At 61.9% G+C, this 56,190-nt stretch carries 55 protein-coding genes (2 of these 55 only partly in view); 26 read left to right on the top strand and 29 right to left on the bottom strand.

What is annotated here, in order from left to right:
• The 5 genes from kdpC to FFR93_RS28980 form a co-directional block, all read right to left on the bottom strand.
• A protein-coding gene (kdpC, locus tag FFR93_RS29000) for a potassium-transporting ATPase subunit KdpC (RefSeq protein ID WP_138395687.1) crosses the window boundary here: on the bottom strand, positions 1–389 show its 5' portion. The gene continues 181 nt to the left of window position 1, outside the view; only the first 389 of its 570 coding nucleotides appear in the window; its start codon is at positions 387–389; the stop codon falls past the left edge of the window.
• Positions 390–409: 20 nt separating this feature from the next.
• Positions 410–2,470: a potassium-transporting ATPase subunit KdpB gene (gene kdpB, locus FFR93_RS28995; RefSeq protein WP_138395686.1), complete on the bottom strand. Its 2,061-nt coding sequence runs from the start codon at positions 2,468–2,470 to the stop codon at positions 410–412.
• Positions 2,471–2,536: 66 nt separating this feature from the next.
• Positions 2,537–4,240 (bottom strand): potassium-transporting ATPase subunit KdpA, encoded by a 1,704-nt coding sequence (kdpA, locus tag FFR93_RS28990; RefSeq protein ID WP_138395685.1) that lies wholly within the window; start codon positions 4,238–4,240, stop codon positions 2,537–2,539.
• A 66-nt stretch (positions 4,241–4,306) separates the two neighbouring features.
• On the bottom strand, positions 4,307–4,396 hold the full coding sequence (locus tag FFR93_RS28985; RefSeq protein WP_003547774.1) for a K(+)-transporting ATPase subunit F: 90 nt from the start codon (positions 4,394–4,396) through the stop codon (positions 4,307–4,309).
• A gap of 323 nt (positions 4,397–4,719) precedes the next feature.
• Positions 4,720–5,082: a copper resistance protein CopC gene (locus FFR93_RS28980; protein WP_138395684.1), complete on the bottom strand. Its 363-nt coding sequence runs from the start codon at positions 5,080–5,082 to the stop codon at positions 4,720–4,722.
• Between the two features lie 497 nt (positions 5,083–5,579).
• Here FFR93_RS28980 and FFR93_RS28970 point away from each other — a divergent pair, with 497 nt between their 5' ends.
• Complete coding sequence (locus tag FFR93_RS28970; RefSeq protein ID WP_138395683.1) at positions 5,580–6,623, top strand: NAD(P)-dependent alcohol dehydrogenase; 1,044 nt, start codon at positions 5,580–5,582, stop codon at positions 6,621–6,623.
• A 15-nt stretch (positions 6,624–6,638) separates the two neighbouring features.
• Here FFR93_RS28970 and FFR93_RS28965 read toward each other — a convergent pair whose 3' ends face one another.
• From FFR93_RS28965 to FFR93_RS28950, 4 genes are all read right to left on the bottom strand, one after another.
• On the bottom strand, positions 6,639–7,205 hold the full coding sequence (locus FFR93_RS28965; protein ID WP_138395682.1) for a DedA family protein: 567 nt from the start codon (positions 7,203–7,205) through the stop codon (positions 6,639–6,641).
• 22 nt (positions 7,206–7,227) lie between these two features.
• Positions 7,228–8,589, bottom strand: coding sequence for an FAD-containing oxidoreductase (locus FFR93_RS28960; protein WP_138395681.1), 1,362 nt, complete (start codon positions 8,587–8,589; stop codon positions 7,228–7,230).
• Entirely contained in the window at positions 8,586–9,047 is a 462-nt protein-coding gene (locus FFR93_RS28955; protein WP_138395680.1) for a DUF4126 family protein, read from the bottom strand. Before FFR93_RS28955 ends, FFR93_RS28960 begins: the two co-directional genes overlap by 4 nt.
• 90 nt (positions 9,048–9,137) lie before the next feature.
• Complete coding sequence (locus FFR93_RS28950) at positions 9,138–10,325, bottom strand: acyl-CoA dehydrogenase (RefSeq protein ID WP_138395679.1); 1,188 nt, start codon at positions 10,323–10,325, stop codon at positions 9,138–9,140.
• Between the two features lie 171 nt (positions 10,326–10,496).
• Here FFR93_RS28950 and FFR93_RS28945 point away from each other — a divergent pair, with 171 nt between their 5' ends.
• Positions 10,497–10,835, top strand: coding sequence for a cupin domain-containing protein (locus tag FFR93_RS28945; RefSeq protein WP_064707465.1), 339 nt, complete (start codon positions 10,497–10,499; stop codon positions 10,833–10,835).
• Here the strand turns inward: FFR93_RS28945 and FFR93_RS28940 are convergent, their stop codons facing one another.
• The gene (locus FFR93_RS28940) at positions 10,836–11,789 is read right to left on the bottom strand and encodes a LysR family transcriptional regulator (RefSeq protein ID WP_064713451.1); all 954 of its coding nucleotides are present in this window, start codon (positions 11,787–11,789) and stop codon (positions 10,836–10,838) included.
• Positions 11,790–12,035: 246 nt separating this feature from the next.
• On the opposite strand from FFR93_RS28940, the gene FFR93_RS28935 reads away from it, so the two are divergent.
• From FFR93_RS28935 to mmsB, 8 genes are all read left to right on the top strand, one after another.
• Positions 12,036–12,275 carry a hypothetical protein gene (locus FFR93_RS28935; RefSeq protein ID WP_064713385.1) on the top strand — a complete coding sequence of 80 codons (240 nt, stop codon included), beginning with the start codon at positions 12,036–12,038 and terminating at the stop codon, positions 12,273–12,275.
• 327 nt (positions 12,276–12,602) lie between these two features.
• Positions 12,603–13,808 (top strand): ABC transporter substrate-binding protein, encoded by a 1,206-nt coding sequence (locus FFR93_RS28930; protein ID WP_138395678.1) that lies wholly within the window; start codon positions 12,603–12,605, stop codon positions 13,806–13,808.
• Positions 13,809–13,813: 5 nt separating this feature from the next.
• On the top strand, positions 13,814–14,599 hold the full coding sequence (locus tag FFR93_RS28925; RefSeq protein WP_138395677.1) for an ABC transporter ATP-binding protein: 786 nt from the start codon (positions 13,814–13,816) through the stop codon (positions 14,597–14,599).
• Positions 14,599–15,300, top strand: coding sequence for an ABC transporter ATP-binding protein (locus FFR93_RS28920; RefSeq protein ID WP_138395676.1), 702 nt, complete (start codon positions 14,599–14,601; stop codon positions 15,298–15,300). Before FFR93_RS28925 ends, FFR93_RS28920 begins: the two co-directional genes overlap by 1 nt.
• A gap of 4 nt (positions 15,301–15,304) precedes the next feature.
• A complete protein-coding gene (locus FFR93_RS28915; protein ID WP_064707167.1) occupies positions 15,305–16,192 on the top strand; it encodes a branched-chain amino acid ABC transporter permease in 888 nt (295 codons plus the stop codon).
• Between the two features lies 1 nt (position 16,193).
• Positions 16,194–17,183 (top strand): branched-chain amino acid ABC transporter permease, encoded by a 990-nt coding sequence (locus tag FFR93_RS28910; RefSeq protein WP_138395675.1) that lies wholly within the window; start codon positions 16,194–16,196, stop codon positions 17,181–17,183.
• A 96-nt stretch (positions 17,184–17,279) separates the two neighbouring features.
• Entirely contained in the window at positions 17,280–18,875 is a 1,596-nt protein-coding gene (locus FFR93_RS28905) for a GMC family oxidoreductase N-terminal domain-containing protein (RefSeq protein WP_064707165.1), read from the top strand.
• 9 nt (positions 18,876–18,884) lie between these two features.
• Complete coding sequence (gene mmsB, locus FFR93_RS28900; protein ID WP_138395674.1) at positions 18,885–19,766, top strand: 3-hydroxyisobutyrate dehydrogenase; 882 nt, start codon at positions 18,885–18,887, stop codon at positions 19,764–19,766.
• A gap of 7 nt (positions 19,767–19,773) precedes the next feature.
• Here mmsB and fhuB read toward each other — a convergent pair whose 3' ends face one another.
• The 13 genes from fhuB to FFR93_RS28835 form a co-directional block, all read right to left on the bottom strand.
• Positions 19,774–21,765 (bottom strand): Fe(3+)-hydroxamate ABC transporter permease FhuB, encoded by a 1,992-nt coding sequence (gene fhuB, locus FFR93_RS28895; RefSeq protein ID WP_138395758.1) that lies wholly within the window; start codon positions 21,763–21,765, stop codon positions 19,774–19,776.
• On the bottom strand, positions 21,758–22,633 hold the full coding sequence (locus FFR93_RS28890; protein ID WP_138395673.1) for an ABC transporter substrate-binding protein: 876 nt from the start codon (positions 22,631–22,633) through the stop codon (positions 21,758–21,760). Before FFR93_RS28890 ends, fhuB begins: the two co-directional genes overlap by 8 nt.
• Before the next feature lie 3 nt (positions 22,634–22,636).
• Positions 22,637–23,416 (bottom strand): ATP-binding cassette domain-containing protein, encoded by a 780-nt coding sequence (locus FFR93_RS28885; RefSeq protein WP_138395672.1) that lies wholly within the window; start codon positions 23,414–23,416, stop codon positions 22,637–22,639.
• A 91-nt stretch (positions 23,417–23,507) separates the two neighbouring features.
• Positions 23,508–25,679, bottom strand: coding sequence for a TonB-dependent siderophore receptor (locus FFR93_RS28880; RefSeq protein WP_138395671.1), 2,172 nt, complete (start codon positions 25,677–25,679; stop codon positions 23,508–23,510).
• Positions 25,680–25,845: 166 nt separating this feature from the next.
• Positions 25,846–26,730, bottom strand: a complete 885-nt coding sequence (locus tag FFR93_RS28875) for an AraC family transcriptional regulator (protein ID WP_138395670.1) — start codon at positions 26,728–26,730, stop codon at positions 25,846–25,848.
• Positions 26,731–26,858: 128 nt separating this feature from the next.
• Positions 26,859–27,617 (bottom strand): fumarylacetoacetate hydrolase family protein, encoded by a 759-nt coding sequence (locus FFR93_RS28870; RefSeq protein WP_138395669.1) that lies wholly within the window; start codon positions 27,615–27,617, stop codon positions 26,859–26,861.
• 79 nt (positions 27,618–27,696) lie between these two features.
• Positions 27,697–29,076, bottom strand: a complete 1,380-nt coding sequence (locus FFR93_RS28865; RefSeq protein ID WP_138395668.1) for an FGGY-family carbohydrate kinase — start codon at positions 29,074–29,076, stop codon at positions 27,697–27,699.
• On the bottom strand, positions 29,073–29,393 hold the full coding sequence (rhaM, locus tag FFR93_RS28860) for an L-rhamnose mutarotase (RefSeq protein WP_064707157.1): 321 nt from the start codon (positions 29,391–29,393) through the stop codon (positions 29,073–29,075). The genes FFR93_RS28865 and rhaM overlap by 4 nt, the downstream gene beginning before the upstream one ends.
• Positions 29,390–30,397, bottom strand: a complete 1,008-nt coding sequence (locus FFR93_RS28855) for an ABC transporter permease (RefSeq protein ID WP_138395667.1) — start codon at positions 30,395–30,397, stop codon at positions 29,390–29,392. The genes rhaM and FFR93_RS28855 overlap by 4 nt, the downstream gene beginning before the upstream one ends.
• On the bottom strand, positions 30,394–31,395 hold the full coding sequence (locus FFR93_RS28850) for an ABC transporter permease (RefSeq protein ID WP_064707462.1): 1,002 nt from the start codon (positions 31,393–31,395) through the stop codon (positions 30,394–30,396). The genes FFR93_RS28855 and FFR93_RS28850 overlap by 4 nt, the downstream gene beginning before the upstream one ends.
• A gap of 10 nt (positions 31,396–31,405) precedes the next feature.
• Entirely contained in the window at positions 31,406–32,941 is a 1,536-nt protein-coding gene (locus tag FFR93_RS28845) for a sugar ABC transporter ATP-binding protein (protein ID WP_138395666.1), read from the bottom strand.
• Between the two features lie 70 nt (positions 32,942–33,011).
• On the bottom strand, positions 33,012–34,007 hold the full coding sequence (rhaS, locus tag FFR93_RS28840; RefSeq protein ID WP_064707154.1) for a rhamnose ABC transporter substrate-binding protein: 996 nt from the start codon (positions 34,005–34,007) through the stop codon (positions 33,012–33,014).
• Positions 34,008–34,054: 47 nt separating this feature from the next.
• Positions 34,055–34,867, bottom strand: coding sequence for a DeoR/GlpR family DNA-binding transcription regulator (locus tag FFR93_RS28835; protein ID WP_097588436.1), 813 nt, complete (start codon positions 34,865–34,867; stop codon positions 34,055–34,057).
• 199 nt (positions 34,868–35,066) lie between these two features.
• On the opposite strand from FFR93_RS28835, the gene FFR93_RS28830 reads away from it, so the two are divergent.
• Complete coding sequence (locus FFR93_RS28830) at positions 35,067–37,163, top strand: bifunctional rhamnulose-1-phosphate aldolase/short-chain dehydrogenase (RefSeq protein WP_138395665.1); 2,097 nt, start codon at positions 35,067–35,069, stop codon at positions 37,161–37,163.
• Between the two features lie 47 nt (positions 37,164–37,210).
• On the opposite strand, the gene FFR93_RS28825 is transcribed toward FFR93_RS28830, so the two are convergent.
• Entirely contained in the window at positions 37,211–37,369 is a 159-nt protein-coding gene (locus tag FFR93_RS28825; protein WP_003547831.1) for a YqaE/Pmp3 family membrane protein, read from the bottom strand.
• Between the two features lie 79 nt (positions 37,370–37,448).
• Between FFR93_RS28825 and rhaI the strand changes: the two genes are divergently transcribed.
• Positions 37,449–38,741, top strand: a complete 1,293-nt coding sequence (gene rhaI, locus FFR93_RS28820; protein WP_138395664.1) for an L-rhamnose catabolism isomerase — start codon at positions 37,449–37,451, stop codon at positions 38,739–38,741.
• A gap of 66 nt (positions 38,742–38,807) precedes the next feature.
• Here the strand turns inward: rhaI and FFR93_RS28815 are convergent, their stop codons facing one another.
• The gene (locus FFR93_RS28815; protein ID WP_138395663.1) at positions 38,808–39,266 is read right to left on the bottom strand and encodes a carboxymuconolactone decarboxylase family protein; all 459 of its coding nucleotides are present in this window, start codon (positions 39,264–39,266) and stop codon (positions 38,808–38,810) included.
• 108 nt (positions 39,267–39,374) lie between these two features.
• Here FFR93_RS28815 and FFR93_RS28810 point away from each other — a divergent pair, with 108 nt between their 5' ends.
• Positions 39,375–40,241: a sigma-70 family RNA polymerase sigma factor gene (locus FFR93_RS28810; RefSeq protein WP_138395662.1), complete on the top strand. Its 867-nt coding sequence runs from the start codon at positions 39,375–39,377 to the stop codon at positions 40,239–40,241.
• Positions 40,242–40,482: 241 nt separating this feature from the next.
• On the top strand, positions 40,483–41,691 hold the full coding sequence (locus FFR93_RS28805; RefSeq protein ID WP_138395661.1) for an amidohydrolase/deacetylase family metallohydrolase: 1,209 nt from the start codon (positions 40,483–40,485) through the stop codon (positions 41,689–41,691).
• Positions 41,692–41,710: 19 nt separating this feature from the next.
• On the opposite strand, the gene FFR93_RS28800 is transcribed toward FFR93_RS28805, so the two are convergent.
• On the bottom strand, positions 41,711–42,550 hold the full coding sequence (locus tag FFR93_RS28800) for an IclR family transcriptional regulator (protein WP_138395660.1): 840 nt from the start codon (positions 42,548–42,550) through the stop codon (positions 41,711–41,713).
• Positions 42,551–42,696: 146 nt separating this feature from the next.
• Here FFR93_RS28800 and FFR93_RS28795 point away from each other — a divergent pair, with 146 nt between their 5' ends.
• The gene (locus tag FFR93_RS28795; RefSeq protein WP_064707146.1) at positions 42,697–43,554 is read left to right on the top strand and encodes an SDR family oxidoreductase; all 858 of its coding nucleotides are present in this window, start codon (positions 42,697–42,699) and stop codon (positions 43,552–43,554) included.
• 93 nt (positions 43,555–43,647) lie between these two features.
• On the opposite strand, the gene FFR93_RS28790 is transcribed toward FFR93_RS28795, so the two are convergent.
• A complete protein-coding gene (locus tag FFR93_RS28790) occupies positions 43,648–47,259 on the bottom strand; it encodes a hydantoinase B/oxoprolinase family protein (protein ID WP_138395659.1) in 3,612 nt (1,203 codons plus the stop codon).
• 85 nt (positions 47,260–47,344) lie between these two features.
• On the opposite strand from FFR93_RS28790, the gene FFR93_RS28785 reads away from it, so the two are divergent.
• Complete coding sequence (locus tag FFR93_RS28785; RefSeq protein WP_138395658.1) at positions 47,345–47,872, top strand: winged helix DNA-binding protein; 528 nt, start codon at positions 47,345–47,347, stop codon at positions 47,870–47,872.
• 52 nt (positions 47,873–47,924) lie between these two features.
• Here FFR93_RS28785 and FFR93_RS28780 read toward each other — a convergent pair whose 3' ends face one another.
• Positions 47,925–48,140, bottom strand: coding sequence for a hypothetical protein (locus FFR93_RS28780; RefSeq protein ID WP_009994565.1), 216 nt, complete (start codon positions 48,138–48,140; stop codon positions 47,925–47,927).
• Between the two features lie 127 nt (positions 48,141–48,267).
• Between FFR93_RS28780 and FFR93_RS28775 the strand changes: the two genes are divergently transcribed.
• Positions 48,268–48,891 carry a TetR/AcrR family transcriptional regulator gene (locus tag FFR93_RS28775; RefSeq protein ID WP_138395657.1) on the top strand — a complete coding sequence of 208 codons (624 nt, stop codon included), beginning with the start codon at positions 48,268–48,270 and terminating at the stop codon, positions 48,889–48,891.
• A 59-nt stretch (positions 48,892–48,950) separates the two neighbouring features.
• Positions 48,951–49,151: a hypothetical protein gene (locus FFR93_RS28770; protein WP_138395656.1), complete on the top strand. Its 201-nt coding sequence runs from the start codon at positions 48,951–48,953 to the stop codon at positions 49,149–49,151.
• A gap of 36 nt (positions 49,152–49,187) precedes the next feature.
• Here the strand turns inward: FFR93_RS28770 and FFR93_RS28765 are convergent, their stop codons facing one another.
• Positions 49,188–49,718, bottom strand: a complete 531-nt coding sequence (locus FFR93_RS28765) for a prepilin peptidase (protein ID WP_138395655.1) — start codon at positions 49,716–49,718, stop codon at positions 49,188–49,190.
• A gap of 258 nt (positions 49,719–49,976) precedes the next feature.
• Between FFR93_RS28765 and FFR93_RS28760 the strand changes: the two genes are divergently transcribed.
• The 8 genes from FFR93_RS28760 to FFR93_RS28725 all read left to right on the top strand — a co-directional run.
• Positions 49,977–50,198: a hypothetical protein gene (locus FFR93_RS28760; RefSeq protein WP_138395654.1), complete on the top strand. Its 222-nt coding sequence runs from the start codon at positions 49,977–49,979 to the stop codon at positions 50,196–50,198.
• Positions 50,199–50,298: 100 nt separating this feature from the next.
• A complete protein-coding gene (gene cpaB / locus FFR93_RS28755) occupies positions 50,299–51,210 on the top strand; it encodes a Flp pilus assembly protein CpaB (protein WP_138395653.1) in 912 nt (303 codons plus the stop codon).
• Positions 51,211–51,264: 54 nt separating this feature from the next.
• Positions 51,265–52,752, top strand: coding sequence for a type II and III secretion system protein family protein (locus tag FFR93_RS28750; RefSeq protein ID WP_138395652.1), 1,488 nt, complete (start codon positions 51,265–51,267; stop codon positions 52,750–52,752).
• Positions 52,736–53,041 (top strand): hypothetical protein, encoded by a 306-nt coding sequence (locus FFR93_RS28745; RefSeq protein WP_138395651.1) that lies wholly within the window; start codon positions 52,736–52,738, stop codon positions 53,039–53,041. The genes FFR93_RS28750 and FFR93_RS28745 overlap by 17 nt, the downstream gene beginning before the upstream one ends.
• Positions 53,042–53,130: 89 nt before the next feature.
• Positions 53,131–54,735 (top strand): TadE/TadG family type IV pilus assembly protein, encoded by a 1,605-nt coding sequence (locus FFR93_RS28740; RefSeq protein WP_138395650.1) that lies wholly within the window; start codon positions 53,131–53,133, stop codon positions 54,733–54,735.
• Positions 54,732–55,211, top strand: coding sequence for a TadE/TadG family type IV pilus assembly protein (locus FFR93_RS28735; protein WP_138395649.1), 480 nt, complete (start codon positions 54,732–54,734; stop codon positions 55,209–55,211). Before FFR93_RS28740 ends, FFR93_RS28735 begins: the two co-directional genes overlap by 4 nt.
• Positions 55,205–55,828, top strand: coding sequence for a TadE/TadG family type IV pilus assembly protein (locus FFR93_RS28730; protein ID WP_138395648.1), 624 nt, complete (start codon positions 55,205–55,207; stop codon positions 55,826–55,828). The genes FFR93_RS28735 and FFR93_RS28730 overlap by 7 nt, the downstream gene beginning before the upstream one ends.
• Positions 55,829–55,855: 27 nt before the next feature.
• On the top strand, positions 55,856–56,190 hold the 5' portion of the coding sequence (locus tag FFR93_RS28725) for a pilus assembly protein (RefSeq protein WP_138395647.1). 808 nt of this gene lie beyond the right edge of the window; only the first 335 of its 1,143 coding nucleotides appear in the window; its start codon is at positions 55,856–55,858; the stop codon falls past the right edge of the window.

Here is a 56,190-nt window from a genome sequence, read left to right as displayed (position 1 = left end):
ATATGGGGATCGAGCCCGCTGCCCGAGGCGGTGACGAGGTCGGCGGGCATTTCGGCGTTCGGGTTCGCCGCCTTGGCGTCTTCATAATCGCCCTTCACGCGGTCGATCAGCTTTTGGCTGGTCGGACCGAGGTTCGAGCCGCCGGAGGCGGCGGCATTGTAGCCGTCGCCGGCGGCCGAGGGACGGCCGTGGAAATATTGGTCGCTATTAAAGGCCTGGCCGATCAGCGTCGACCCGATCACCTGGCCGTTCTTCTCGATCAAGCTGCCGTTTGCCTGAATGGGAAAGAGCGCCTGGGCAGCACCTGTCATCGCAAGCGGATAGAGAAGTCCGGTGATGGCCGTGGTGGCGACGATCATCACGACTGCCGGGCGAAGTTCTTTCAACATGTTCTTGCTCCTTGACGTGTTCAGGCCAGGCCGAGGGCCGCGACGGCCATGTCGATCGCCTTGATGCCGATGAAGGGAACGATGATGCCGCCGAGGCCGTAGATCAGCAGGTTGCGCGACAAGAGCGCGCCGGCGCCGATCGGCCGGTAGCGGACACCCTTCAGCGACAGCGGGATCAGCGCGATGATGATCAGGGCGTTGAAGATGATCGCCGAGAGGATGGCACTCTGCGGCGTCGACAATCCCATGATGTTGAGGGTGCCGAGCTGCGGGTAGAAGGCCAGGAACATCGCCGGGATGATGGCGAAGTACTTGGCGATGTCGTTGGCGATCGAGAAGGTCGTCAGCGCGCCGCGCGTCATCAACAGCTGCTTGCCGATCTCGACGATCTCGATCAGCTTCGTCGGGTCCGAGTCGAGATCGACCATGTTGCCGGCCTCGCGGGCGGCGACCGTGCCGGTGTTCATGGCGACGCCGACATCGGCCTGGGCAAGCGCTGGGGCATCGTTGGTGCCGTCGCCGCACATGGCGACGAGCTTGCCCTTGGCCTGTTCCTCGCGCATCAGCGCCAGCTTCATCTCCGGCGTTGCCTGGGCGAGGAAGTCGTCGACGCCGGCCTCTGCGGCGATGGCCGCTGCCGTCAGCGGGTTGTCGCCGGTGATCATCACCGTGCGGATACCCATGCGGCGCAGTTCGGTGAAGCGTTCGCGGATGCCGCCCTTGATGACGTCCTTCAGCTGGATAATGCCGAGCAGCCTGCCGTCGCGGGCAACGGCGAGCGGCGTGCCGCCTGACTTGGCTACCTCGTCTGATATCGACTGCAGCTCGCGGACGAGCCCGCCGCTGTTCTTCGAAGGCGCGTTGCCGTTGACATAGGCAAGCACGGTATCGACGGCGCCCTTGCGGATCGAGGCGCCTTCGAGATCGACGCCGCTCATGCGGGTCTGGGCGGTGAAGGGCACGAAGCTAGCCTTGAGGCTCGCCATGTCGCGGCCACGGATCGCATATTTTTCCTTGGCGAGGACGACGATGGAGCGGCCTTCCGGCGTTTCGTCGGCAAGCGAGGCAAGCTGGGCGGCATCGGCGAGTTCCTGCTCGGAAACGCCGCGCACCAGGTGGAAGGCCGTCGCCTGGCGGTTGCCGAGGGTGATCGTGCCGGTTTTGTCGAGCAGCAGCGTGTCGACGTCGCCGGCTGCCTCGACGGCGCGGCCGGACATGGCGAGCACGTTAAAGCGGACGAGGCGGTCCATGCCGGCAATGCCGATCGCCGACAAGAGCGCGCCGATCGTCGTCGGGATCAGCGTGACAAAAAGCGCGACGAGCACAATGATCGGGATCGAGCCGCCGGCATAGATGGCAAAGCTCGGGATCGTCGCGGTGGCAAGCACGAAGATCAGCGTCATGCCAGCGAGCAGGATGTTGAGTGCGATCTCGTTCGGTGTCTTCTGGCGCTGCGCCCCTTCGACAAGCGAGATCATCCGGTCGAGGAAGGTCGAGCCGGCGGCCGCGGTGATACGCACGCGGATCCAGTCTGAGAGCACCTGGGTGCCGCCTGTCACCGCCGAACGGTCGCCGCCGGATTCGCGGATGACGGGGGCGGATTCGCCTGTGATGGCCGCTTCGTTGACGGAGGCCACGCCTTCGATGACTTCACCGTCAGAGGGGATGATGTCACCGGCCTCAACGAGCACGATATCGCCGATCTTGAGGCTGGTTCCGGGCACCATGCGGTAGTCGGTGCCATTGTTGGCAGTGATGAGCTTGGCTTGGGTTTCGGTGCGTGCCTTGCGCAGTGAATCCGCTTGCGCCTTGCCGCGGCCTTCGGCGACGGCCTCGGCGAAATTGGCAAAGAGCACGGTAAACCAGAGCCAAAGGTTGATCTGGAACGAGAAGCCGAGATTGCCGTTGCCGGCGATGAGGTCGCGCAGGAAGAGGACGGTGGTCAGCACGGAAACGGTGGCCACGACAAACATGACGGGATTTCTGACAAGGGCGCGCGGGTCGAGCTTCTTGAAGGCGGCGCCAACGGCCGGAATGAGAATGCGAGAATCCATGATGCTCGCGGTCTTTGCCTGGTTCATAAGAGACTCCAGCTTCGAAAACGGGGATGGCGGTGCAAACTTGTTACGGAGCGTCACGGCATCACCTCAGAAGGTCTGGCCGGCAATCATGACCAGATGCTCGACGATCGGGCCGAGGGCCAGCGCCGGGAAAAAGGTCAGGCCAGCGACGATCAGGATCGTACCGACGAGCAGACCGACAAAGAGCGGACCGTCCGTCGGGAAGGTACCTGCTGAAGCCGGAACGGCCTTTTTGGTGATCAGCGAACCTGCGATGGTAAGGGCCGGGATGATGACCAGGAAACGGCCGGCAAGCATGCCGATGCCGAGTGTGATGTTGTACCAGGGCGTATTGCCCGTGAGGCCGCCGAAAGCCGAGCCGTTATTGGCCGCGGCCGAGGTATAGGCATAGAGGATCTCGGAGAAGCCGTGCGGGCCGGCGGTGCCGATCGAGGCGACGGCGCCTGGCAAGACCGTAGCGATCGCGGTGAAAACGAGCATGGCGAGTGGCAGGCAGAGGATGGCAAGGACGGCCATCTTCATTTCCTTCGCCTCGATCTTCTTGCCGAGATATTCCGGCGTGCGGCCGACCATCAGGCCCGCGACGAAGACGGCGACGGTGATGAAGAGGAGGATGCCGTAGAAGCCGGCGCCGACACCGCCGACGATGATTTCGCCGAGCTGCATGTTGATCAGCGGGATAAGGCCTCCGAGTGCGGTGAAGCTGCCATGCATGGCATTTACCGCGCCGCAGGACGCAGCTGTAGTGATGACGGCGAAGAGCGAGGACAGCACGATGCCGAAGCGGACCTCCTTGCCCTCCATGTTGCCGCCCTGCAGACCGAAAGCATGCATCAGTGGATTGCCGGCGGCTTCCGCCCAATAGGTGACGATGACGCCCGCAATGAAGAGGACACCCATGGTGGCGAGGATGGCCCAGCCCTGGCGCTGATTGCCGACCATGCGGCCGAAGACGTTGGTGAGAGCCGCTCCGATCGCGAAGATCGAGACCATCTGGATCAAATTGGAGAGTGCGTCGGGATTTTCGAAAGGATGGGCGGAATTGGCGTTGAAGAAACCGCCGCCGTTGGTGCCGAGCATCTTGATGGCAAGCTGCGAGGCGACGGGGCCGACCGCGATCGTCTGCTGTGTGCCTTCGAGCGTCGTCGCATTGACATAGGGGCCGAGCGTCTGCGGCACGCCGAGATAGACGAAGACGAGCGTCAGCACGATGCAGATCGGCAGCAGGATGTAGAGCGTGCCGCGGATCATATCCACCCAGAAATTGCCGATCGCCTTGCCGGACGACCGTGCAAAGGCACGAATGAAGGCGACGGCGATGGCCATGCCGGTTGCGGCGGAAAGGAAATTCTGCACCGTCAAACCCGCCATCTGCGTGAGGTAGGACATGGTGCTTTCGCCGCCGTAATTCTGCCAGTTGGTATTTGTGGGAAAACTGACGGCGGTATTGAAGGAAAGCTCCGGCGGGACGGCGGCCATGCCGGCCGGATTGTAGGGCAGAACGCCCTGCAGGCGCATCAGCGCGTAGAGGACGAGGACGCCGAGCAGGTTGAACATCAGCATGGCGAAGGCATAGGAGGTCCAATGCTGTTCTTCTCCTTCGCTGGTGCCGGCCATGCGGTAGAGCCCGCGTTCGATTGGTACGAGGACGGGCGAGAGGAAAGTTCGCTCGCCGTTATAGACATGCGTCATGTAGCCGCCGAGCGGTTTGACGAGCAAAAGGACGATCCCGCAATAGAGCAGGATCTGAAGCCATCCGTTGAGGGTCATGGATTTAAACTTTCAATAGCCGGCTAGTTCTCGGTCGCACGTGCGCGGCCTCGAAAGCGCCGGTTTTCAGAAGCGTTCTGGGCGTAAGAGAGCGTAAGTGAGGTAAACGGTGAGAAACACGGTTACGGCGCCGCTCAGGACATAATCGAGGGTCATCGTCGTTTCTCCTTAGAGCCTGTCGCAGGTTCCGACATAGGCAAAGCACAGCGCGAAAAATAGGAACGCGGTGCCGAGCAGAATGGTATCCATCATGATCGTGACTCCTGTTGTTCTGTTGGAGTCAGACAAGACAAAGGGCCGCCGTTGGAGACTGCCTTTCATGCTTTCTGGCGTGGAGATGATCCTTGGATCTCTCGGGCACCAATATGGAGCCGGAGCGCATAAAGGTTCGAGACGGCCGAAACGCCATCAATATAAAAATCTTATAAATGCTTTCAGGCGGCTAGAGCGGAAACGAGAACCTGGCGCGATCTTGAAAATCAAGGCTCGACCCGGAACTGGTAACGGCCTTCGGCGCTGCGGCCGTCCATCGAGAGGACGCGCCAGTCGAGGGTGTAGAGGCCAGGCGCCATGGCGGGATCGAGCGGGATCTTGAAAATGGATCGGTCGGGGCCGGAGAGGAACGGCTTGCCCAGGGGAAGCGTCCTGCCTTGAGGATCGAGCAAGGTGGCGGTCGAGCGGGCAAGATCGACGGGACCGCTGAAGGTTAGCTCGACATTGGCCGGTACGAGCTCTTCTTCCTGCTGCTGTGAGGGCAGTGATGCTTGTTCCAGCGCCGCGGCCGCCTGGTTGGCGGCCAACAGCAGCGATGCGAACAGGCAGAATGACACGACCGACTTCATGATGGCTTTCCTATATTGCCGTTCCACTGGCGCCGGGAGCCGTCATGCTTCCGGCGCGCCATGCGGGCTGCATGCTAGTAATGCTGCCGGGGGCGATTTCGATCCCGCGTCCGCAGAATGACGCGCATTGGCAGCCCCGGGTTGTCCCTCTGAAGGGCGGCGTTCCAATCGGCCACCAATCTGCGCCAGAATTTTCGGAGCGGTCTCAAGATCCTCGGGGAAAGCCGGTCTACGCGAACATTGTCGTTGTCATGCTTCATAGCTTTATCGCCCTTCTAGCCTGCCGGTGGCTGATGATTAAGACTGTACTCCGCGCTGTGCCCTTCCGGAATCATACAGAGGTCTATCGGCAGTTATCTTTCGGGCTACGCATCTGAGCATTTCGTCGCGCGGGGGCAAAAGCTTGCGCCGGCGATTGAATTGAAGCGCCTTACCATCTTATAGTCGCCTCAACGGCACCCCCTGAATCTCCGGGGCCATCGAGAAGGAAATCGACAATGACCAAAGTCCGTGCGCTGGTGCTGGAGCGCCAGCATGAGCTTGCGCTCCGCAATATCGATCTGCCCCTGGAAACGGGACCGGGTCAGGTAAAGATCAAGATTCATACCGTCGGCGTCTGCGGTTCGGACGTTCATTATTACACCCACGGCAAGATCGGCCCCTTCGTCGTCAACGCGCCGATGGTGCTCGGCCATGAGGCGGCCGGCACGGTGGTCGAGGTGGGGGCCGGTGTCACACATCTGAAAGTAGGCGACCGTGTCTGCATGGAGCCCGGCATCCCCGATCCGAACTCCAAGGCGAGCCGGCTCGGCATGTACAATATCGATCCCGCCGTCAGCTTCTGGGCGACGCCGCCGATCCATGGGGTGCTGACGCCCGAAGTGGTGCATCCAGCCAATTACACTTTCAAGCTGCCCGACAATGTCAGCTTCGCCGAAGGCGCCATGGTCGAGCCCTTCGCGGTCGGCATGCAGGCTGCGGCCAAGGCGAATATCGCGCCCGGCGATACCGCCGTCGTGCTGGGAGCCGGGCCGATCGGCACGATGGTGGCGATTGCCGCCCTCGCCGGCGGCTGCGCCAGGGCGATCCTCGCCGATCTAGCGCAGCCGAAACTCGATATCGCCGCCCAGTACCAAGGCGTCATTCCGGTCAACATCCGCGAGAAGAACCTGGTCGAAGAAGTCGCCCGGCTGACCGACGGCTGGGGTGCGGATGTCGTCTTTGAATGCTCGGGGTCGCCCAAGGCCTGGGAGACGATCATAACGCTGCCGCGCCCGGGCGGCGTTATCGTCGCCGTCGGCCTGCCGGTCAATCCGATCGGCTTCGACGTTTCGACGGCATCCACCAAGGAAATCCGCATCGAAACGGTGTTTCGCTATGCCCATCAATATGAGCGATCGATCGCCCTGCTCGCCTCGGGCCGCGTCGATCTGAAACCGCTGATATCGGAGACGTTCAAGTTCGACGATTCGATCAAGGCGTTCGATCGCGCGGTCGAAGCCCGGCCGAACGACGTGAAGCTGCAGATCGTCATGGAATAGGGCGCTGCAGCGCTGCTATGGGTGGCCGCTGAGCTTCATTCTGCGAAAGACAAGAGCCGCGCCCGCGACTGCAGCCGCGGCTCCGAGCGCGATCAGCAGATGTCGGTGGAGGGGAAGGTGTCCCAATGTCTGCTGGATACCGTGGCCGAACAGATAACCGAGTGCGGTGAAAAGCTGCCCCCATACCAGCGCGGCTACCGCATTCAGGACGACGAATTTTGCGGTCTGGATCCGCGTCGTGCCGATGACGATCGGGCTGATCGTCCGCAAGCCGACGAGAAAACGGAACGCCAAGATGAAACCGGTCTGATATTTTTCCAGCAGCCGGGTTGCCCGGGCAAGGGCAGGTCGCTCCATCAGCCGGCGGACGGGAGCCCATTGGCCAGCATAACGGCCGGCGAAGAACCAGAACTGATCGCCGGCGAAGGAGCCTGCGACGGCCGCGAGCGACGCCGGCCAATAAGAGAGCAATCCGCGGTGGGCAATCACGCCGCCAAGGAAGGCGGCCGTCTCGCCTTCGAAGGCCGCGCCCAGGAAGATCGCAAGCAGGCCATAATTCTCGATCAGCAGTTCGATGGACACGTTCCTGGCCCAGAGGTCGGAGCTAAACCGGCTTCAAATCCCTAAGCAGCGTCGGGATCAGCTCCGACACCGTCGGGTGGATCGGCACCGACCATTTCAGCGCGGGATAGGTGGTTCCCGCGTTCATCGCATCGATCAGGCCGTGGATCACCTCGTCACCCTCAATGCCCAGAATCGCGGCGCCGAGGATCTCTTTGGTCTCGGCATCGGCAATCACCTTCATGAAGCCCTTGGTCTCTCCGCGTTCATTGGCCCGGCCGACGCGGCTCATCGGCCGGGTCGAGACCATGATCCTGCGGCCGGAGGCACGCGCCTGCTTCTCCGTCATGCCGACACGGCCGAGCGGCGGGTCGATGTAGAGCGCATAGGCCGGGATGCGGCTCGAGACCTTGCGGTCGTCACCATCGAGAAGATTGGCGGCGGCGATCTCGAAATCATTGTAGGAGGTATGCGTGAAGGCCCCGCGTCCGTTGCAGTCGCCGAGCGCGAAGATGCCCTCAACATTGGTGGCAAGCTTGTCGTCGACGGTGATATAGCCGCGCTTATCAGTAGCCACGCCGGCGGCGTCGAGACCAAGGTCGTCGGTGTTCGGTTTGCGGCCGGTGGCGATCAGCACATGGCTTGCTTCGATCTTCGCCGCGCCGGCGGTGACGCTTATTCCGCTGCCATTACGAGCGAAGGCGATGTCGGCGGCGTCGGTATAGACGTCGATGCCTTCGGAGCGGAGGATGTCGGCGATGGCGTCCGATATATCCTCGTCCTCGCGCGACGCGAGTTTCGGGCCGTGCTCGATGACGCTGACATCGGCGCCGAAGCGGCGATACATCTGCGCAAATTCCAATCCGATATAGCTGCCGCCGATCACCGCAAGGTGCCGCGGCAGCGTGTCGAGATCGATGATCGACGTGCTGGTGAGGTAATCGACCTCGTCGATACCAGGCAGTTCGGGGATGACGGGCCGGGCGCCGACATTGAGGAAAATGCGCGGCGCCGTCAGTGTCTCCCCATTGACGCGAATGGTCTTCGCGTCTTCGAAACGGGCATGACCGTAGATCACGCTCATGCCGTCCATGCTATCAAACCATCCGATCAGGCCGTTGCGGGCATTCATCGTCACCGTTTCGGCCCGGGCCCTCACCACCTTCATGTCGATGCCGATGTCGCCCGGGATATTGACGCCGTAGGCAGCGCCGGTTCTTGCGACATGGGCGGCGCGGGCGCTGGCGACCAGCGTCTTGGTCGGCATGCAGCCGGCATTGACGCAGGTGCCGCCGAGATATTTGCGCTCGACGAGCGCTACCTTCATGCCCTTTTCGACCATGCGGGCGGCGAGGAACGGGCCGGCCTGGCCGGCGCCGATGACGATGGCGTCGAAGCTCTTCATGATACGGCTCCCGCGATCAACACGGCGCCGACAACTGCAACGGCATCTTCAATGAGGGCGGCGGGCAGATCCTTGCCGAAGGCGGCGGCAATCCTGGCGCGGAGGGCGGCGCCGCCATAGGTGCCGACGACGGCGCCGATCACGCCGGCGATCAGCCCGCCGAAAAGCAGGCTGCTGGCTGCCCCGATCGTGGCGCCGGCAAGGGCTCCCGTGATGATGCGGGCGGCGAACTGCACCGGCACCTTGCGCGACGGCGTCGACGGCAGCTGGTCGGTGATCAGTTCGACGACGGCGAGAACCGTTAAGATCCACGGCGTCCACCGGTAGCCCATGAAGGCAAGCGGCGTCTGCGACACGTCGATCCAGCCGAGCGCCGCACCCCAGGCGACGGCAGCTGGCGCGGTCATGGCGCGAAGGCCAGCAATAATGCCGATCAGCAATGCAAGAAGCAAAAACATGCGCGATCCCCTCGTTGCCGGCCTTTGAGCCGCAGCAGGGAAGGTTGCATATTGTCAGGCGCGTGGCAATTCGCCGGCACCCGCCGATTTTCAGTTCGCAAAGGCGGCGATGCCGGTGATCGCCCGGCCAATGATCAGCGCGTGGATGTCGTGCGTGCCCTCATAGGTGTTGACCACTTCGAGGTTGACGAGATGGCGGGCGATGCCAAATTCGTCGGAGATACCGTTGCCGCCGAGCATGTCGCGGGCGGCGCGCGCGATGTCAAGCGCCTTGCCGCAGCTGTTGCGCTTGAGGATCGAGGTCAGCTCCACCGGCGGATGGCCTGCCTCCTTCATGCGGCCGAGCCGCAGGCAGCCGTGGAGGCCGAGCGCGATTTCCGCCGCCATGTCGGCGAGCTTCTTCTGGATCAGCTGGTTGGCGGCGAGCGGCCGGCCGAACTGCTTGCGCTCGAGCGTGTATTGCCGGGCTCTGGCATAACAATCCTCGGCCGCGCCAAGCGCGCCCCAGGCAATGCCGAAGCGGGCGGAGTTGAGGCAGGTGAATGGGCCTTTGAGGCCGGTAACGCCGGGCAGCAGGTTCTCCTCGGGCACGAAGACCCCATCCATCACGACTTCGCCCGTTATCGAAGCACGCAAGCCTACCTTGCCGTGGATGGCAGGCGCCGAGAGCCCCTTCCAGCCCTTTTCGAGAATGAAGCCGCGGATGAGGCCATCCTCGGTCTTTGCCCAAACAACGAATACATCGGCGATCGGCGCATTTGAGATCCAGGTCTTCGAGCCGGTGAGGCTGTAGCCGCCGTCGACCTTCTTGGCGCGCGTCACCATCGAGCCGGGGTCGGAGCCATGGTCGGGCTCGGTCAGGCCGAAGCAGCCGATCCATTCGCCTGTCGCCAGTTTCGGCAGGTATTTCAGCTTTTGTGCCTTGGAGCCGAAGGTTTCGATCGGCACCATGACCAGCGAGGACTGCACGCTCATCATTGAACGGTAGCCGCTGTCGACCCGTTCGACCTCGCGAGCGATCAGGCCGTAGGCGACATAACCGAGACCGGCGCCGCCATAATCGGGTGAAATCGTCGGGCCGAGCAGGCCGAGTTCGCCCATTTCGCGGAAGATGGCCGGGTCGGTCCTTTCATTGCGAAAGGCGTCGAGTACGCGGGGGGCGAGTTTTTGCTGCGCATAGGCATGGGCGGTATCCTGCACCATGCGCTCCTCGTTGGTCAGCTGCTCCACCAGGCGCAATGGGTCGGCCCAGTCGAAAACCTCGCGCGTATGCTGCATGGCGGCGTCTCCTCACCATTCATCAGGCTGCCTCGTCAACTGGCCATAGACCCGCCCATCGACCGCGTCAACAGAGGGCGGTTCGATGGAAAAGAAGGGGGCCACCATCTTTTCAAAAGCTGCGGCATGATCCACTTTGCCCGCGTTCGATTCTGGAATGAGGAGGCGGAAATGTCATCAAGCGATCTGTTCGTATCGGCCGAAGGCGCCGAATGGGTCACTCCGGAGCCCGGCGTCACCAGACGCATCATGACCTACCTGCCCGAGATGATGATGGTGGAAGTGGCGTTCGAAAGCGGCGCCGTGGGTGCTGCCCATTCGCACCCGCACATCCAGGCAAGCTATGTCGCAGAAGGCAGCTTCGAGGTGACGATCGATGGGCGGACCCAAGTGCTGCGGCAGGGTGGCAGTTTCATTGTGCCGCCCAATCTAGTGCATGGCGTCAAGGCACTGGAAAGGGGCCGGCTGATCGATACCTTCACGCCGCACCGGGCCGAGTTTCTCAAGTAGTCAGCTTTCGGATTCCGACCTGCGTGTGGAATTTCCGGCGACGATATAAGGCGGCACGAAGCGCGCATCTTCGCTACGCACGGCCTCGCGCAGGAAGTCGATGACGGCGCGCACGCGCGGCGCCTGTTTCAGGTCGCGATGGCAGGTGATCCAGTAGTGGCGCTTGAGGTCGATCTCCTCGGGCAGCACACGCACGAGCTCCGGATAACGGCTGGCGAAGAAATAGGGCAGGATGCAGAGACCGAGACCATTTCGGGTGGCGGTGAGCTGCGCGAAGATGCTGGAGCTCTGGAACTGCGGCTTGATGCGCGGATGCACATCGCTGAGATAATCCAGGCCGGGCGCGAAAATCATTTCCTCGATATAGCTGACGAACGGATGTTCAAGCAGATCGTCGCGGCAGGTGATGGCAGGCGCCTTTGCCAGATAGTCGCGCGAGCCGTAAATCTGCAGGTGATAGTCTGTCAGCTTCTCCGCGAAATAAGGCCCGCCTTTAGGCTCGTCGAGCACAACGGAAAGATCGGCCTCCTTGCGCGACAGCGACATGATCTGCTGGATCGTCACCAGCTCGAGCGAGAGATGCGGATGCTGGGCGGCAAACCGCGGCAGCACGGTCGCGAAAAAGAAATTGGCAAAGCCTTCCGGCGCGCTGAGGCGCACGAGGCCGCGCTGCGCCATCGAACCGTCGGCGAGGTCGGCGCGTAGCCGCTCGGTTTCCTGCTCCATCCGCTCGGCCGTCTCGATGAAGCGCGTGCCCATGGCGGTCAATACGTAACCGCGCGGATTGCGCTCGAACAATTTGACCTTGAGGGCAAATTCCAGCCGGTCGATGCGGCGCGAGACGGTGGCATGGCTGGAGCGCAGCTGGCGGGCGGCCGTCGAGAGCTGGCCGGTGCGGGCAACGGCGAGAAAAAACTGCAGATCGTCCCAGGTAAATTGTGATGAATTGCTCATCGCCATTCCCTTCGTTCAACAACCGGCAACAAATAACATGATCCCCCGCGATTGAAACAATTCGTTGTTTTATTTCTATTTTTACCTTCAATAAGTGGAGTCGCGGCCGACGGGTTCGGGTGAAGCCCTGGTCTTGATGAGCCCGAGGCCTCGGCAGCGACAACTCCGTTGATCCGTCGGCGGCAGCGCTTTCAGCTTCCATGCGTGAATGCTACACGGCCGCGTTTGCATCCTGAGGAAATAATGATGAAAAAATTGGTTCGCCTGCTGCTGACAATTGCTCTCGCTTTCGTCGTGATTATCGGTTTTCGTTGGTATCGCTACGTCACCAACACCGACAGTCCCTATGACGAAGTCGGCATCACGCTCAACACGGCCATGCCTAGCCCGATCAATGCCTGGGGCTGCGCCAAACTGAAGGAAAGCTTTGGCGGCGCCTTGCCTCCCTATGGCTGCGCGGCTGACAATGGGACGCAATGGAAGTGAGGGCAGCCTGAACGCGCCGAAATCCCGCCGGGAGCCGAACGGCCGAAGGATGATTGTTCCGTTCGTCCATGCCTGCACAATCGCGCAAACTGCCCTAGTTCTAGCGCTGAGCGCTGACTCCTGGCGCTTCCTGAGCTTTGGATCGAAATCGTGCAGCTTTCTTTCTGTGCAAAAATGAACAGATACTGTTTGGAATTAGTTGTAAACCACCCGTTGCTTCAGGCGAGAATTTCCATGATCGTAGGACGAGGGGCGGTGGTTCTGAGGAGTGCGACCGGCCAAATCTGAACAGACCCGCAATCTGGCTCATCTCTGGGAGGAGAGAATATGCGTAAGAATCTCATTGCATCAGTTGCATTTCTGCTTGCGAGCAGCACGGCGGTGCTCGCGCAGAGCGCGACCGACGGCAAGGTCAAAATTGGCATCCTGAACGACCAGTCAGGCGTCTATGCCGACTTTGGCGGCAAGTCTTCTGTCGAGGCTGCCAAGATGGCGGTCGAGGATTTCGGTGGCAAGGTGCTTGATGTGCCGGTCGAAATCGTCGATGCCGACCACCAGAACAAGCCGGATATTGCCTCCAACATCGCCCGCCAATGGTATGACACCGAGCAGGTGGATGCGATCATGGAATTGACGACCTCCTCCGTAGCGCTCGCTGTGCAGGCGATCGCCAAGGAGAAGAAGAAGATCGACATCGTCACCGGCGCGGCGACGACCGATCTTACCGGCAAGGCGTGCTCGCCTTACGGCTTCCACTGGGCTTACGATACGCACGCTCTGGCCGTCGGTACCGGCGGCGCGCTCGTCAAGCAGGGCGGCGACAGCTGGTTCTTCCTGACCGCCGACTATGCCTTCGGTTATTCGCTGGAGCAGCAGACCAGTGAATATGTCAAGACGAGCGGCGGCACGGTCGTCGGCGCCGTCCGCCATCCGCTGTCGAGCCAGGACTTCTCATCCTTCCTGCTGCAGGCGCAGTCATCGGGCGCCAAGGTGATCGGCCTCGCCAATGCCGGCCTCGATACCTCGAACGCCATCAAGCAGGCGGCCGAATTCGGCATTACCCAGAGCGGGCAGCATCTGGCGGCGCTGCTCTTCACGCTTGCCGAAGTCCATGGCCTCGGCCTCGAGGCGGCGCAGGGCCTGACGCTGACTGAGGGCTACTACTGGAACCGCGACGACGAAAGCCGCGCCTTCGCCAAGAAGTTCTTCGACCGCACCGGCAAGATGCCGAACATGGTCCATGCCGGCACCTATTCGGCGGTGACGCAATATTTGAAGGCGGTTCAGAAAACCGGCACCGACGAGACGGAAGCCGTCGCCAAGCAGCTGCATGAAATGCCGGTCGACGACGTCTTCGGCCGCGGCGGCACCGTCGGCGCCAATGGCCGGATGATTCACGACATGTATCTGCTGCAGGTCAAGAAGCCGGCCGACAGCAAGGAGCCCTGGGATTACTTCAACGTTCTCGCCACCATTCCCGGCAAGGAAGCCTATATCGATCCCGCCAAGAGCGGCTGCGATCTGGTGAAGTAAGGACGATGGCGGTTTCCGCGATTGAAACTCAAGCCAAGCCGCGGGCGGTATTGTCAGCCCGCGGCCTGCGCCGCGATTTCGGCGGCTTCACGGCGGTGAAAAACGTCGATCTCGATGTGCACGACGCGAGCGTGCATGCGCTGATCGGCCCCAACGGGGCCGGCAAGACCACGGTCTTCAACCTGCTGACGAAGTTCCTGCAACCGACGGCAGGCACGATCACCCTGCTGGATACCGATATCACCGGAACGCCGCCCGACAGGGTGGCGCGCATGGGACTGGTGCGCTCCTTTCAGATCTCGGCGGTCTTCCCGCATCTCTCCGTCCTCGACAATGTGCGCGTGGCGCTACAGCGGCCGAACCATCTGTCAACGCAGTTCTGGCGGCCGCTGTCGGCACTCGACCGGCTGAACGAGCGCGCCGAGCAACTACTTGCGAGCGTCGGCCTTTCCAAGGAGCGCGACCATTTCGCCGCCGATCTTTCCTATGGTCGCAAGCGTGTGCTTGAGATCGCCACGACGCTGGCACTCGATCCGAAGGTGCTGCTTCTCGACGAGCCGATGGCCGGCATGGGCCATGAGGATGTCGGCGTCGTCTCCGCGATCATCCGTGACGTCGCGCGTGACCGGGCGGTGCTGATGGTCGAGCACAATCTTTCCGTCGTCGCCAATATCTGCCAGCACGTCACCGTCTTGCAGCGCGGCGAGATCCTTGCCGAGGGCGACTATGCCACCGTCAGCCAGGACGAGCGCGTGCGCGAGGCCTATATGGGCACGGAGGAGCAGCACTGATGGCCGCTCTCCTCGAGGTCCAGGGCCTCAACGCCTGGTATGGCGAAAGCCACATATTGCACGGCGTCGACATGCATGTCGGCGAGGGTGAAACGATTACCATTCTCGGCCGCAACGGCGTCGGCAAGACGACGACCCTTCGCACCATCACCGGCATCGTGCGCGCCCGCAAGGGCAGGGTCAGCTTCGCCGGCAGCGACCTGATGCAGGTGCCGCTGCACAAGACAGCACACCGGGGCATCGGCTTCGTGCCGGAGGAGCGCGGCATCTTTTCCACGCTCACCGTCTCGGAAAACCTGCTGCTGCCGCCCGTCGTGGCGCAGGGCGGCATGACGTTGGACGAAATCTACGAGCTCTTTCCCAATCTCTACGAGCGCCGCGGCAGTCCGGGCACCAAGCTGTCCGGGGGTGAGCAGCAGATGCTGGCGATCGCGCGCATCCTGCGCACCGGCGTCAGGCTGCTCATTCTCGACGAACCGACGGAAGGGCTTGCCCCGGTTATCGTCCAGCGGATCGGCGAGGTGCTGAAAAAACTCAAGGAGCGCGGCATGACGATCCTGCTCGTCGAGCAGAACTTCCGTTTCGCCAGCCGTATTGCCGATCGCTTCTATCTGATGGATCATGGGCAGATGGTGTCGGAATTCCCGGTGGGCGAACTGCCGCAGCGCATGGACACGCTGCACAAGGTTCTGGGAGTGTGACCAGATGACGATGATCTTCGGCATTCCCCTGCAGGCGCTGCTCGGCCAGTTGCTGATCGGCCTGATCAACGGCTCGTTTTATGCGCTGCTCAGCCTCGGCCTCGCCATCATCTTCGGCCTGCTCAGGGTGATCAATTTCGCCCATGGCGCGCAATATATGCTCGGCGCCTTCGTTGCCTATCTGCTCTTGACCTATGCCGGCATCGGCTACTGGCCGTCGCTGATCCTGGCGCCTGTTATCGTCGGTCTTGCCGGAGCGGTCATCGAGCGGCTGTTCCTGCGCCGGCTCTATGACCTGGATCCGCTCTACGGCCTGCTCTTCACCTTCGGGCTGGCGCTCTCCGTCGAGGGCACCTTCCGCTATCTCTACGGCTCATCCGGCCAGCCTTATGCGACGCCGGCTGCCCTTGCCGGCGGCGCCAATCTCGGCTTCATGTTCCTGCCGATCTATCGCGGCTGGGTGGTCGTCGTCTCGCTCGTGGTCTGCCTCGGCACATGGCTGCTGATCGAGAAGACCAAGCTCGGGGCATATCTGAGGGCAGCCACGGAGAACGCCGTGCTGGTGCAGGTCTTTGGCGTCAACGTGCCGATGCTCCTGACATTCACTTATGCGCTCGGCGCCGGTCTCGCTGCCTTTGCCGGCGTGCTGGCGGCGCCGATCTACCAAGTCTCGCCGCTGATGGGCTCGAACATGATCATCGTCGTCTTCGCCGTGGTCGTGGTCGGCGGCATGGGGTCGATCATGGGCGCGATCGTAACCGGTTACGTGCTCGGCATTGCCGAGGGCCTGACCAAGGTCTTCTATCCCGAGGCCTCAAACACGGTGATCTTCGTCATCATGGCGATCGTGCTTCTCATCAGGCCCGCGGGCCTCTTCGGCCGGGATGCTTGACATGGCTGACATCACCGAAACCATCCGAACGGAAAAGAGCCGGACCGCCCTGTCGGTGCAGGCGGGCTTCCTTCTTGCGGGACTGCTGTTCCTGTTGCTGGCGCCCTTCTTCTTCTATCCGATCTTTCTGATGAAGCTTCTCTGCTTCGCACTCTTTGCCTGCGCCTTCAATCTGCTGCTGGGCTATACCGGCCTGCTTTCCTTCGGCCATGCCACCTTCTTCGGGGGGGCGGCCTATTTCACCGCCTATACGGTGAAATCCTGGGGCCTGCCGCCGGAGCTTGGCATCCTGATCGGCGTGGCGGGGGCGGCCTTTCTCGGGCTGGTGATGGGCTTCTTCGCCATCCGCCGCCAGGGCATCTATTTTGCGATGATCACGCTGGCCCTGTCGCAAATGTTCTTCTTCTTCTGCCTGCAGGCCGAGTTCACGGAGGGCGAGGACGGCATCCAGTCGGTGCCGCGTGGTCATCTCTTCGGCTTTATCGACCTGAACAACTCGACCAACATGTATTATTTCGTGCTGGCCGTCTTCCTCATCGGCATCCTGATCATCTGGCGATTCATCAATTCGCCTTTCGGCATGATCCTGAAATCGATCCGCGAAAACGAGAACCGCGCCACTTCGCTCGGCTATTCCGTCGCTCGCTACAAGCTCGGCGCCTTCGTCATGTCGGCGGCTCTTGCCGGGTTGGCGGGCGCAGTGAAGTCGCTCGTCTTTCAGTTCGCGACCTTGACCGACGTCGCCTGGCAGATGTCGGGCGAGGTGATCCTGATGACGCTGCTCGGCGGCATTGGCACGTTGGTCGGGCCGCTCTTCGGCGCGGGGCTTGTGGTGGCGCTGCAAAATTATTTCGCCACGTCGGAATTCCCGGTGACGATCATCACCGGCGTCGTCTTCATGATCTGCGTGCTGATCTTCCGCCGCGGCATCATCGGCGAATTCTACGCCTCGCGACTGGGTCGGAAGCTGGGCTTCGTCTATCGCCGCTAACGGGCGTCCTTTGAGACAGGCGGCGGCGTCGCGACGTTCCCTCTCCCCGACTCACGGGGAAGGGAGGCGAGAAGCATCTGGAGTTTCGTGAGGGGCATGGATCGCTACGACTATATCATCATCGGGGCAGGCAGCGCCGGCTGCGTACTCGCCAACCGGCTGTCGGCCGATGGCAGAAGCCGCGTTCTGCTGCTCGAAGCCGGTGGCAGCGACAACTACCACTGGATTCATATCCCGGTCGGTTATCTCTACTGCATCAACAATCCGCGCACCGACTGGTGCTTCACCACCGCGCCGGAGGCGGGGCTGAACGGCCGGGCGCTCAGCTATCCGCGCGGCAAGGTGCTCGGCGGCTGCTCGTCGATCAACGGCATGATCTACATGCGCGGCCAGGCGCGCGACTACGACCTCTGGCGGCAGATGGGCTGCACCGGCTGGGGCTGGGATGACGTTCTGCCATTCTTCCGCAAGTCCGAGGATTTTTACCGCGGCGCCGACGAAATGCACGGGGCTGGCGGCGAATGGCGCATCGAGAAGGCCCGCGTGCGTTGGGCCGTGCTCGATGCCTTCCAGCAGGCCGCCAGGGAAGCCGGCATTCCGGAGACGGAGGATTTCAACCGCGGCAGCAATGAAGGATCCGGCTATTTCGATGTCAACCAGCGCTCCGGCATTCGCTGGAACACGTCAAAGGCCTTTCTGCGCCCGGCAATGCGGCGCTCGAACCTGACGGTCCTGACCAAGGCGCAGGTCCGGCGGCTGCTGGTGGAGGAGGGGGCAGTTGTCGGCGTCGAATTCCAGCACCAAGGCGCTGCGAAGCGCGCTTATGCGGCGAAAGAAACGGTGCTTTCGGCCGGTTCGATCGGTTCGCCGCATATTCTCGAACTGTCGGGAATCGGCAGGGGCGAAGTACTCCGGCAGGCGGGCGTCGACGTCGTCAGCGAGGTGAAGGGGGTTGGCGAGAACCTGCAGGACCATCTGCAACTGCGCCTGGCCTACAAGGTGACGGGCGTTCCTACGCTGAACGAGAAGGCGACGAGGCTGATCGGCAAGGCCGCGATCGGGCTCGAATATCTCGTCCGCCGCTCTGGGCCGATGGCGATGGCACCGAGCCAGCTCGGCATCTTCACCCGCTCGGGCCCCGACCGCGAAACCCCGGATCTGCAATATCACGTACAGCCGGTATCGCTGGAGAAATTCGGGGATCCCGTCCACCCTTTCCCGGCGATCACCGCGAGCGTCTGCAATCTGAGGCCGGAAAGCCGCGGCTCGGTCCACTTGTCGAGCCCGGATTTTGCCGCCCAGCCGACGATCAGCCCGAAATACCTCTCGACGCAGCGCGATCGTGACATAGCTGTGCGCTCAATACGTTTGACGCGCAAGATCGTCGCCCAACCGTCCTTTGCCCGTTTCAAACCGGAGGAGTTCAAGCCAGGCCCCCTCTATCAGACGGAGGCCGATCTGGAGCGGGCGGCTGGCGATATCGGCACGACGATCTTTCATCCGGTTGGCACCTGCCGCATGGGCGTCGACAGGGACAGCGTCGTCGACCCCCGGCTGAAACTCAGGGCGCTCGGCAAGCTCAGGATCGCCGACGCTTCGGTGATGCCGTCGATCACCTCGGGCAACACCAATTCGCCGACGATCATGATCGCCGAAAAGGCAGCGGCGATGATCCTCGAAGACAACCGATAGGAGAAGACCATGGCAAGGATCGCATTCATCGGGCTCGGCAATATGGGCGGGCCGATGGCGGCCAATCTCGTCAAGGCAGGTCACGAGGTCCTCGGCTTCGATCTCGCAGCCTCCGTGCTGAAGGCGGCCGAGGCGAGCGGCGTCAAACCGGCCGGCCATGCCAGCCAGGCAGTCAAGGACGCCGAGATCGTCATATCAATGCTGCCGCAGGGACGTCATGTGCTGACGGCCTGGACCGATATCCTGCAGACAGCCGCGCAGGGAACGCTTGTCATCGATTGCTCGACAATCGATGTCGAGAGCAGCCGCAAGGCGCATGAGATGGCAAAAGCCGCAAGCTGCCAGTCGCTCGACGCCCCCGTTTCCGGCGGGACCGGCGGCTCAAGCGCAGGTACGCTGACTTTCATGGCGGGCGGCTCGGATGAGGCTTTCGCCAGGGCAAAGCCGATCCTCGAGGCGATGGGAAAGAAGATCGTCCACTGCGGCGAGGCGGGTGCGGGCCAGGCGGCGAAGATCTGCAACAATATGATCCTCGGCATCTCGATGGTCGGCGTCTGCGAGGCCTTCGTGCTGGCTGAGAAACTTGGCCTTTCCCATCAGGCGCTGTTCGACGTCGCCTCGACGTCATCAGGCCAGTGCTGGTCGATCAATACCTATTGCCCGGTGCCTGGGCCGGTGCCGACATCTCCCGCCAACAACGGTTACAAGCCAGGCTTTGCCGCAGCCCTGATGCTGAAGGATCTCAGGCTGTCGCAGGAGGCGGCGCTGGCAAGCGGCGCGTCCACGCCCATGGGTGCGGAAGCAGCCCAGCTTTATGCACTGTTCGAAAAGCAGGGCAATGGCGGAAGGGACTTTTCCGCCATCATCGAGATGTTCCGCGAGAAGGCGTAAGCGCTGTTCACTGTCCCGGCGTGCTCCGCCGAGAGAGCAGCCAGATCAGATAGGGGCCGCCGATCAGCGCGGCGAAGAAGCCGACCGGCACCTGATAGGGATAGATGACAACGCGCGACAGCCAGTCCGCCGCCGTCAGCACGCCGGCGCCGAAGATGAGGCTCGCGGCGAGTTGGTGGTTTGGCGTGCGGAAGCCGGCGAGCCGCGCCAGATGCGGCGCAATCAGGCCGGTGAGGCTGAGTGGCCCGACAAGGAACGAGGCGATTGCTGTCATCAGCGCGGCGAGGATGGCGAGCACCAGGCGGCTTGCTCCGACGGGAAGGCCGACGGCGCGGCTCAAACCGGCCCCGAGCGGCAGGATCGTCAGCCAGCGGCTGAGGAAGGGTAGCGGCGCAGCCAACAGGACGAGCGAAGTGGCGGCCGTCCAGGCTTCGAAGGCGCCGGCGCGGTTGGTCGAGCCGGAAAGCCAGGTCAGCAGGATGTAGCCGCGCATATCGCCCTGGGCGAGCACCATGGTTACAACAGCCATGGCAAAGGCGCCGATGCCGACGCCGGCCAGCAGCATGCGTTCCGGCGAGAATTGCGCGCGCGCCGAAATGGCGATCATCGCGACGAAGGCTGCCAGTGCGCCGATCGCCATGGCGGCGAGCATGATGGCTGGCGAGGGGAAGCCGAAGAGGAAGAGCGCCACCGTCAGGCCCGCCCCGGCCCCGCCGCTGACGCCGAGAACCTCCGGGCTCGCAATCGGATTGCCCGTGATGCGCTGCATGATGAAGCCTGATGCCGCCAGCATGGCGCCGGCGGCGGCGGCCACGATCGTCCGCGGCAGACGGAAGGGCATGAGGTCGGCCAGGAGAGTGCCGGTTGCGACGTGCCAGCCGTCATCGACAGGGCCGAGGGTGAGGACGAGGGCAAAGAGCAGGGCGAGCGCAATCAGGAGGATCGCAAGCGTTTGCAGCGGCCTTGCCAGCCGCTTCGACGCTGCGGACGACTGGGCGGCAACGGCTGAAACGGAATGCACGAGCGGTAGCAGGAAGAGCAGGAGCGGGCCGCCGAGCAAAGCGGTCGCCGCTCCCGTCGGCGCGAGATCGGTGAAGTCGGGGCCGAGGATTTGGGTGAGGCAATCGGTCAGGAAGAGAAGCCCGGCGCCCGTCAGCGGTGCTGCTATCATCAACCTGTCCGTGCCGCGCGCGCCGGCAAGCCTTGCGATCGCCGGAGCGGCGAGGCCGAGGAAACCGATTATGCCGACCTCCGATGTCACCGAGGCTGCGAGCCAGACGGCGAGACCGACGATCGCGAGGCGCGTGGAATGCAGGGCAAGACCGAGGTTCCGGGCGCCGCTGTCGTCGAGCGCGAGAATGCGGAGCGGCCGCACCAGCAGCAGGGCCGCGAAGAAACCGAGGACAAGCCGGGGGGCGAGCGAGGAGACGGCGTTCCAATCCTGCTGACTGAGCGAGCCGGCGCCCCAGATATAGATCGACATGGCATATTCGCCGCGCGCCAGGATTAGCGTGACGCTGAGGGCCGAGGCGATGAGGCTGACGATCATGCCGGAAAGAGCCACGGTTACCGGATCAAACCCGCGCCGCCAGCTCAAAGCCAGAACGGCGGCGACCGCCGCGACGCCGCCGCCAAAGGCGGTCATCTCGCGAGACAATCCGATGAGCAGCGGCGAGACGCTCATAGCCGCCGTCATCGCCAGTTCCGCCCCGGAGGCGATGCCGAGCGTGGAGGCATCGGCGATTGGGTTGCGCAGCACCCGCTGCAGCAATGCGCCGGAAAGGCCGAGCGCAGCGCCGGCGATCAGAGCCAACATGGCGCGGGGCATGATGCCGTCCCAAAGTAGCACGCTGTTCAGCAGCGCTGCATCGGCGTCGCTATGTGCAATCTCGGGACGCGTCACGACGAGGAGCGCGAAGGCAGCGAGGCAAAGCGCTGCCAGTATCAGTCCGGGAACGAGCACGCTTGCGCTTCGCGCCGGGCCGGGCCGGTTAACCATTCCATGCATGCTCAAGCCCCTCCGCCAGCAGATCGGCAAAGCGGCCCGCGGCCGGCAGCGCGCCATAGGGATTGACAGCGCCGAGCATCAGCACGCGCTTCTCACGCACGGCCGGCAACGCGTTCCAGAAGCTGCTGGCGGAAAGTCTGGCGATCGCATCGGCTGGATGCGGCGGGATCATGACGATCCAGGCGTCGGGCATCGATGCCAATGTCTCGATCCCGACGGGAGCAGCGGCCGAGTAGCTGGTCGCACCCTGCCACGCATTCGTCAGGCCGACGCGCTTCAGCACCTCGCCGAACATGCTGTCGGAGCCGAAGACGCGGAAATGCCTGGCATCACCGAGATTGATCGGGATGACCGGCCGCCCGTCGCCGGCGGCGAAGAGAGACCTGTAGCGGTCGAGCCTGGCTGAAAGCCCTTCGGTCAGCTCCCTGGCAGCGGAAAGCTGCAGGCGCTCGCCGATCGCAAGCGTGACCTGTTCGGCCAGCGCGAAGGGGCTTTCGCCAGGCTTGTAGATCGCGTGGCTTTCCACCGGTGCAATCAGCCGCATGCGCTCGTCCGCCCAGGCATAGAAGTTCGAGTTGAAGATCAGACTGGGCCGCGCAAGCCGCAGCACCTCGAAATTCGGCGTGCCTCGCAAGCCGAGATCAGCCACCGTCGCCGGCACTTCAGGCGTGACGGCCGCGGCGCGAAATTGCCGCAGCTCCGTTGCTGCAACGACGTTAGCGCCGGCTGCCAGCAGGGTTTCGAGCAGCGCCCAGTCGAGCGTGGCGACGCGTATGCCCTCCGCCGCCCGCAACAGCGCGGGCGCGGAAAGCGAGGCTGCCGCGCCAGCCAGAAACTGTCTGCGAGAGAAAGAAGCCATGAGCTACAAGAGATAGCTGACCGGCTCGTTTCGAACCGGATGCGGGAAGACGCCCATGCCGACGCCGAAAATCGATTGCAGCCTGTCGGCCTGCATGATCTCGGCGGGCGTGCCTTCGGCAGTGATCCGGCCGCGATTGAGCGCGATGATGGCATCGCAGTAGCGTGCGGCGAGATTGATGTCGTGCAGCACGATGACGATCGTTAGCCCGCGTTCGTGACTGAGTTCCTGCACCAGCGAAAGTACGCTTGCCTGGTGGGCAAGATCGAGCGCCGAGGTCGGCTCGTCGAGCAAGAGGCACCGTGCGTCCTGCGCGAGCATCATGGCGATCCAGGCGCGCTGGCGCTCGCCGCCGGACATGGCGGCGACGAGGCGATCGGCAAAATCCTCGAGCTCGGTGCGGACGATCGCTTCCTCGACCATTCGGCGATCGGTGGCGGTGAAGCGGCCGAGCGTGCCGTGCCAGGGGAAACGGCCGAGGGCGATCAGTTCGCGAACGCTCATCCCGTCGGTCGCCGGCGTGAATTGCGGCATATAGGCGACGTGGCGGGCAAATTCCCGGGCGCCCCAATCGCTTGCCGGCTTGCCGCCGAAGGAGACGGCGCCGGATTTCGGCGCGATCTGGCGAGCGATGATCTTCAGGAGCGTACTCTTGCCGGAACCATTCGGGCCTACCAGTCCGTAAATTCGGCCGTGCTCGAGCGTCAGGTCGATACCGGACAGGATGGATTTCGGCCCGATGGCATAGTCGATTCCCGACAGGGAAAGGAAAGGCGAAGTCATAGTCTGCTCCAGGTTCGGCGCTGCAACGGCTTGAGGAGGGCTTGCCCTCCTTTCCAGCAAGTTCCTGCAAAACTAAACTTAGATTGTCAACTTACCACTTTCTGCTGAGCTTGAATGTGACGGTGCGGGCATCGCCGTAACCGCAGACGGTCAGGCCGCCGCAGCCCTTGACATATTCCTTGTCGAAAAGGTTGGTGACGTTGAGGGCGGCGCCCCAGTTTTCCCGCTCGTATCGGATCGCCGCGTCGACGAGGGTCGCGGCGGGAACCTTCTCGGTATTCGCCTCATCGGCCCACGACCAACCCTGATGGCGCACGCCAGCGCCGAAGCTCATGCCCTCGAAGGCGCCCGTCGTCAGCGTATAGTCGACCCAGAGAGAGGCGGTCACCTTTGGGATGAGATAAGGCGAATTGCCGACGAGCGCCGGATTGGCCTCGTTCTCCGTTACTTCCATGTCCGTATAGGCAAGCGATGCGAGAATCTTCCAGTTCTCGTTGATGTTGACCTTGCCTTCGAGTTCGGCGCCGCGCGAAACGACCTCGCCAAGCTGGCTCTGGGCGAAGGTCGCCGGATTGGTGACCGTATTGTTGCGTTTGGTGATGTGAAAGAATGACGCAGTCAGCGAACCGTCGACGAAGGTGGGCTCATATTTGATGCCGCCTTCGAACTGCTCTCCCTCCTCCGGCTCCATCGCGCCCGATACACCGGTGCCGATCAGCGGATTGAAGAAAGTCGCGGCGCTGACATAGGGCGTCAGGCCGTTATCGAACTCGTAGGCAAGGCCGATACGGCCGCTGACAGCGCTGTCGTTCGATGTATAGCTCGTGCCGACGACTGCGTCGGCATCGGTGTCGACATAGTCGTATCGGCCGTTCAGCGTCAACAGCCAGCCGTCACCGAAGTGGATCTGATCCTGCGCATATATGCCGAGTTGCTTCTGCGTGACGACCTGATCGATGGCGACGTCATTTGTCGGCTGAATGGCGCCGTAAATCGGATCGGTGGCGCTGATCGGCGTCGCGGTTGTCGGCCATGTCGGCCATTTCTGAACATGGTCGAGGCGGTAATATTTGTAGTCGAGGCCGACAAGCATGCTGTGCGTGGCGCCGCCGAGTTCCGCTTCTCCTTCAAGCCGATTGTCGATACCGAAGGAATCGACGGCTGAGCGGCCTTCGAAGCCGATGCGGGCCAACTGATAGTCAGGGCCTGTCGGTATGCCGCCGACCCAGCCGTTCAGATAGGGGCCGATTTCATGCTTATCGAGGTGACCGTAGCGCAAGTTCTGCGAGAAGTTGATGCCATTGTCGAATTCATGCTCGAATTCGTAGCCGATCATCTTCTGCACATAGCTGCCGTCATCGATGCCGGGCTCGCCATAGAAGGCGTCGCGGTCGATCTTGCCGAAAGGCGCGTCCTCGACGGTGCCGACATAGGGGAAGAAGCCATTGCCCGTATGCACCTGATCGAGTCCGGCTAGATAACCCCAGGCGGTGAAGCTCGTGCTGTCATCCGGCGAAATGGTGAGCTGCGGCATGATGAAGCCGCGGAAGTCCTCGGAAAAGTCCGAATAATTATCGCCGCCTGCGATCTTGCCGGTGATGCGATAGCTCATCGTTCCGCTGGAACCGACCTTGTCGGAGACGTCGAAGCCGGTGAAGGCATTGCCGTTGCTGTTGATGCCGATGTCCGTATAGAAGAGCGGCTCGTCGAGCGGGCGCTTGCGGACGAGATTGACGATGCCGCCGGGGTTGGCTCCGCCGTAGAGTACGGAGGCCGGACCCTTCAGCACCTCGACGCGCTCCAGCATGAAAGGATCGAGCTGAAAGCCGCCGAAGCCGTAGCTGAAGAGCGTCAGATTATCGAAGAAGACGCCGGTCTGCGTCGCGTTGAAGCCGCGAATGTAGAACCAATCCGTATCGCCGTCGCCGCCATAGGGCTGCGCGGTCACCCCGGGCGTATAAAGCAGCACTTCGTCGATCTTATTGGTGATGCCACGGTCATCCATTTCGTCGGTGCCGATGACGGAGACGGATTGCGGGATTTCGTTGAGGGGGGTGTCGCTCTTCGAGCCGGTGGAGGAGTTCTTGGCGACATACCCCTTAACCGGGCTGGTCGCTGTATCGCTGCCGCCCTGAATGACGATCGGCGCGAGCTCGGTCGACGTCGCATCCTGCGCCGCGGCGGAGCCTGCTATCAGGCCGGCGATCGCCACGCCTGCCAATAGATTTGCCTTGAAAATGGGACCCCTGGTCTGCCCATGCATGTCTTCTATACCCCACTCGCGCCGCGGCAATGACGCGCGGCGAAGAACCTTGAATAAGATGAGTGCTTAACTCAGTTTTAACGGAACGGCTTGTCTCGATCGGGGAAAATTGAACGTTTTTGGGCAATTCTCCGTAGTGTAAAGAATTGCTCAGTGAGCGTTGCTGTCAGGCAAGTTGAGCCTTCTTCCAGCTCGCCGGGGTGGTGCCGACATGTTTGCGAAAGACGCGGGTAAAATGCGCCTGATCGGCAAAGCCGGTTTCGGCGGCGATCGCCGTCAATGCATAGTCGCTCTCGACAAGCAGGCGCTTGGCCCTAGCGAGTCTGGCATTGGTCTGCCACTGGTGAGGCGCGATTCCGGTCGAGGCCTTGAAGGCATGGCTGAAATGCGATTGCGACAGCCCGGTCAGGCCGGCGAGCTCTTCGAGGCGGATATTGCGCAGGCAATTTTCCTCGATGAAGTCTGTGGCGCGGCGAAGCTGCCAAGAGGCCAACTTGCTGCGCTTGCGCGGAACGGCTTTGGAAAGCTTCAGCACGTCGATGATCAAAGCCAGAGCCATGCCGTCGCCATAGAGATCGTGCAGCGGCTCCGGATTGAGGCATTCGGCAGCGACCAGCTGCGCCAGCGCCAGCACTCGCTCATCGGAAAAAAGAAGCCGTGGGCTTTCCAGGCGGCGCGGATCGATCTTCTCCGTCAGCCTGCGGCTGATGGTGTCGGCGTCGAAATGAAGGTCCAGGTGGCGCACCGCGTGCACGTCGGTCAGATCGGCCCAGACTTCCATGCCGGCCGGTACATAGGAGATCGGCCGTTTTTCCGTGTCCTGAACAGCGCCTTCCACCCTTGGCGACAGCTTGATGCGCGAATTGCCCGGCCCTCGCTTATCGAGCATGATGAAGAGCCGCGGATCCCGCGAGACATAATAGCCGCCGGCATAAGAGGCGCATTCGACGTCCCAAACATCGGCGACGATGCCGTTCCACAGGCGGCGATGCACGCCGCCAATAACGGAAAAGCCCTGGATCTTGTTCTGCATCCGTGGTTGAAACGTCATTCTCATTTCCCCTCCGACCACGCGCCGGAAGTAAACCTTCTTGAAAATATCAAGTTTATTACATCAGTCGGAAGCGCGTGACAACGTTCAATCCGGCAGCAGAGCCAAGATGAAAGCCGGCCTTGAGATCAGACTTTTACGACCGAAAAGCGTAGCCTGTTCTCGGCGAGAAGGATGTCGACTTCGCCCGGCTCGCTCAGTTCGATCGCGCCGCTCAAAGTGCCTGTCGTGATCAGGGCACCCGCCTTCAACGATGTTTGAGGCCGCAGCCCATCATTGGCGTATTCAACGAGCCAGGTAAGAACGTCGCCTTTCGGATGCTGCGCCGGGCCATCATAGATCGTGCGGCCGGCATGGGTGACCTTAAGCGGTGAGCCGGCGGCGGTGTCGACGGCGCTATTGTCCAGCTTCGGGCCGAGCACGTAGCCGCTGTTGCCGAGGCGGTCGGCGAGGAACAGCAGAAAGGAAACGCTGCCGCTTTCCTTGATCGCGCTCACCAACAATTCGGCGCCGAGATGGACGGTTGAGATCGCCTCGGTCACCTCCGCGCGGCTGTAAGGGCTGTCCGAGCGGACCGGCAGGTCCTTGCCGAGGCGCACCGCGATTTCTGTCTCGAACTTCAGCCCCGGATACCACGGGAGATCAGCGCCTGAGATGGCTTCGACATAGGGATGCAGCGGAGCTGTGACGGCCTGGCCCTGCGGCGATACCGTCACCTTCCACGCATTGCCGGACACGCCATCGGCCGCGGCCAGCAAATTCTGCGCCTCCATCGCCTGTTGAAGATCCCCCGGCAATGCGAAGGTGCTTGTTGCCTCCTGCCGGACGGCTTGGTGGAGGCTGTGAAGCCTGGCGGCCAGGGCACCCGGGTCGAATATCTCTGCCATGCTGTTCTCCTCGAATGATTTTCGAGGTGCACAGTAACGGCGAGGCCGGAGCGAACAAGTGCCGTTTCGGGAAAAGCCCCTATTCCATTGCCTTGTACCAAAGACCGCGATAGCCTCTCAGGCCGGGGATATCGATCGGTGCAAAGTGCCTCTGCGCACCGGGCACCGGCCGGATGCCGGCAAGCAGTGCGGCACCCTGGCTGGTCCCGGTTGTGCCGGGGAGGGCCATGACCTCGCGGCCCGCAAGCCCGGCAAGGAGTTTCAGATAGGGCTCGTTCAGCGCAAAAGGCCCTTCGACGACAATAGGGCCCTTGGCGCCGATCAATCCGAGGCAAGCATCCGTCATCAGCGCCAGATAGAGGCAGGCTGCGGCATGGCGCGCCTCCCGGCCTGCTCCTTCCATGCCGATCCAACGGCATGACTTTCCCGGAAAGGGTCCGGAGCCCGGGGCGACGTTGGGCAGCAGCATCATATCCTTGCTAAGCACCGCACCGATGGCTGCCCATGCGGCTTCGTCGTCCACCGGACCGATCTCGGCGGAAAGAATCTCGAATTCCCGCCCGCCCATGAAACGCGATGAGGGAACGGCGCGGCCATAGGCGTCGACATTGGCAAGCGTGTCGCGGCTCGGATCAAGATGATCGAGATCGCCGCCGACGCCGAAATTGATCACCCAGGTGCCTGTGGAGACGACGGCGAAGGGCGCCTCGCGACGGACCAGATGCGGCAGCAGCGATGCGTTGGAATCGTGGATGCCGCAATAAACCGGCACGGGCGCGGAAAGGCCGAGCCCGGCGGCGATTGCGGGCAGAACAGGGCCGAGCGCATCGAAGGCTGAGCGGATCGGCGCCATCTGCGCGCGGATGCCGAGCCGGTCGACGAGCGAAGAGTAGGTGCCGCTTTTCGGGTTCCAGAGATCGGTATGGCAGCCGAGCGACGTCAGTTCATTGGCGGCCACGCCGGTCAATCGCGCCGCCCAATATTGGGCATAGGTGAGAACGGTCTCGACCGCGGCAAACTGCTCCGGAAAGACGCTCTTCTGATAGTGCAGCTGCGCGCCGAGATTGAGGCCCATCGGCAGGCGCGGCGAGAAGGTTTCCGCGAAGGAGGGGCGCAACGCCGTATACGCATCGCGGATTGCCTCCGGATATTCGTGCTCGTAATCGATCACGGGCATGGCGAGCGCGCCATTCCGGTCGAGCAGTGCGGCTGCGGCGCCATGCGTCGTGATCGAAATGGCGTCGAAGCCGGGGTCCCGCGCCAGGCTCTTCAGCGCATCGAGAGCGAAGGCCCAGAGCGCCTCTATGTCGTAATGCGGATAGGGGCCGGTTTTAACCGCAATGTTCGGCCGCTTCAGAACTGCGGCTTCGGCGCCGGTTCCGCTGTCGAGGACGACGACTTTGGCATTGGTCTTGCCGATGTCGAGAACGGCGATGCGGCCGAAGGAACTGGCGGTCATGGCATATGAAAGACGGTGACGAGGTCACTCTGAACTGGCGAATTATCCGGATTGGTGGCCATGATGTCGGCCATATAGGCCCACCATTTCTTCATCACCGGATGCTCCGGCAGGCTCGCCATCGTGTGGTCATTCGGCCGCGTCAGAACGCCGAAGAGCGTATTGGTCTCGCGGTCGAGATGGATGGAATAGTCGCTGGCGCCCGACTGGTGCAGGAGATCGACCAGTTCCGGCCAGATCTCGTCGTGGCGCTTGCGATATTCGGCTTCCATGCCGGGATTGAGCTGCATCTTGAAGGCGTGTTTTTCCAGGGTCATCGGGAGCTCATGAGCTTGATGCGGCGGGCCATAATCGGGATGGCAATGGTGATGATGAGAAGCAGGCCGATGAAGATCGACATGACGATGCCCGGCACGTTCAAGAGACCGAGTCCGAAGGTGACGAGGCCCATGACGAAGGCGGCGATGACGACGCCGCCGATGGTGCCGGAGCCGCCGAGGATCGAGATGCCGCCGAGAACGACCATGGTGACAACTTCGAGTTCCCAGCCTTGGGCGATCGAAGGCCGGGTCGAGCCGAGGCGAGAGGTCAGGCAGACGGCGGCAATGCCGCTCATGACGCCGGTCAGCAGGAAGAGAATGAATTTGACGCGCTCGACCGGGATGCCGGAGAAGCGGGCGGCGAAATCATTATTGCCGATCGCATAGACCTGACGGCCGAAATTCGTCGCATGCAGCAGGATGGCGAAAAGGATCGCCAGCACGATGAAGAGTACAAATTCGAACGAGAACACCCAGACGACATAACCCTGACCGAAATAGGCGAAGTCGGCGGGATATTTGCCGTAAGCCTGGTCGCCGAGCACGATGTAGGAAATGCCGCGGAACAGGCTCATCGTGCCAATGGTGACGACGATCGACGGCAGCTTCAGCACCGATACCAGCAGACCGTTGAAGATGCCGCAGGCAAGGCCGGTGCCGATGCCGATCAGCACCAGGCCCGGCGCACCGATGCCGGCCTGCGCCGCCGCGCCCATCGCCGTCGAGGCAAGCGCGATGATGGCGGCGACCGAAAGGTCGATCTCGCCTGATATGACGAGCAGCGCCATGGCGAAGGCGATCATCGCCTTTTCGGTGAAGTTGAAGGTGGCGTCCGACAGGTTCCAGGCATCGAGGAAATAGGGCGAGGCCAGGGAGTTGAAGATGAAGATCAGGACCGCGACACCGAAGAGCAGCACTTCCCAACTTGCGACGATGCGGCGGAAGGGCGTGCCGAGGCGGTCGGGAATGACGCGCTTTTCGCGCTTGGACAGGGTGCTCATGCTGCGGCCTCCGTTCTGATTTCGGCTGCGGCGCGGTCGCGCAGGATGATGCGCCCCCGGTTGCGCTCACGCCGGGCGTTGAAGGCGACGGCGAGAATGATGACGGTTCCGGAGATCGCCATCTGCGTAAAGGGTGAAATGCCGATCACCGGCAAAGCGTTCTTGATGACGCCGAGGAAGAGCGCGCCGAGCACCGTGCCGGCGACCGAGCCGACGCCGCCGGCAATAGAAATGCCGCCGATGACGCAGGCCGCGACGCTGTCGAGCTCGAAGCCGTTGGCGATATCGACATAGGCGACGGCGTAACGCGATACCCAGAGATAGCTGGAAAGGCCGGCAAGAGCGCCCGACAGCACGAAAGCAAGGAATTTCGTGCGGCCGGTATCGATGCCCGCATAGACGGCAGCCGTCGGATTGCCGCCGGTCGCATAGGCCGAGCGGCCGAACTGGCTGTAGCGCAGCAGCATGTACATCAGCGCGACGATGATAATCGCAACCCAGCTCAGCACCGGAAGGCCGAGGATAGGCGTGCGGGGGACGGAGAGGAAGGTCGGCGTCATCTGGTGGGCGTTCACCCAGGCGCCGCCCGACAGCACGAAAGCCATGCCGCGATAGATGGTGAGTGTGCCGAGGGTGACGACGATCGGCGGGATTTCAAGGCGCCAGACGAGGAAACCGTTGATGCTGCCGAGAGCCGCGCCGATCAGGACCGCGGCAAGGATTAGCACGATCAATGGCAGGCCCGGAAATGCGGCATTCATCATCGCAATCGCCATGCCGGTAAAGGCAAGGTTGGCGGCCACCGAAAGATCGATCGATTTCGTCAGAATGACCGTCATCTGGGCAAGCGCCAGAATGATGAGGATCGCCGTGTCGTTGAAGATGCCGGCGAGATTGTCCGGCGTGGCGAAATCGGCGGCCCGCGTCGAGAAGACGGCAATCATCACGACGATGATGGCAAAGAGCAGGGTTTCACGCTTTCTGATCAGTCTGGCCATGCCCATCACCTCATGCATTTCCGGTCGCCGCGCGCACCAGCGCTTCCGGCGAAAGCTGATCGCGCTCGAACAGCCCGGCCGACAGGCCTTCCTTCATGACCAGCACACGGTCCGACATGCCGATGATCTCAGGCAGTTCGGAAGAGATCATGATGATAGAAAGGCCCTCTGCGGCAAGCTCGCTGATGAAGCCATGCACGGCGGCCTTCGAGCCGATGTCGATGCCCTTGGTCGGCTCATCGAGGATAATGACCTTGGGCATGGTGGCGAGCCACTTGCCGATGACCACCTTCTGCTGGTTGCCGCCCGACAGCGTGCCGACCGGCACGGAGAGCGCGGCGGCGCGCAGATCCAGCCGCTCGGCATATTTGCGGGCGAGCGCGAATTCTTCCGCTGCCTGCAGAAAGCCCTTGCGCGAGGTGCGCGCCAGCGACGGCAACGTCATGTTCTGATAGATCGGCATCGGCAGCGCCAGGCCGTGGCGGCCGCGTTCTTCCGGCACGTAGACGATGCCGGCCTTAATGGCATCATGCGGCGAATGGATCGAAATTTCCCGGCCCTCAAGCGTCAACCTGCCGGAGAGCGGCTTGGTGATGCCGAACAGCGATTGCGCGAGCTCCGAACGTCCGGCGCCGATCAGGCCGTAAATGCCGAGGATCTCGCCCTTGCGCAGCGTCAGCGAGATATCGCGGAATTCGGTGCGGTGGCTGTATTTTTCGACTTCAAGCACCGGGCCGCCGATGGCGACCTCGATCTTCGGAAAGACGTTCTCGACGTCGCGGCCGACCATCATGCGGACGATCTCGTCCTGCGGCGTTTCCTTGAGCTTGCCCCGACCGACGGCGCGGCCGTCACGGAAGACGACGAAATCGTCGGCGATTTCGTAAAGCTCATCGAACTTGTGGCTGATGAAGAGGATCGCCTTTCCCTGTTCCTTCAGCCCTCGGACGATGCGGAAGAGATCGTCGATCTCCTTGCGGGAAAGGGCGGCCGTCGGCTCGTCCATGATGACGATGCGGGCTTCTATCGACAAAGCGCGCGCAATCGCCACCAAATGGCGCTGCGCGATCGACAGGTCCTTCAGCCGGATGGTGGGATCGATATTGCTTTCGAGCGCGGTCAGCAACGCCTTCGAGCGGCTGTTCATCGTCTGCCAGTCGATGGTGCGAAAGCGCGTGCGCGGCGCGTGGCCGAGGAAAATGTTCTCGGCGACCGTCAGCTCGTCGAAAAGTACGGTTTCCTGGTGGATGGCGGTAACTCCGGCATCGATGGCGGCCTGGGCGCTGGCAAAGCTCGTCGGCTGACCATCGACGAGGATCTCGCCTTCGTTCGGTCTGTAGATACCGGTCAGGATCTTGACCAGGGTGGATTTGCCGGCGCCGTTTTCGCCGATCAGCGCCGTCACCGTGCCCGGGTGAAGCGCGATGCTGACATTGTCGAGCGCCTTCACCCCGGGAAAGATCTGCGAGATGCCGCGCATTTCCAGAATGGCGGGCGCATCGCCGGTATTGCTGTCCGTGATGGGTTGTTGAAAGGCGGCGTTCATCAGATTTCTACCAGTGTCGAATGGGAATCCCGGCGGCCGCGCAGCCGCCGGGCTCTTTTTGTGCTCCAGATCAGAAGACCTTGGAGAACTGGTCGATGTTCGAGGCATTATAGACGAAGGGATCGGCCATGGCGGCTTCGCCGTTTTCGCCGACCTTGATCTTACCCATGCGGCCGGCTTCGATTTCGCTGCCCGGCTTGCCATCGGTTTCGCCCTTGACGAGGCGATAGGCGATCTGGGTTGCGGAGTAACCGAGGTCGATGGGGTTCCAGATGGCGAATTCCTTCGTGGCGCCCGACTTGATCGCGCCGGCCATTTCCGACGGCAGGCCGAGACCGGTGACGTAGACCTTGCCGACAAGGCCCTTGTCCTCGACGACCTTGGAGGCGGCCAGAACGCCGACGGTCGTCGGAGCGACGATGACCTTGACGTTCGGGTTCGACTTCAGCAAGCCTTCGGCTTCGCGATAGGACTTATCGGAGAGGTCGTCGCCGTAGACCGTGGTGACGAGGTTGAGGCCCGGAAAGTCTTTGAGCTGCTTCTTCATCTGGTCGATCCAGATGTTCTGGTTGGTCGAGGTTGTGGTCGCCGAAAGGATGGCGAAGTCGCCCTTGCCGCCTTCGAGGTGATTCTTGGCGAGCGTCAGGCACATCTTGCCGATCAGCTCGTTGGAGGACGGGTTGAGCTGCAGGATGCGGCCTTCGGGTGCCACGCCGGAGTCCCAGGAGATCACCTTGATGCCGCGCTGGGTGGCCTTCTTCAGGGCCGGAACGAGCGCGTCGGGATCGTTGGCCGAAACGGCGATGGCATCAACCCCCTGGGCGATCAGCGAGTTGATGACTTCGATCTGGCCTTCGGCCGTCGTAGACGTCGGACCGGTATAGATCACCTCCACGCCGCCGAGTTCCTTGGCGGCTTCCTGTGCGCCCTTGTTGGCGGCGTCGAAGAAGCCGTTGCCGAGCGACTTGACGACGAGGCCGATCTTGATGTCCTTGGCGCTTGCGGTGCCGGCCATCATGGCGACCGCGAGCGCTACGCCGAGCGCAAGTGTCTTTGCGAGTTTCATGTCACTTTCCTCCCGTTAAGATTAGACTTCCACACCTCGGCGGCGCCTCAGGCGACCGACGAGGAATCCTCCTTCACAAGCTGGGCCACCGGGCTGGCGACGATGAGCCGGACGCCGGCATTCTCGACCATGCGAGCCGCCTCTTCCGAGATGCCGTCATCGGTGATGACCACAGAAACGCGGTCGAGCGCGCAGAGAATGAGGCTCGACCGGCGATTGAATTTGCTTGAATCGACCATGACCACCAGTTCGTCGGCCTGGTGCATCAGCTTCTGCTCGCTCTGGATTATGAGGGCATCCGCCTCCATGATGCCGAGCGGGCCGACGCCCTGCGCACCGATGAACATGCGTCGCGCATAAAAGTTGCGGATCGCATCATTGTCGAAAGGCGACAGGATGAGACTCTGCTCGCGATAGATCGCGCCGCCGGGCACCGTCACCGTATTCTTCGAATGCTTCACCAGATGTTCGGCGATGGCGAAAGAATTGGTCATGACCTGCATGCGATGGCCGGCCATATAATGCACCATCTGGAAGGTCGTCGTGCCGCCATTGATGATGATGGCGTCGCCGGCCTCGCAGAGATCGACCGCGGCGCGCGCAATTGCACGCTTTTTATCGATATTGACCGATTCTGAAACCCGGAAGGGTCGGCCAGCCAGGTTGCCGAGCTGCGGCGGATGCACCGCTTCGGCGCCGCCGCGGACGCGGCGGATCTTGCCCTGCACGTGAAGAGCCGCAATATCACGCCGGATTGTCGCCTCGGAAGCTTCCGTCAGCTCGGAAATATCCTGGATCGTGACGACGGACTTTTCCTGAACGGCGCTTAAGATGATGCGATGACGTTCGCGTTCGTGCATTGGGCTCCTCCTCTTGTCATATTTATTTCTTATCCATTAAAAGCTGTCAATCACAAACGATCATAAATTTTCATATTGCGCTGCACAATAATCGAATTTGATCGTTTTCGATTGACAAACTCCGTTTTGATGAGCGATACCGGTCGACGAAAAGGGCGCGAACCCTCGCGACCCGATGACGATTTCATGGGAGGATGACATGGCGGCGAACGTCCGGCTTCTGGAAAACCGGTGGGATGATGGTTACGCGGCAGGCCTCGACGAACCGGGCAAGCTGCTCTATCGCTCCAATCTGCTCGGCGCCGACAAGCGCATCACCAATTACGGCGGCGGCAACACTTCGGCCAAGGTGATGGAAACCGATCCGCTGACCGGCGAGAAAGTTAAGGTTCTCTGGGTCAAGGGCTCGGGCGGCGATGTCGGCACCATCAGTCTCGACGGTTTCGCGACGCTCTACCAGGACAAGCTGGAAGCGCTGAAGGGCATCTACAAGGGCGTCGCGGACGAGGACCGCATGGTCGGTTTCCTGCCGCACTGCACCTTCAACCTGAACGCTCGCGCCGCCTCGATCGACACGCCGCTGCACGGTTTCGTGCCTTTCACCCATGTCGACCACATGCATCCCGATGCGATCATCGCGATCGCCGCGTCGGAGAATTCCCGGGAACTGACGAAACGGATCTTCGGCGACGAGATCGGCTGGCTGCCATGGCGCCGTCCGGGCTTCCAGCTCGGCCTCGATCTGGAAGCCTTCGTTAAGGCCAACCCCAACGCCAAGGGCGTCGTGCTCGAAAGTCACGGCCTCTTCACCTGGGCAAACGACGCCAAGGCTTGCTACGAGCTGACGCTCGATATCATCAATAAGGCGATCGAATGGTTCGCCGGCCAGACCGAGGGCAAGACGATTTTCGGCGGCGCGGCCGTTCAGAGCCTGCCGGTTGCCGAACGCCGCGCCATCGCCGCCCGGCTGATGCCCGAGATTCGCGGCCGTATCGGCAAGCAGGAGCGCAAACTTGGCCATTTCGACGATCAGGATGCGGTTCTGGACTTCGTCAATTCGAAGAGCTTGCGCCCGCTCGGCGCGCTCGGCACCAGCTGCCCGGACCACTTCCTGCGCACCAAGATCCGTCCGCTGATCGTCGAATTCGATCCCGCCAAGCCGGATGTCGATGCGATCGTTGCCGGTCTCGACAAGGCGCTGGAAGATTACCGCGCCGACTACGCCCGCTATTATAACGACTGCAAGCATGACAATTCGCCCGCCATGCGCGACGCCAATCCCGTCATCTTCCTTGTTCCCGGCGTCGGCATGCTGTCCTTTGCCCGCGACAAGGCGACTGCCCGTATCGCCAGCGAATTCTACGTCAATGCCATCAACGTCATGCGCGGCGCCTCGACGGTCTCGGAATATCAGGGCCTGCCGGAGCAGGAAGCCTTCGATATCGAATATTGGCTGCTCGAAGAGGCCAAGCTGCAGCGCATGCCAAAGCCGAAGAGCCTTGCCGGCAAGGTCGCCTTCGTCACCGGTGGCGCCGGCGGCATCGGCCGGGCGACGGCCGCGCGCCTGGTCGGGGAAGGCGCTTGCGTGGTGCTTGCCGATATCGATCAGGCAGCGCTTGAATCGACCGAATCCGAATTCGTGAAGAAGTACGGCGCGGACGCCGTGCGCACGGTGAAGCTCGACGTCACCAAGGAGGATGCCGTTATCGCTTCCTTTGCCGAATCCTGCGTCGAATTCGGCGGCGTCGATATCCTCGTCTCGAATGCAGGTATTGCCTCCTCGGCGCCGATCGAAACGACCGAGCTGTCGACGTGGAACCGCAACATCGACATTCTGGCGACCGGTTATTTCCTAGTCTCGCGTGAAGCTTTCCGCCTGTTCCGTCGTCAGGCGCTCGGCGGCAACGTCGTCTTCATCGCATCGAAGAACGGTCTCGCCGCGTCACCGAACGCTTCCGCCTATTGCACGGCGAAGGCCGCAGAAATCCATCTCGCCCGTTGCCTGGCGCTGGAAGGAGCCGATGTCGGCATCCGTGTCAACACGGTCAACCCGGATGCCGTTCTGCGCGGTTCCAAGATATGGAGCGGCGAGTGGCGCGAACAGCGTGCGGCCTCCTCGAAGATCGAGGTCGACGAGCTGGAGGAACATTACCGCAAGCGGTCGATGCTGAAGCTCAACGTGTTCCCGGAAGATATTGCCGAGGCGGTATATTTCCTGGCGTCTGATCTTTCGGCCAAATCGACCGGCAATATCATCAATGTCGATGCCGGCAATGTCCAGAGCTTCACGCGCTAGAGCAGTTCAGCAATAGTGCAGCGGTTTGCGTCAAAGCAAACGGGCAGCTACTTCCTCAGGATCACCCATATTGCGTGGATGATCCCAGGCACATAGCCGCAAAGCGTCAGCAATATGTTGAGCCAGAAATGCAGGCCGATCCCGACCTGCAGAAATACGCCAAGGGGCGGCAGGATGATCGCAAGAAGAATGCGGACGACGTCCATCGTAGCTCCTGAGTTTTGAAGACATGTAAGGGTTAGAACGCAGACCACCGTTCTATGGTTCGCGACGTGGGAGGAAACAATGGCTGAATTCAGGATTGCGCCGGATCTGGTGGCGACGGAAAATGAAAAACGGACAGCGGCGCTGAAAGCCGATTACGAAGCACTGGGTGCGACGCTTGCGCGCCGCGGCGTCGATATCGAAACTGTCACCGGCAAGGTGGCTGAGTTCTTCGTCGCGGTTCCTTCCTGGGGCGTGGGGACTGGAGGCACGCGCTTTGCCCGCTTTCCCGGCACCGGAGAACCGCGCGGCATCTTCGACAAGCTCGACGATTGCGCCGTCATCAATCAGTTGACCCAGGCAACGCCGAATGTCTCTCTGCATATTCCCTGGGACAAGGCGGATGCACGAGAGTTGAAGGCCAAGGGCGATGCGCTCGGCCTCGGCTTCGACGCAATGAATTCGAACACCTTTTCCGACGCGCCGGGCCAGGCCCATTCCTACAAATACGGCTCGCTCAGTCACACCGATGCGGCAACCAGGGCACAGGCGGTCGAGCACAATCTCGAATGCATCGAGATCGGCAAGACGATCGGCTCCAAGGCGCTGACGGTCTGGATCGGCGACGGTTCGAACTTCCCCGGCCAGAGCAATTTCACCAAGGCGTTCGAGCGTTACCTCGCCTCGATGGCTGACATTTACAAAGCCTTGCCCGACGATTGGAAGCTCTTCTCCGAGCACAAGATGTATGAGCCGGCCTTCTATTCGACGATCGTTCAGGATTGGGGCACCAATTACCTGATCGCCCAGACGCTTGGCCCGAAGGCATATTGCCTCGTCGATCTCGGCCACCATGCGCCGAATACCAATATTGAGATGATCGTTGCCCGCCTGATCCAATTCGGCAAGCTCGGCGGTTTCCACTTCAACGATTCGAAATATGGCGACGACGATCTAGATGCCGGCGTGATCGATCCCTACCGGCTGTTCCTCGTCTTCAACGAGCTGGTCGATGCCGAGCAGCGCGGTGTCAACGACTTCAACCCGGCCCATATGATCGACCAGTCGCACAATGTCACCGACCCGATCGAGAGCCTGATCAATAGCTCCAACGAAATCCGCCGCGCCTATGCGCAGGCGCTCCTCGTCGACCGTAAGGCGCTCGAGGGTTACCAGCACGACAATGACGCGCTGATGGCGTCGGAAACGCTGAAGCGCGCCTATCGCGCCGATGTGGAGCCAATCCTTGCCGAAGCGCGCCGCCGGGCCGGCGGCGCAATCGACCCGATCGCCGCCTATCGCGCCAGCGGCTACCGCAAGAAGGTGTCGGACGAGCGTCCGGCGTCGGTTGCCGGTGGCGGCGGCATCATCTGAGCTGCCCGCCCGGGTGAAAGCATTGCTGACGGCAGCGCTGGCTAAAGCGCTGCCGGCTACCGAACTCTACGGTTTCCAGGCGCCGGCAATCTGGCGGGTGGCGATGTTCAGCCGGTTCCACACATTGATATTCGCGATGGCGATGACGAGAGCTGCAAGGCTCCGGCCGTCATAATGCCGGGTCGCCTCGTCCCAGATTTCGTCAGGCACGGGGTCGGCGCGGTCGCTGGCGCGAGTCACCGCCTCGGTCAAGGCGAGGGCTGCCCGCTCGGCATCGCTATAGTAGGGGGCATCGCGCCAGCCAGCGATGGCAAAGAGACGCTCATCGCTCTCGCCGTGTTTGCGGGCAATGCGCCAATGGCCATCGATGCAGACGCTGCAGCCGTTGATCTGGCTGGCGCGCAGATTGACGAGCTCGAGCAGCTTTGGCGAAAGGCCTGCTTCGGCCGGTACCTTGCCGAGTGCATTGAGCGCCTGCATGGCCGCGGGAAGGACAAGGGCGGGATTTCCCATTCTCTCCTGCATGATATGTCTCCTTGATGCGTTTCGTGTTCGACGATCCGCCGGCCCTGTCACACCGGCCGGATTTCATTCGTCATGGCCTTGACGCAACCCAGCGGAGGAATGTGACAAGTGGACGAGAAAAGATGGCTGGCGGACGAATTCGAGGCGAACCGGTCGCATTTGAGGGCGGCGGCCTACCGTATGCTCGGTTCGCGCAGCGAGGCGGAGGATGCCGTTCAGGAGGCATGGCTGCGCCTCAACCGCACCGACACGACAGGGATCGACAATCTCGGAGGCTGGCTCACGACCGTGGTGGCGCGCATCTGCCTCGACATGCTGCGCGCCCGCAAGAGCCGGCGCGAGGAGCCGCTGGAAATGCCTGTGCACGCGGCGATTGTCGATCCCGCCAAGGACCCGGAGCGGGAAGCCGCCTTTGCCGATTCGGTCGGTCTGGCGCTGCTCGTCGTGCTGCAAACTCTGGCGCCTGCCGAGCGCGTCGCCTTCGTGCTGCACGACATGTTCGATCTGCCCTTCGACGAGATCGCTCCGATCATCGGCCGTTCGTCCGCCGCCACCCGGCAGCTCGCAAGCCGCGCCCGCCGCCGCGTGCAGGGCACGGGCGAAGCGCCGGAGGTAGACCTCGGCCGCAAGCGGACGATCGCGGAGGCCTTTCTGACGGCGTCGCGCAACGGCGATCTGGGGGCGCTGGTTGCGGTGCTCGCCCCAGACGTCGTCTTCCGGCCGGATGCGACGGCTGCCCGATACGGCATCGGCGCAATACGCGGCGCGACCGCCGTGGCCGAAGCCTTCAAGGGCCGGGCGCAGGCGGCTCAAATGGCCATCGTCGAGGGTGAGCTCGGCTTTGTCGTGCTCGTCGGAGGCCAAGTTCGCGTGGCGGTGTCGCTGACGATCGAAGAGGGCCGGATTGCCGCAATCGACGCCGTCGCCGATCCGGATCACCTGGAACAGATCGAATTTTCGGTCCTTGACGACTGAGTGGGCGCCGATCTTCGAAACTAAGCTATTGCGAAGCGAGCGCCGGTTGCCGGCTGCTGATCGGCAAGCCGGTGTCACACTCCTTGACAGCGAGGCTGCTGCCTTTATTCTATTATAAAGCTTTATCTATCACAGTTGTGGAATTGACCAATTGTAGGGTGAGGCTCCATCCACGGCCTCCCTATCACCTTCCATGATAACCTGCAGACAGGTTCCCGCGTCTTCGAAAGGATAGCATCACATGTCCGGCGAACAGGCGAAGAAGCCGCTTCTCCTCACCAACGTCAGGCCGATCGCTTTCGGCGTCGGTTCAGGCGAGGGGCCGATCGACATTCTCGTCGATCCCGATGGCAGGATCGCCGAGATCGGTCCGTCAATTGTGGTCTCCGAGGAGGCAACACGCATCGACGGCAAGGGTGCTTTCGTCTCGCCGGGCTGGATCGACCTGCACGTGCATATCTGGCATGGCGGCACCGATATCTCCATCCGCCCCTCCGAATGCGGTCTCGAGCGCGGCGTCACCACTCTGGTCGATGCCGGTTCGGCCGGCGAGGCGAATTTCCACGGCTTCCGCGAATATATCATCGAGCCCTCGCGCGAGCGTATCAAGGCCTTCCTGAACCTCGGCTCGATCGGTCTCGTCGCCTGCAACCGCGTCGCCGAACTCAGGGATATAAGGGATATCGATCTCGACAGAATCCTTGAGGTCTATGCCGAAAACAGCGAGCACATCGTCGGCATCAAGGTACGCGCCAGCCACGTCATCACCGGCTCCTGGGGCGTCACTCCTGTCAAACTCGGCAAGAAGATCGCCAAGATCCTGAAGGTGCCGATGATGGTGCATGTCGGCGAACCGCCGGCGCTTTATGACGAAGTGCTCGAAATTCTCGGCCCCGGCGACGTCGTCACCCACTGCTTCAACGGCAAGGCCGGCTCGAGCATCATGGAGGACGAGGATCTCTTCAATCTCGCCGAGCGCTGCGCGTCGGAAGGCATCCGCCTCGACATCGGCCATGGCGGCGCTTCCTTCTCCTTCAAGGTCGCCGAAGCGGCGATCGCGCGCGGGCTTCTGCCGTTCTCGATCTCGACGGACCTGCACGGACATTCGATGAACTTTCCGGTCTGGGATCTGGCGACGACGATGTCGAAGCTGCTGAGCGTCGGCATGCCCTTCGAAAAGGTCGTGGAAGCCGTCACCCACGCGCCAGCCTCCATCATCAAGCTGCCGATGGAGGGCCGGCTTTCCGTCGGCGCGCAAGCCGAGTTTACCATTTTCGACCTCGTCGACTCCGAGCTCGAAGCGACGGATTCCAATGGCGACATCTCCGTCCTTAGCAAGCTGTTCGAACCGCGCTATGCTGTAATGGGTGCCGAGGCCTTCGCCGCCAGCCGTTATGTGCCGCGGGCGCGCAAGCTTGTGCGTCACAGCCACGGCTATTCCTACAGATAGATCGGGCTAACGGCAGGCGTCATCGGTTGCGCCAGCCCATCAGTTTTTCGATCCGCTCCGCCGAACTGCGCACATGCGCCGTATAGTGGTTTTCGTCGGAAAACGCCTTCTGCTCCGGCAGCACGATCGAAATCGTGGCGACGCACTGACCGTCGCGATCGCAGATCGGCGAGGCGATGCAGGCGACCGCATAGTCGGATTCGCCTGCCTGGATCGACAGGCGCGACTCGAAGGCCTTGCCGGCTGCTTCCGAGAGGGTGCGCGGATCGATCTCGGCGCGGCCGGTCGGCGACGAGCGGGCACAGCGCTTGAAAAGCTCGATGCGCTCTTCCTCGGGCAGGTGGCCGACGAGCAGGCGGCCCGACGCCGTCCAGTTGAGCGGCACCCGGGTGCCGACGCGAGAGGCCACCTGGAAGTGGCTCGGGCCATCGGCCATGGCAAGCACCAGCATGTAATCGCCGTCGCGGCCGCAAACCTGCACGGTTTCGCCTGCCTGCCGACAGAGGTCATGCATTTCGTGGGTGGCGATGCTCATGAAATCCAGCGACCGGGCATAGGCAAGGCCGTAATGGTAGAGCCGGGCGCCAAGCCAGATCGAGCCGTCCGCCTGGCGTGTCAGCATATTCTTTTCGACGAGGTCGTCGACGATGACGTAGACGGTCGAAAGCGGCGCCTTCACCGCCTTGGCGATGGCATAGACGCCGGCGGGCGATCCCGTCTCGTAGAGATGATCGATCACCTGAAGGGCGCGGTCGATGCCGCTGACGCGCGCGCGGCGCGCGCCCTTGCCGCCGACCTCGCCGGCAAGGCTGTCATCTTCGGAGTAAACTGCGGGCGATGTCTTTCCGTCCAATTCCATGCACCTCATGAACACTGCGACCATATTACATTATTATGGGACAGCGGGCGCTGTGGCAAATCCCAACATTTTGTAGGTGGCTGCATGGAATCTGGCTGGAACAACGAGCCGCAGCCTGAGTTTGTCCCTCAACTCAGGAGGCTACGATGACGAATTATCCAACACCCCCTTTCCCATCCCAGAAACAGCCGATGCCTGGCTTCACGGCGCAAATGGATCCGGTTCCCGATCACGGCGAGAAAAGCTACCGCGGATCCGAGCGGCTCAAGGGCAAGCGGGCGATCATTACCGGCGGCGATAGCGGCATCGGCCGGGCTGTGGCGATCGCCTATGCCCGGGAAGGCGCCGATCTGTTGATCTCCTATCTCGACGAGGATGAGGATGCCGACGAGACGAAGCGGCTCGTCGAACAGGCCGGCCGCAAGGCCGTGCTCGTCAGCGGCGATATTCAGGATCCCGCCCATTGCCGGCAGATCGTCGAGACGGCGGTCAAGGAGCTCGGTGGCATCGACATTCTCGTCAACAACGCCGCGCATCAGGCAAGCTTCAAGAGCATCGATGAGATCAGCGACGAGGAATGGGAACTGACCTTCAAGGTCAATATCCACGCCATGTTCTATCTCACCAAGGCTGCCGTCGCCCATATGAAGCCCGGCAGCGCCATCATCAATACGGCCTCGATCAATTCGGACAATCCGAACCCGACGCTGCTTGCCTATGCAACGACGAAGGGCGCGATTCAGAATTTCACCGCCGGTCTGGCCCAGCTTCTGGCCGAAAAGGGCATTCGCGCCAATGCCGTGGCCCCAGGCCCCATCTGGACGCCGCTCATCCCCTCGACGCTTCCCGAAGACAGCGTCAGCAATTTCGGCAAGCAGGTGCCGATGAAACGGCCAGGCCAGCCGGCCGAGCTGGCCACAGCCTATGTCATGCTGGCCGATCCCTTGTCGAGCTATGTCTCCGGCACGACAATCGCGGTCACAGGCGGCAAGCCGATCCTTTAGTGAATGTCGCCCGGAATTGGCGGTTCCGGGACAAAGGCATGCATGAAAACAAGGAGCTGAAGCGCGTAATCACGTTCTGGTAGGATGGGCGCTTCAGTGAGGCTTGCCGTAGCCACCGCCGGTCGGCGTCGTGATGATCACGGCGTCGCCGGCGGCGAGCATTGCCTGGTCGCAGCCTTCCAGCCTTTCGAGCTTACCGTCTGCTCGGCGGATCTCGGTTTTCCCCAATTGTCCGTCTTCCCCTCCGGAGAGGCCGAAAGGCCGGATCGTTCGGTGTGAGGAGAGAATGCTGCAATCCATCATTTCCCGAAAGCGGATGGTTCGCTCGGTCCCGCCGCCGGAGCTGTATTGTCCTCTGCCACCGGAGCCGCGGCGGATGTGAAAATCTTCCAGCACGACGGGAAATCGGAATTCCAGCACCTCGGGATCGGTCAGCCGCGAATTGGTCATGTGGGTATGCACGCCGTCGACGCCGCTGAAGCCGGTGCCGTCGTTGAGCAGGCCGGCGGGGCCGCCGGAGCAGATCGTTTCGTAATATTGATAAACAGTGTTGCCGAAGGTCAGGTTGTTCATCGAGCCCTGGGCCGCCGCGAGCGTCCCGAGCGCCCCGAACAGCGCATTCGTCACATGCTGGCTCGTCTCGACATTGCCGGCGACGACGGCGGCCGGATAGGCCGGGCGCAGCATCGAACCGTCCGGCACGATGATCCGGATCGGCCGCAGGCAGCCGGCATTCATTGGAATCGGCTGCTCGACCATGACGCGGAAGACGTAGAGCACGGCGGCGCGCGTCACCGGTTCCGGTGCATTGAAATTGGTCGGTTGCTGAGCGCTCGTGCCGGTGAAATCGACCGTCGCCTCGCGCGCCGTCCTGTCGACGGTGATCTTCACCTTGATGACGGCACCCTGGTCGGTGCGATAGGTGAATTCGCTGTCGCTCAAGCGGGCGATCACCCGGCGAACGCTTTCCTCGGCATTGTCCTGGACATGGCCCATATAGGCTTCGACGACGTCGAGCCCGAAATGGGCGACCATCTTGCGCAATTCCTGAACGCCCTTTTCGTTGGCGGCGATCTGCGCCTTCACGTCGGCGAGGTTCTGGGCGGGATTGCGGGCGGGATAGGGATGGTCTCTGAGCATCGCCGCGAATTCGGCTTCGCGGAAACGCCCCTTGTCGACCAGCAGGAAATTATCGATCAGCACGCCCTCCTCGTCGACGACAGTCGCCCGCGGCGTCATCGAACCCGGCGCCTTGCCGCCGATATCGGCATGATGGCCGCGCGAGGCGACGTAAAAGAGGATGGTCTCTCCCGCATCGTCGAATACTGGCGTGACGACGGTGATGTCGGGCAGATGCGTACCGCCATTATAGGGCGCGTTTAGCGCGAAAACGTCGCCCGGACGAATGCGGCCTTCATTGAGGCGGATGATCGTTTCGACCGAGCGGTCCATGGAGCCGAGATGCACCGGCATATGCGGCGCATTGGCGACTAGTGCGCCGGTGCGGTCGAAAACCGCGCAGGAGAAGTCGAGCCGCTCCTTGATATTGACCGAATGGGCGGTGTTCTGCAGCGTCACGCCCATCTGCTCGGCGATCGCCATGAACAGGTTGTTGAAGACTTCGAGCATGACGGGGTCGGCGCTGGTCCCGATCGCGGCATTTCGGGAAAGTGCGGTCTCACGGGTGAGAACGATGTGGTCGTGGCCGGTAAGGCGTGCGTGCCAGCCGGCCTCGACGACGATGGTCTGATGCGCTTCGATGATGAGGGCAGGCCCCTTGACGACGGCGCCCGGCTTCAGCGCATCACGCGTAAAAATGCCGGCCTCGTGCCAGGTTCCGCCGGAATAGAAGCGGGTCGTGCGAAGCGCTTCCGGCGCGAAGATCGCCGCCTGTGAGTCTGCCTCCTCGATATCGGCGCCGCCGCCGATGCCTTCGACTTCGATGGAATCGACAACGACAGGCCGGTCGTCGAAGGTGAAGCCGAACTGCTTCTTATGGGCGACGGCAAAGGCTTGCGCCATCTCCTCCTGCGGCCCAAAGGCGACGGGCAGGGCCGTGTCGGTGCCCTTATATTGCAGGTGCAGGCGGGTGACGACTTCCATGTCGCCAGCTTCGACGCCCTGCAGCATCAACTCTCCGCGCACCTCTTCCTCCAACTCGGTCCTGATGCCGCCAATCGCCGTCAAGGCCGTTGAGAGTTCCGTCAACACCGCGCGCTGGCGTGTGGCGCGGATATCGGCGAGCCCCATGCCGTAGGCCGAGAGGATGCCGGAGAAGGGATGGATCAGCACCGTCTTCATGCCGAGGCTGTCGGCGACGAGGCAGGCGTGCTGGCCGCCGGCGCCGCCGAAGCAGGTGAGCGCATAGTCCGAGACGTCATAGCCGCGCTGGACGGAGATCTTCTTGATGGCATTGGCCATGTTCTCGACGGCGATGGCGAGGAAGCCGTCGGCGACCTCTTCAGCCGTCCGTCCGCCGCCGATATGCTGCGCCATCTCGGCAAAGGCGGAACGCACCGCTTCGGCATCGAGCGGCTCGTCCTGCTCCGGCCCGAAGATCTCGGGGAAGAATTCCGGCAACAGCTTGCCGGTCATGATGTTGGCGTCGGTGACGGCCAGCGGTCCGCCGCGGCGATAGGATTTCGGGCCGGGCGAGGCGCCGGCCGATTCCGGGCCGACGCGGAAGCGTGACCCATCATAGCTCAGGATCGAGCCGCCGCCGGCTGCTACGGTGTGGATCTTCATCATCGGCGCACGCATGCGCACGCCGGCGACTTCGGTCTCGAAAGCGCGTTCCAGCTCTCCGTCATAATGCGAAACGTCCGTCGAGGTGCCGCCCATGTCGAAGCCGATCATCCTTTCGAAACCGGCGATGCGCGAGACCTCGACCGCGCCGACCACTCCGCCCGCGGGGCCTGAAAGGATTGCATCCTTCCCCTGGAAAAGATGCGCATCGGTCAGCCCGCCCGAAGACTGCATGAACATCAGCTTCGGACCTTTTCCTTCGACGGCGCCGAGTTCTGCGGCGACCTGATCGACATAGCGCCGGAGAACCGGGGACAGATAGGCATCGACGACGGCGGTGTCGCCGCGGCCAACCAGCTTGATCAGCGGCGAGACGACGTGCGAGGGCGAGACCTGCGTGAAACCGATCTCGCGCGCAATGGCGGCTGCCTGCTGCTCGTGCCGGGGATAGCGGTAGGCGTGCATGAAAACGATGGCGACGGCGCGCAGCCCCTGCTCATAGGCTGCTTCCAGTTCGCGTCGCAGATCGTCCTCCGAGAGGGGGCGTTCTATCGTGCCATCCGCCAGAACGCGCTCGTCGGCCTCGATGACATCGGCATAGAGCAGTTCGGGTTTAATAATTTTCTTGGCGAAAATATCGGTGCGGGCCTGGTAGCCGATCTCCAGGGCATCGCGGAAACCTTTCGTGGTCACCAGCAGGGTGGGGTCGCCCTTGCGTTCCAGCAGGGCGTTGGTGGCGACCGTCGTTCCCATCTTCACGGCGCCGACAAGATCGGAGGGGATCTGCTGACCGGGCTTAAGGCCGAGCAATTCGCGGATGCCGTGCACCGCCGGGTCGCGATAGGCTTCCGGATTTTCCGAAAGCAGCTTGTGGGCGACAAGCGAACCGTCGGGACGACGGGCGACGATGTCGGTGAAAGTACCGCCGCGATCGATCCAGAAATCCCACTGTCTGCTCATCTTCCAACCTCCTGGTTCCTGGAAATTTATTGACGATTTATCGGTAAAATGTCAACGTTGGCTTCTTGTTCATGGAGGAAAGGGAATGGCAGGTGAGCGTATACAGCCGGCAATCGGGCCGATCGTCTCCTCCGCACATCTGGCCGACGGCGCGCTTCCCGCCCTTTCGGAGCTGGAGTTCGGCCTGATCCTCGCCGGCAACGCCTTCGACCGCTGGATGGTGCGCTGCATGACGGCGGCGGGCGAGCCCGGCTGCGCCGCCATCGACGTGCTCGTGTTGCATTCGGTGGCTCACCGGCAGCGGCCGAAGCGGCTCGCCGATCTCTGCAGCGTGCTCGGCGTCGACGATACGCATCTGGTGATTTATGCGCTGAAGAAGCTGGAAAAACGTGGTCTCGTGAAAAGCGCGCGGGCGGGCAAGGAGAAGTTGATCAGCGCCACAGACAAGGGCTTTGAAACCTGTCTGAAATACCGGGCGGTGCGGGAGGCGTTGCTGGTGGAGTCCATGAGGGGCATCGGGCTCGATGCCAGGGCGACATCGGCGGTCGCGGCCACGCTCAGGACGCTGTCCGGACACTACGATCAAGCAGCAAGGGCCGCCGCCTCTCTGTGACGACAGCCCTTGTCGGGGGCAGGGAGAGATCCCCCGGTGTTCAGGCGGCTTTTCAGCCGAAGCAGGGCATCGCCGGCAGATTGGCGCGGCTCGCAAGCGCTCCGATCATCTTGCCCACCGGCGTCGGGCGCGGTTCGCGTTTACCGGCGGCCGTCTCCAGGAGTTGCTTGAAGTCCTCAAGCTTCACGCCGTCGGCGCGCAACACCATGGCGATCAGGGGGTCGCGAAGGGCTTCGGATATCGTCAGGTCGTCTCTGGTCTTTCTCATGGCTTGTCCTCCTTTCGTGGGCGGTCGCCCGTGTTCCACGTTTCGCTGCCAGCCCTCGGCATTGACTTTCGCGACCCGTGGTGTTACCGGTAAGTAACAATGCTGTTGTTACCGATCGGTCACATTGATGTCAAGGACTTCGTCCGCAAAAAAATCAGAAACTTCGAATGAAATCTCCACAGCCGTTTCAGAAGATCGCATCCCGCCGCGGGAGCGCATCGTCTCGACGGCCCTGGAGCTTTTCCGTGAGCGCGGCATTCGCGGCATCGGCGTCGATGCCATCGCCGACGCCGCCCTGACCAACAAGATGACGCTCTACCGCCATTTCGGCTCGAAGGACGAACTCGTCTGCGAGACGCTGCGGCGTGCCTCCGAAAAGGCCGATGCCATCTGGCGCGATCTGGAGGCCGCTTATCCCGGCGATCCCCGCGCCCAGCTGGACGCCTGGGTGGAGATGCGGGCGCAGTGTCTGAACGGCGAGCCGGCCGGCTGCGATCTCGCCAACGCCGCCATCGAGCTCAAGGGGGAGGGCCATCCCGCCCACGAAATGATCGAGCGGCACAAGGCCGCGCAGCGCGATCACCTCGCCGCACTCTGTTCGGCGGCCGGTGCGCGCGAACCTCAACTTCTTGCCGATACGCTGACGCTGCTGCTCGAAGGCGCGCGCGTCAGTCGCCAGGCTATGGGCGCCGCCGGCTGTTGCGGCCATTTCGCCAAGGCTTGCAGAGCAGCGATCGCTTCTTTCTCCTGATCGGAACCTTACTGCATCCACACCGTTTTTCTATCACCGGACGATGCGGAGACCGGGAGATGAACTACGCCTATCTCAAACGCCTATACGCCAGACGCGCCGAGCTCGAAGCCAAGCTCGAGCTCCACGAGGCACGCTATTGTTTCGGCGAGGAAGAGGTCGATGACGGCACTGACAGCGACCTGCATCAGCGATTGAGCGAGGTCTCCGATGAAATCGCCGCGCTGGAGAACAGGACGGCGAGAGCCTTTCCGGGTTAGATTGCAGCTTCTGTGGGTGCGCCTGTGCGATTCAGCTCACTGCAGCTGCTGTCGGATCATGGGCAAGGCCATGGTCAGGAGCGTGGCGAAAACCATGATGACGCCATAGGGTATCTTCCGGCTCGTCCGAATTTCCGCAATGCGCATGAAGAAGGCGAGATGTGCAACGGGCAGCGGAACCGGCAGCCGCAGGGCCAGCAGCGTCGCGATGCCGAGGACAAGGAGCGACACCGCAAACGGCAGCATTCCATGCCATCCTATAAATAGGCCGATCGGCAGGAAAAGCTTGGCGTCTCCTGCGCCAAACAGCCGGAACGCCCAGAGCGCTACCCCAAGCATGAACATCAGCAGACCGGCCCCTATGTCGCCACCGATTCCGCTCGAAGCAAACAGCGCCGCGCCGACATCCTTGGAGCCAAGTATCAAGGCCGCCGCCCGCAGGGCATAAAGTGTTACGAGCGCGAGCACGACGGCGTTGGGGATCTTCCATGTACGGAAATCGCTCCAGGCGGCGTAGAGAAAAAGAAATACTGTAAGCGAACTAATAATATCGACCATTAGCAGCATAGGCTACAACCTCTTGGGCTATTTTAGTCTTGCTATGTAAGTTATGGGCACTCGATTCCGGCGAACAAGTCGGTGTTTACGGTCGATTCTTCCATTTTCGTTTTAACCATAAAGTATAGATATCGCCAGTTCGCCTATAAAAGATTTGACTAAATTAGACTTAACAGATTATTAATATTCCCAGTCGAAGGGGCGGTCTCGACGACAAGGTGCCGGGGGAAATTACGGCGCACTACTTACCTGGGAGGTAAATTCTCGATGAAAGCATTTGTAAACAGCGTACGCGCTTTCGCGCGGGAAGAAGATGGCGTCGCACTTACTGAATACCTCATTCTGCTTGCCTTGCTGGTTGGCGGTGTGATCGGCGCGGTGACATTGGCCGGCACCAATCTGGCTACCGTTTGGAACGGCTGGGCTGGTTGGTTTACCACCAACCTGACGGCCCCAGTTGTCCCGGCACCAGGCGGCGGCGGCGCCTGATACTCGGCGTTCGAAGAAGAGAGGGGTCTTTGTTAACCCCTCCCTTCTAAATTAGCAAAAATGAATGGATGCGTTCCGTCCAGTGTAGCGAGTAACCGCGATGCGTTCTTCCACGATTTTAAGTCTGGTTGTTGCGTTTGTACTTGCAGCAGCAGCAGTTTTCGGCATGCGCGCGTACCTCTCCGATCAGAAAGCCCGATTGCTGGCCATGAACGGCATCAAGGCTGAGGAAAGAACACTCGTTGTCGCCGCCACGCCAATGCGCTTCGGTGATCGAGTTCGTTCCGAAAATCTCAGGGCCATTCCCTGGCCTTCCAATGAAACACCCGCAGGCTCGTTTGTCAGCATCGATCTGGTTGTCGGCAACGATGCCCAGCCGCGTTATGCCATGGCGGCAATCGACCCTGGCGAACCGGTGCTATCCTCGAAAATCACTGGCACCGGCGAACGCGCTACGCTGTCGGCGGCGCTCGACCAGGGCATGAAGGCGATCTCCATCCGCGTCAACGACGTGCTCGGCGTTGCCGGCTTCGTCAGGCCTTCCGATCGCGTCGACGTACTTCTGACTCGGGTCGTGCGCGGCCCGGCAGGCAACGACCAGACCTTCGTCGACGTGTTGCTGCAAGGCGTCAAGGTCCTTGCGGTGGACCAGACGGCAGACGAACGCAAGGACGAACCATCCGTCGTCAAAACCGTAACTTTCGAGGTCACGACCGATGAGGCCCAGCGCCTTACCCTCGGTTCCAGCATCGGCACGCTCTCGCTGGCGCTTCGCAATGTTGCCTCTTCCTCTATCGAACAGACCCGGCCGATCACTGTCGCCGACCTCGGTGGCGGGGCGATGGCGACGGAGCTTAGCAAGGATCTGGAAAATATTAAGTTGCCAGAACCTGAAAAACAAGTGCAGATTGCGGAGCAGAAGGTCGAGCCAGTGTTGCCGGTTGAGCCAAAATGGGTGACAGTGGGAGTCTGGAACACGACGAAGCGCGAGGAGCACCGAGTCGGCCAGTGATATTGATGCGGCATGCCGCAGGTGCGGCCGGTCGAAGGAGGGGCTAAAACAGGCATGGCGAACGGCAAGGGAAGAAGCGCAAGGACGAAAAGCCTTGCGGCACTAGCGGCAGTGTTTTCGGCCTGTGTGTGTTTAGGGCCAGGATTTGCCGGCTGCGCCAACGCACAGGAAAAGTTCGTCACGCTCGGCAAATCGGTCCAGCATGTGACGTTGCCTCCGAACGAGACGCTGACCCTCAATACCGGCCAGCCTTTCGGCGATCTCGTCATCGGCAGCGCTGATTTGATCGACGTGGTGCCGCTTTCCGACCGGTCGCTGTTCATCCGCGGCAAGAAGACCGGAGCCACCAATATCTCGGTCTATGGCGATGATAAGTCGCTTCTCGGCGTCATCGACATCCGCGTTGCCAGCGATTTCACCGAGGTCGCCGCCGCCATTCGCTCTGCCGCGCCCTCGGCGCGGGTCAGGGTAATCAATTCCAACGATCGCATTCGCCTGACGGGCATGGTCCGTGACGGCATCGAACTGCAGCGGGTGATGGAAGTCGCCCAGTCCTATTCCGACCAGCCGGTGCTGAACCAGCTGCGCGTCGGTGACAGCCAGCAGGTGATGCTTGAGGTCCGTGTCATCGAAGCCTCGCGCCAGACGGGTCGTGACCTCGGAATCGGTTGGTCCGGGCAGGGCAGAAACGGTATCGGCAAGGCAACGACCAGCCAGGGTATCGGCGTGGACGATGACGGCAATCTCGTGCGTACCCTTCTTGACCCCAAGGGTGCGGCAACGGGCGCGCTGCCCTTCGGCCAGTTGATCGCCAAGGTGCTGCAAATCTCGGGCGGTAACATCGACGTCGTCATCAATGCGCTCGAGCAGAAGGGATTGGTGCGTCGCCTGGCTCAGCCGAACCTCATCGCCATGAGCGGCTCGACCGCCAGCTTCCATGCCGGCGGCGAAGTGCCGATCCTGAAGACGACGAACAACGGTTCGACGGTGGCCACCGAGACGGACTATCGCCCTTTCGGTGTGCGGCTGACCTTCAAGCCGGTGGTCCTTGACGACGGCGTCATCAATTTGGAGATCGAGCCTGAGGTTTCCGAGCTGGATCCATCGATCAACGTCAACGGAAATCCCGGTTTTATCTCGCGCGCGGCCAGCACCACGGTAGCGCTTCGCGACGGCCAGAGCTTTGCGATGGCGGGCCTGCTGCAGTCGATCAATGCCAAAGACATCCAGCAATTGCCGGGGCTCGGGAAGATACCGGTCCTCGGCGCACTGTTTCGTTCGACGAGTTTCCAGAAGAAAGAATCCGATCTCGTTATCGTCGTCACCCCGCACATAGTGCGACCGGCGCGCCCCGGCGAGGATCTCTACAGTCCGCTCGATCAGACGCGTTCGTCCAATGACGTCGAGCTTTTCGCACTCGGTGTCATGGAAGTCGACAAGGACATGCTTCGACGCTTTCGCAATGGCGTAGGTGTGACTGGACCCTATGGCCATCGTCTCGATCTGAACCTCGGAGGCCAAGCCGTTGCTACAAAACGCTAAGCGCCTCCTTCTTGTCCTTGCAGCCGCCGGCCTCGCTTCCGGCTGCGCCGACTACATGAATCATCGCGACACGATCACCTTCGGGGCTGGCAATGCCATGGAGGCAAACAAGGCCATCCATATCGAGGACCCGTTCCCGCCGGAAGCCCAGCGAACTCGAATCGCAAGCGACGGCAAGGTGATTCGCAGGGTGGTCACTCAATATCAGAACGGCGGGCCGAGCGTTGTTCAGTCGTCGCCGGCCATGGGGGCAAATGCAGCCTCCAACGGAGCGGCTGCCAGCCAGTAACTGGCGGAAGGCACGAACGGCGGCAGCGGGCCGGAAGGGAAAATGCAAGGGGGGCGTCACGGCGATAGCGCGGTGATGGGGGTATGCCAATGCTGAGCAGGCTTGTCAGACGGTTCTGGAACGATCATCGCGGCTATGTCATCGCCTTGACGCTCATCGCCATGCCAATGCTTCTCGGTTTTTCGCTGCTCATCATCGACGTCGGCCGCAGCAGCAACCTGCATACTGATCTTCAGAACGCAGTCGATGCGATGGCGCTGGCCGGGGCCCGTGAACTCGATGGCCGCGATGATGCCATTTCGCGGGCGCAGACGGCGATCGAGAAAATCGCCAACAGCGCGGCTTTCTCCGGGGGTGGGACCGGCATGTCCCTCGGCTCGAATATAATCGTGACCTATGACGCCGGAAACGACGCGGGGAGCACTGTAACCGTGCTTTTCCTGAAGGACATCCCGGCCGACGACGATACGCCGATCCCGTCTTCAATGGAAACGACAACGGCCAGCGAAGCGTCCTACGCCTGGGTCATCGCCAAGCCGCAGGCGATGCAGACGATCTTTCCGATCCCGGTCGGCTTCACCCGCAACACGATCAACATTGCTGCAGACGCCGTGGCGGTATACCACGCCAGCGCCTGCGACGTGACGCCGATCTTTATCTGCAATCCGTTCGAGCCGGTGGGGAACACGAGTGAAAGCGCCAGCGAAGACGCAGCTGCCGCCTTGCACACCAATTTTGCGGCCGGCAATCTCTATGGGCGACAGATCGAACTTCACAGCACCGCTGCGTCCAATCCCGGCCCCGGCAATTTCGGCTTCCTGCGGACCCCTTTGGGCAATGGAGCGTCCGTGCTGGCGGAGGCTCTTGCCACCGGCAATCCCGGTACCTGCTACACACAGGACAGCCTCGATACGGAAACCGGCGCAAAGGCGGGGCCTGTCGAGGATGGCGTGAATACGCGCTTCGGCTTTTACTCCTCATCGTTCAACAAGGTGAACGGCGATTACCGCTATCGACCTGCCCAAAACGTACGCTCCGCTCAGACAATCAGCAGCAACGGAAAGAAGAGCTGCGATACTTACGATCCGATCATGGTCGGGGATGTTGTCGGCGACGCAACCAAGGCTTTGCCGCTCGGCTATGGGGCGGGCATGACTTCACTTGCCGGCGGCAAGATCAGCAGCGGCAATAATTGGCAGTACATGACCTATTGGAACGTCGCGCAGGGAACGGCAGCGCCCTCGACGAGCACGGTCCTCAGCAACTACTCCAGTTATCCCCCGCAGGCGACGGGAACACCAAGCCAACCGTCCGCTTACGATGTTTATCGCTACGAGCTCGCAACTCCCTCTCTCATCAACCATGCCTCGGCGAATGGTGAGACTGGAACGCCGACAACGGGCGGCCAGTGCTATAGCGGCCCGGACCTTTCGAACTATACGGCGGACGAATATGGCGATCGCCGCGAGATATTCTCAGCCATTGTCAATTGTGGTTATGAAGCCTCCGTCGGCCATCTAAACGGCCATAAGGCTACGCGCGCCGTGGCCTTCGCGCGCATGTTCCTGACCAAGCCGGCGATAAAAGTTGCCAGCGAACGATACCTTTCCCTGGAGATGATCGACATCACCGGCAAGGGTGGTCGCGGCACGCTGGACGAATTCCTGCGGGAAGAAGCGGAGCTGGTCAGATGATGGCGCTCCGCAATTTCATCCGGCATCGGCTTTGCCTCGGCTTCTGGCGGCGGGAGGAAGGCGCAGTGCTTGCCGAAGCGCTGCTCGCGGTCCCCTTTATGACGCTCTTTGCTGCTGCCATATTGGAGTTTGGCAGCATCTTCTGGCAACGCATGCAGATCGACGCAGGCTTGCGGGATGCAGGACGTTACCTTTCGCGCTGCCGACCGGTGTCGGGAACCTATGTGCCGACATGTAACGAGGCGACTGCGAAGACGATCGCCTTTTATGGAACGCAAACACCTGCGGCAGACGCTGAACCCCGCGTACCCGACTGGAAGGACCCTGCCGACATCATCATCACAGCTCCGGATGCGGACGGCAACATCACTCTTTCGACTGCGCATCTCTACAAGAGCTCGCCGGTGTTCGGCTTTCTCGGACTCGACGCCATCACCATCAGTTCCTTTCACGAAGAGAGATACATCGGATGGTGAGCTTACGGGCGATCAAGGCATTCTGGAGCGATAGCAGTGGTGCCAGCCTCGTCGAAGCATTGCTGACCTTTCCGATCGTCCTGCTGGTATTCGCCACCTTCATCGAGTTCGGTTATGCCATGTCGCAGTGGAATCAGACGGTCAAGGCATTGCAATATGGTGCCCGTTTGGCGGCGGTATCCGACCCGGTGACGACGAACTTCGATGCCGTTTTCCCGATCGAAGCTGCCAACCCGCTCAACAACGGCAAAGCGGCGCCGAACGATGCAACAATATCCTCGACCTGCGGACCGGCTCTTGCCAACTGCACGGCGGCATTGAACCGGATCGTTCTGGGAAGCGACGGCGCTTGCAATGTGGGAACTGATCCGCACCCCGGCATTTGCGACCTCAACTGGCGCATCACCCCGGATAAGCTGATGGTTACTTACCAGCGATCGGGGCTGGGCTATTGGGGCCGGCCGGACGGGCCCGTGCTGACGATGCGGCTGGAGGTGCGCGACGTCACCTTCGATCTGCCGATCCTCGGCGGGCTGTTGGGACTTAACGACGTTACCGTTCCGGCTCATCCGGTGACGATCACGACCGAAGATCTGAAGACCTGTTCAACCTGCTGACCCCTTGTTACGCGTAGGAAAGCGAAAATGACAGCTCACATGAACATTGCCGCATCCACCAAAATCCTGGTTCTCTCCGACGACGCGGCTGCAGCAAGTTTCATGCTCGATACGTTCGGGTCGCTGTCGCGCTACGATGTCCGCCATCTCTCGCTGAAGGCGCTCGGAGAAAAGGGCCGGTTCGATCCGACGCAGTTCGACCTGATCGTTCTCGACGTCGACAACGGGAAATTGCTGCAGCAACCGGAACTCTTCACCTTTCGCACCAGCTATCGGGACATCCCGCTCGTCGTCGTTTCCGAAGACCTGCCGGACGACATGCTGCGGCTGCTTTTTCGCCTGAACGGCAAAGACTGGCTGAA

It is taken from the genome of Rhizobium sp. MHM7A (genome assembly GCF_005862215.1).
In the GTDB taxonomy this organism is placed as follows: Bacteria; Pseudomonadota; Alphaproteobacteria; order Rhizobiales; family Rhizobiaceae; genus Rhizobium; species Rhizobium bangladeshense.
Note: the sequence above shows the minus strand (reverse complement) of the source record. Positions and strands in the feature narration are given on the sequence as shown.

Excerpts from the sequence above, each read along its gene's own strand:
- FFR93_RS28940 (WP_064713451.1), bottom strand. The coding sequence starts at position 11,789 with ATGAGCAATTCATCACAATTTACCTGGGACGATCTGCAGTTTTTTCTC.
- FFR93_RS28880 (WP_138395671.1), bottom strand. The coding sequence starts at position 25,679 with ATGCATGGGCAGACCAGGGGTCCCATTTTCAAGGCAAATCTATTGGCA.
- rhaS (WP_064707154.1), bottom strand. The coding sequence starts at position 34,007 with ATGAAACTCGCAAAGACACTTGCGCTCGGCGTAGCGCTCGCGGTCGCC.
- FFR93_RS28765 (WP_138395655.1), bottom strand. The coding sequence starts at position 49,718 with ATGCTGCTAATGGTCGATATTATTAGTTCGCTTACAGTATTTCTTTTT.
- FFR93_RS28845 (WP_138395666.1), bottom strand. The coding sequence starts at position 32,941 with ATGAACGCCGCCTTTCAACAACCCATCACGGACAGCAATACCGGCGAT.
- FFR93_RS28855 (WP_138395667.1), bottom strand. The coding sequence starts at position 30,397 with ATGAGCACCCTGTCCAAGCGCGAAAAGCGCGTCATTCCCGACCGCCTC.
- FFR93_RS28805 (WP_138395661.1), top strand. The coding sequence starts at position 40,483 with ATGTCCGGCGAACAGGCGAAGAAGCCGCTTCTCCTCACCAACGTCAGG.
- FFR93_RS28730 (WP_138395648.1), top strand. The coding sequence starts at position 55,205 with ATGGTGAGCTTACGGGCGATCAAGGCATTCTGGAGCGATAGCAGTGGT.
- kdpB (WP_138395686.1), bottom strand. The coding sequence starts at position 2,470 with ATGAACCAGGCAAAGACCGCGAGCATCATGGATTCTCGCATTCTCATT.
- FFR93_RS28915 (WP_064707167.1), top strand. The coding sequence starts at position 15,305 with ATGACGATGATCTTCGGCATTCCCCTGCAGGCGCTGCTCGGCCAGTTG.
- FFR93_RS28750 (WP_138395652.1), top strand. The coding sequence starts at position 51,265 with ATGGCGAACGGCAAGGGAAGAAGCGCAAGGACGAAAAGCCTTGCGGCA.
- FFR93_RS28910 (WP_138395675.1), top strand. The coding sequence starts at position 16,194 with ATGGCTGACATCACCGAAACCATCCGAACGGAAAAGAGCCGGACCGCC.
- FFR93_RS28930 (WP_138395678.1), top strand. The coding sequence starts at position 12,603 with ATGCGTAAGAATCTCATTGCATCAGTTGCATTTCTGCTTGCGAGCAGC.
- FFR93_RS28870 (WP_138395669.1), bottom strand. The coding sequence starts at position 27,617 with ATGGCAGAGATATTCGACCCGGGTGCCCTGGCCGCCAGGCTTCACAGC.
- rhaI (WP_138395664.1), top strand. The coding sequence starts at position 37,449 with ATGGCTGAATTCAGGATTGCGCCGGATCTGGTGGCGACGGAAAATGAA.
- FFR93_RS28935 (WP_064713385.1), top strand. The coding sequence starts at position 12,036 with ATGAAAAAATTGGTTCGCCTGCTGCTGACAATTGCTCTCGCTTTCGTC.
- FFR93_RS28785 (WP_138395658.1), top strand. The coding sequence starts at position 47,345 with ATGGCAGGTGAGCGTATACAGCCGGCAATCGGGCCGATCGTCTCCTCC.
- FFR93_RS28955 (WP_138395680.1), bottom strand. The coding sequence starts at position 9,047 with ATGTTTTTGCTTCTTGCATTGCTGATCGGCATTATTGCTGGCCTTCGC.
- mmsB (WP_138395674.1), top strand. The coding sequence starts at position 18,885 with ATGGCAAGGATCGCATTCATCGGGCTCGGCAATATGGGCGGGCCGATG.
- FFR93_RS28830 (WP_138395665.1), top strand. The coding sequence starts at position 35,067 with ATGGCGGCGAACGTCCGGCTTCTGGAAAACCGGTGGGATGATGGTTAC.
- FFR93_RS28760 (WP_138395654.1), top strand. The coding sequence starts at position 49,977 with ATGAAAGCATTTGTAAACAGCGTACGCGCTTTCGCGCGGGAAGAAGAT.
- rhaM (WP_064707157.1), bottom strand. The coding sequence starts at position 29,393 with ATGACCCTGGAAAAACACGCCTTCAAGATGCAGCTCAATCCCGGCATG.
- FFR93_RS28925 (WP_138395677.1), top strand. The coding sequence starts at position 13,814 with ATGGCGGTTTCCGCGATTGAAACTCAAGCCAAGCCGCGGGCGGTATTG.
- cpaB (WP_138395653.1), top strand. The coding sequence starts at position 50,299 with ATGCGTTCTTCCACGATTTTAAGTCTGGTTGTTGCGTTTGTACTTGCA.
- fhuB (WP_138395758.1), bottom strand. The coding sequence starts at position 21,765 with ATGGTTAACCGGCCCGGCCCGGCGCGAAGCGCAAGCGTGCTCGTTCCC.
- FFR93_RS28770 (WP_138395656.1), top strand. The coding sequence starts at position 48,951 with ATGAACTACGCCTATCTCAAACGCCTATACGCCAGACGCGCCGAGCTC.
- FFR93_RS28740 (WP_138395650.1), top strand. The coding sequence starts at position 53,131 with ATGCTGAGCAGGCTTGTCAGACGGTTCTGGAACGATCATCGCGGCTAT.
- FFR93_RS28875 (WP_138395670.1), bottom strand. The coding sequence starts at position 26,730 with ATGACGTTTCAACCACGGATGCAGAACAAGATCCAGGGCTTTTCCGTT.
- FFR93_RS28950 (WP_138395679.1), bottom strand. The coding sequence starts at position 10,325 with ATGCAGCATACGCGCGAGGTTTTCGACTGGGCCGACCCATTGCGCCTG.
- FFR93_RS28865 (WP_138395668.1), bottom strand. The coding sequence starts at position 29,076 with ATGACCGCCAGTTCCTTCGGCCGCATCGCCGTTCTCGACATCGGCAAG.
- FFR93_RS28780 (WP_009994565.1), bottom strand. The coding sequence starts at position 48,140 with ATGAGAAAGACCAGAGACGACCTGACGATATCCGAAGCCCTTCGCGAC.
- FFR93_RS28835 (WP_097588436.1), bottom strand. The coding sequence starts at position 34,867 with ATGCACGAACGCGAACGTCATCGCATCATCTTAAGCGCCGTTCAGGAA.
- FFR93_RS28890 (WP_138395673.1), bottom strand. The coding sequence starts at position 22,633 with ATGGCTTCTTTCTCTCGCAGACAGTTTCTGGCTGGCGCGGCAGCCTCG.
- FFR93_RS28815 (WP_138395663.1), bottom strand. The coding sequence starts at position 39,266 with ATGCAGGAGAGAATGGGAAATCCCGCCCTTGTCCTTCCCGCGGCCATG.
- kdpA (WP_138395685.1), bottom strand. The coding sequence starts at position 4,240 with ATGACCCTCAACGGATGGCTTCAGATCCTGCTCTATTGCGGGATCGTC.
- FFR93_RS28795 (WP_064707146.1), top strand. The coding sequence starts at position 42,697 with ATGACGAATTATCCAACACCCCCTTTCCCATCCCAGAAACAGCCGATG.
- FFR93_RS28985 (WP_003547774.1), bottom strand. The coding sequence starts at position 4,396 with ATGACCCTCGATTATGTCCTGAGCGGCGCCGTAACCGTGTTTCTCACC.
- FFR93_RS28790 (WP_138395659.1), bottom strand. The coding sequence starts at position 47,259 with ATGAGCAGACAGTGGGATTTCTGGATCGATCGCGGCGGTACTTTCACC.
- FFR93_RS28775 (WP_138395657.1), top strand. The coding sequence starts at position 48,268 with ATGTCAAGGACTTCGTCCGCAAAAAAATCAGAAACTTCGAATGAAATC.
- FFR93_RS28885 (WP_138395672.1), bottom strand. The coding sequence starts at position 23,416 with ATGACTTCGCCTTTCCTTTCCCTGTCGGGAATCGACTATGCCATCGGG.
- FFR93_RS28850 (WP_064707462.1), bottom strand. The coding sequence starts at position 31,395 with ATGGCCAGACTGATCAGAAAGCGTGAAACCCTGCTCTTTGCCATCATC.
- FFR93_RS28960 (WP_138395681.1), bottom strand. The coding sequence starts at position 8,589 with ATGAAGAGCTTCGACGCCATCGTCATCGGCGCCGGCCAGGCCGGCCCG.
- FFR93_RS28800 (WP_138395660.1), bottom strand. The coding sequence starts at position 42,550 with ATGGAATTGGACGGAAAGACATCGCCCGCAGTTTACTCCGAAGATGAC.
- FFR93_RS28970 (WP_138395683.1), top strand. The coding sequence starts at position 5,580 with ATGACCAAAGTCCGTGCGCTGGTGCTGGAGCGCCAGCATGAGCTTGCG.
- FFR93_RS28920 (WP_138395676.1), top strand. The coding sequence starts at position 14,599 with ATGGCCGCTCTCCTCGAGGTCCAGGGCCTCAACGCCTGGTATGGCGAA.
- FFR93_RS28945 (WP_064707465.1), top strand. The coding sequence starts at position 10,497 with ATGTCATCAAGCGATCTGTTCGTATCGGCCGAAGGCGCCGAATGGGTC.
- FFR93_RS28980 (WP_138395684.1), bottom strand. The coding sequence starts at position 5,082 with ATGAAGTCGGTCGTGTCATTCTGCCTGTTCGCATCGCTGCTGTTGGCC.
- FFR93_RS28735 (WP_138395649.1), top strand. The coding sequence starts at position 54,732 with ATGATGGCGCTCCGCAATTTCATCCGGCATCGGCTTTGCCTCGGCTTC.
- FFR93_RS28905 (WP_064707165.1), top strand. The coding sequence starts at position 17,280 with ATGGATCGCTACGACTATATCATCATCGGGGCAGGCAGCGCCGGCTGC.
- FFR93_RS28825 (WP_003547831.1), bottom strand. The coding sequence starts at position 37,369 with ATGGACGTCGTCCGCATTCTTCTTGCGATCATCCTGCCGCCCCTTGGC.